We start from the raw sequence: 57384 nt of genomic DNA, 5'->3' as shown, positions 1-57384 counted from the left end.
GAGCGCTTGTCGCGGTTGGCGACGGAGATGAAGGCCCGGCCGCCGGTGGGCAGCGGCCCGTACGCACCGGCCTGTGACTTGGCGTACGCGGTGCCGAAGACCGAGTCGATGCCCATGACCTCGCCGGTGGAGCGCATCTCCGGGCCGAGGATGGTGTCCACGCCGCGCCCGTGGATGTCGCGGAAGCGCGACCAGGGCATCACGGCTTCCTTGACGGAGATCGGCGCGTCCATCGGCAGGGTGCCGCCGTCGCCGGTCGCCGGGAGCAGGCCTTCGGCGCGCAGTTCGGCGATGGTCGCGCCCAGCGAGATCCGGGCGGCGGCCTTGGCCAGCGGCACCGCGGTCGCCTTGGAGGTGAAGGGGACGGTGCGGGAGGCGCGCGGGTTGGCTTCGAGGACGTACAGGATGTCCCCGGCCATCGCGAACTGGATGTTGATCAGTCCGCGCACGCCGACGCCCTTGGCGATGCCCTCGGTGGAGGCGCGCAGCCGCTTGACGTCGAAGCCGCCGAGGGTGATCGGGGGCAGCGCGCAGGCCGAGTCGCCGGAGTGGATGCCGGCCTCCTCGATGTGCTCCATGACGCCGCCGAGGTAGAGCTCCTCGCCGTCGTACAGGGCGTCCACGTCGATCTCGATGGCGTCGTCCAGGAAGCGGTCCACGAGCACCGGCCGTGCGGGGCTGATCTCGGTGGACTCCGCGATGTACGAGGAGAGGCGCGCCTCGTCGTACACGATCTCCATGCCGCGGCCGCCGAGCACGTACGACGGGCGGACCAGGACGGGGTAGCCGATCTCATCGGCGATGGCCTTGGCCTCGTCGAAAGCAGTCGCGGTGCCGTGCTTGGGCGCGGGCAGCCCGGCCTCGGCGAGCACCCGGCCGAAGGCGCCGCGGTCCTCGGCGGCGTGGATCGCCTCCGGCGGGGTGCCCACCACGGGCACGCCGTTGTCCTTGAGCGCCTGCGACAGGCCCAGCGGGGTCTGGCCGCCGAGCTGGACGACGACGCCCGCGAGCGGGCCCGCCTGCTGCTCGGCGTGCACGATCTCCAGGACGTCCTCGAGGGTGAGCGGCTCGAAGTACAGCCGGTCCGACGTGTCGTAGTCCGTGGAGACGGTCTCCGGGTTGCAGTTGACCATCACGGTCTCGTACCCGGCCTCGCTGAGCGCGAAGGAGGCGTGCACGCAGGAGTAGTCGAACTCGATGCCCTGGCCGATGCGGTTCGGCCCGGAGCCCAGGATGATCACCGCGGGCTTCTCGCGTGGGGCGACCTCGGTCTCCTCGTCGTAGGAGGAGTAGAAGTACGGCGTCTTCGCGGCGAACTCGGCGGCGCAGGTGTCGACCGTCTTGTAGACCGGGCGGACCCCGAGCGCCTGGCGGACCTCGCGCACCACGTCCTCGCGCAGGCCGCGGATCTCGGCGATCTGGTGGTCCGAGAAGCCGTGCCGCTTGGCCTCGGCGAGCAGGTCGGCGTCGAGGCGCTCGACCGCGGCGAGTTCGTCCGCGACCTCCTTGATCAGGAAGAGCTGGTCCACGAACCAGGGGTCGATCTTGGTCGCGTCGAAGACCTCGTCCGGGGTCGCGCCCGCGCGGATGGCCCGCATGACGAGGTTGATCCGGCCGTCGGTGGGCCGGACCGCCTCGCGCAGCAGCTCGGCCTTGTCGCCGGTCTCGCCGGTGAACGAGAACTGCGAGCCCTTCTTCTCCAGCGAGCGCAGGGCCTTCTGGAGCGCCTCGGTGAAGTTCCGGCCGATGGCCATCGCCTCACCCACCGACTTCATGGTGGTGGTCAGCGTGGCGTCCGCGGACGGGAACTTCTCGAAGGCGAAGCGCGGGGCCTTGACGACCACGTAGTCGAGGGTCGGCTCGAACGATGCCGGGGTCTTCTCGGTGATGTCGTTCGGGATCTCGTCGAGCGTGTAGCCGACGGCCAGCTTGGCGGCGATCTTCGCGATCGGGAAGCCGGTGGCCTTGGACGCCAGCGCGGAGGACCGGGACACGCGCGGGTTCATCTCGATGACGATGACCCGGCCGTCCTCGGGGTCGACGGCGAACTGGATGTTGCAGCCGCCGGTGTCCACGCCGACCTCGCGGATGATCGCGATGCCGACGTCGCGCAGCCGCTGGTACTCGCGGTCGGTGAGCGTCATCGCCGGGGCGACGGTGATCGAGTCGCCGGTGTGCACGCCCATCGGGTCGAAGTTCTCGATGGAGCAGACGACCACGACGTTGTCGTTCTTGTCGCGCATCAGCTCCAGCTCGTACTCCTTCCAGCCGAGGATGGACTCCTCCAGGAGCACCTCGGTGGTCGGCGAGAGGGTGAGGCCCTGTCCGGCGATCCGGCGCAGCTCGTCCTCGTCGTGGGCGAAGCCTGACCCGGCGCCGCCCATGGTGAAGGACGGGCGGACGACGACGGGGTAGCCGCCGAGCGTGTCCACGCCCGCGATGACCTCGTCCATGGTGTGGCAGATCACCGAGCGGGCGGACTCGCCGTGGCCGATCTTGGCGTTGACGGCCTCGACGACCTCCTTGAACAGGTCGCGGTCCTCGCCCTTGTTGATCGCCTCGACGTTGGCGCCGATGAGCTCGACGTCGTACTTCTCCAGGGTCCCGGACTCGTGCAGCGAGATCGCGGTGTTCAGCGCGGTCTGGCCGCCGAGGGTCGGCAGCAGCGCGTCCGGGCGCTCCTTGGCGATGATCTTCTCGACGAACTCGGGGGTGATCGGCTCGACGTAGGTGGCGTCGGCGATCTCCGGGTCGGTCATGATCGTCGCCGGGTTGGAGTTGACCAGGATGACGCGCAGGCCCTCGGCCTTGAGAACGCGGCAGGCCTGGGTGCCGGAGTAGTCGAACTCCGCGGCCTGGCCGATGACGATCGGGCCCGAGCCGATGACCAGGACGGACTGGATATCGGTGCGCTTAGGCACGCTGGGCCTCCATGAGCTGAGTGAAGCGGTCGAACAGGTAGGCGGCGTCGTGCGGGCCCGCGGCCGCCTCGGGGTGGTACTGGACGCTGAAGGCGGGCTGGTCGAGCAGCCGCAGGCCCTCTACGACGTCGTCGTTGAGGCAGACGTGGGAGACCTCGGCGCGGCCGTAGGGGGTCTCGGAGATCTTGTCGAGGGGCGCGTCGACGGCGAAGCCGTGGTTGTGGGCGGTCACCTCGACCTTGCCCGTCGTACGGTCCTGGACGGGCTGGTTGATGCCGCGGTGGCCGTACTTCAGCTTGAAGGTGCCGAAGCCGAGCGCGCGGCCCAGGATCTGGTTGCCGAAGCAGATGCCGAACAGCGGCGTCTTGCGCTCCAGGACGCCGCGCATGACGGAGACCGGGTGGTCGGCGGTGGCGGGGTCGCCGGGGCCGTTGGAGAAGAACACGCCGTCCGGGTTGACCGCGTACACGTCGTCGAGGGTCGCGGTGGCGGGCAGGACGTGCACCTCGATGCCGCGCTCGGCCATGCGGTGCGGGGTCATGCCCTTGATGCCGAGGTCGACGGCGGCGACGGTGAACTTCTTGGCGCCGATGGCGGGGACGACGTACGGCTCCTTGGTGGCGACCTCGGCGGAGAGGTCGGCGCCCTTCATCTCGGCGGCCTGGCGGACCTCGGCGAGCATGGTGCCCGCGTCCGGCAGGGCGTTGCCGGAGAAGATCCCGACGCGCATGGCGCCGCGCTCGCGCAGGTGGCGGGTGAGCGCGCGGGTGTCGACGCCGCTGATGCCGACGACGCCCTGGTGGACCAGCTCCTCGTCCAGCGAGCGCTGGGAGCGCCAGTTGGACGTCACGCGCGCGGGGTCGCGGACGACGTACCCGGAGACCCAGATGCGCGAGGACTCGGGGTCCTCGTCGTTGACGCCGGTGTTGCCGATGTGCGGGGCGGTCATCACGACGACCTGGCGGTGGTACGAGGGGTCGGTGAGGGTCTCCTGGTAGCCGGTCATGCCGGTGGAGAAGACGGCCTCACCGAAGGTGTGCCCCACGGCCCCGTAGGCGCGGCCGCGGAACATCCGGCCGTCCTCCAGGACGAGTACGGCGGGAACCCTGGCGGTTCCCCTGGTGGAGGTCGTCATCGTGCGGCGCCTTCCGTCGTGTTCGGGTGGTTCTGGTTCATGGAGTTGATGGCCTCGACCCAGGCCGTGTGCTCGGCGGCGTGGTCGGAGCGGAAGCCGGAGTCGAGCAGCTTGCCGCCGTGCGCCCAGGTGACGACGAGCAGGCCGCCCTCGGCGAGCACCTTGCCCGCGATGCCCTTGTCGAGCCGGGCCTCGCGCAGCTCCGCCGCCGGGACGAAGAAGTCCCCGGCGCCGGGGCGTACGACGGTCAGACCGGCGTCGGTGAGCGTCAGCTCGGCGCGGCTGCGGGCGCCGAGCCCGTGGGCCACGATCCGGTCGAGCCACTGCCCGGCCGTGGTCGAGCCGTGGTATCGGCCGCTCATGCTCAGTCTCGCCGGGCCGGGCTCGGTCGGCGCGGTGGGGAGCTCCGGAAGGTCGCCCTGGAGGGTGCCGCGCCACTTCCAGCCCTGGCGCATCAGCCAGTAGACGAGTGCGACGAACAGCGCGAGGCCGACCAGCCAGCCGATCCGCGCGGCCCAGTCGGTCACCTCCGCCGACTTCTGCTCCGCCGCGAGGGCGAGCAGCGGGTTGTCGCCCAGTGGGGCGTTGCTCAGTGGGATGTTGCTCAGAAGTGTCACGCCAGCTTCCCGTCCACGACCGTCGCGCGGCCCCGCAGGAAGGTGTGGGTGACGCGCCCCGGCAGCTCGCGGCCCTCGTAGGGGGTGTTACGGCTGCGGGAGGCGAAGCCCGCGGGGTCCACGGCACCACGGTAGGCCGGATCGACCAGCGTGAGGTTGGCGGGCTCACCTGCCGAGACGGGGCGTCCGTGGCCGTCCAGGCGGCCGATCCGCGCCGGGTTGACGGACATCCGCTCGGCTACGCCCGCCCAGTCGAGCAGCCCGGTGTCGACCATGGTGTGCTGCACGACGGAGAGCGCGGTCTCCAGGCCGACCATGCCCATGGCGGCGGCGGCCCACTCGCAGTCCTTGTCCTCGCGCGGGTGCGGGGCGTGGTCGGTGGCGACGATGTCGATGGTGCCGTCGGCGAGCGCCTCGCGCAGCGCCATGACGTCCGCCTGGGTGCGCAGCGGCGGGTTCACCTTGTACACCGGGTTGTACGAGCGGACCAGCTCGTCGGTGAGCAGCAGGTGGTGCGGGGTGACCTCGGCGGTGACGTCGATGCCCTTGGCCTTGGCCCAGCGCACGATCTCGACCGAGCCCGCGGTCGAGAGGTGGCAGATGTGCACGCGGGAGCCGACGTGCTCGGCGAGCAGCACATCGCGCGCGATGACCGACTCCTCGGCGACGGCGGGCCAGCCGCCCAGGCCCAGTTCGGCGGAGACCACGCCCTCGTTCATCTGGGCGCCCTCGGTGAGCCGGGGCTCCTGCGCGTGCTGGGCGACCACGCCGTCGAAGGCCTTCACATACTCCAGGGCGCGGCGCATGATCACGGCGTCGTCGACGCACTTGCCGTCGTCGGAGAAGACCACCACGCCGGCGGCCGACTCGTGCATGGCGCCCAGCTCGGCGAGCTGCTTGCCCTCCAGGCCGACGGTGACGGCGCCGACGGGCTGTACGTCGCAGTAGCCGGACTCGCGGCCGAGCCGCCAGACCTGCTCGACGACGCCGGCGGTGTCGGCGACCGGGAAGGTGTTGGCCATGGCGTGTACGGCGGTCCAGCCGCCCTTGGCGGCGGCCTTGGTGCCGGTGAGGACGGTCTCGGAGTCCTCGCGGCCGGGCTCGCGCAGGTGGGTGTGCAGGTCGACCAGGCCCGGCAGCAGGATCTGCCCGTCCGCCTCCGTCACTTGCGCGCCGTCCGCGCTCAGCCCCTCGCCTACGGCCGCGATGGTCTCGCCGTCGATCAGGACGTCCTGCGGTGCGCCGCCCAGGACCTTCGCACCACGGATCAGGATCTTGCTCATGGTTACTTGCTCTCCTCGGTACGCGCGTGGGTGACGGCGGGCTCGTTGCCGCCCAGAAGCAGATACAGGACCGCCATCCGGATCGAGACGCCGTTGGCGACCTGCTCGACGGCGGTGCAGCGGTCGGAGTCGGCGACCTCCGCGGTGATCTCCATGCCGCGGACCATCGGGCCGGGGTGCATCACGAGGGCGTGCTCGGGCATTCTCGCCATGCGCTCGCCGTCGAGCCCGTACCGGCGCGCGTACTCGCGCTCGGTCGGGAAGTAGGCGGCGTTCATGCGCTCGCGCTGCACGCGCAGCATCATCACCGCGTCGGACTTGGCCAGCACCCGGTCCAGGTCGTAGCTGACCTCGCACGGCCAGGTGTCCACGCCGACCGGCACGAGGGTGGGCGGGGCGACGAGGGTGACCTCGGCGCCGAGTGTGTGCAGCAGGTCGACGTTGGAGCGGGCGACCCGGCTGTGCAGGACGTCGCCGACGACGGTGATGCGGCGCCCGGACAGGTCCTGGCCGAGGCCCGCGTCCCGGCCGACCAGGCGGCGGCGCATGGTGAAGGCGTCGAGCAGGGCCTGGGTGGGGTGCTGGTGGGTGCCGTCCCCGGCGTTGATCACGGCGGCGTCGATCCAGCCGGAGTTCGCCAGGGTGTACGGGGCGCCGGACGCCCCGTGCCGGATGACGACGGCGTCCACGCCCATCGCCTCCAGGGTCTGGGCGGTGTCCTTCAGGGACTCGCCCTTGGAGACGCTGGAGCCCTTGGCGGTGAAGTTGATGACATCGGCGGACAGCCGCTTCTCGGCCGCCTCGAAGGAGATCCGGGTGCGGGTCGAGTCCTCGAAGAAGAGGTTGACGACGGTACGGCCCCGCAGGGTCGGGAGTTTCTTGATCGGCCGGTCGGCGACTCGGGCCATCTCCTCGGCGGTGTCGAGGATCAGGACGGCGTCGTCGCGGGTGAGGTCGGCGGCCGAGATGAGGTGACGCATCATCGGGATGACTCCATGGGGAATCTGGAGGTTTCGGGCATGCGGGCGCGCAGCGGCGCTGGGCGGGCGGTGTACGCCCCGAGGGCACGCGGGCCCCGAGGGGGGCATGGTCCCGCCGGGGGCGTGCGCCTGAGCGCTACTGTTCGCCAGCCGGAGCGGTCCGCCGGTCGCCGAGCAGCACGGTGTCGCGACCGTCCTCCTCGGCGAGCTGGACCTTGACCGTCTCCCGCAGCGACGTGGGGAGGTTCTTGCCGACGTAGTCGGCGCGGATGGGGAGTTCGCGGTGGCCGCGGTCGACCAGGACCGCGAGCTGCACGGCGCGCGGCCGCCCGATGTCGTTCAGGGCGTCGAGCGCGGCGCGGATGGTGCGGCCGGAGAAGAGCACGTCGTCGACGAGGACGACGAGCTTGCCGTCGATGCCTTCGGCGGGGATCTCGGTGCGGGCCAGCGCGCGCGGCGGGTGCATGCGCAGGTCGTCGCGGTACATCGTGATGTCGAGCGAGCCGACCGGAACGGCGGCGCGGCCGGTGATCTCCGCGAGCTTGGCGGCGAGCCGTTGGGCGAGGAAGACGCCGCGGGTCGGAATGCCGAGCAGCACCACGTCGTCGGCGCCCTTGGCGCGTTCGACGATTTCGTGGGCGATGCGGGTCAGCGCCCGTGCGATGTCGGGGCCCTCGAGAACTGGGCGTGCGACATCGGGGTTTTTCGTGTCCATTGGAAACGGACCTCCTTCTCCGCCTCACGGGACGGACCTTAAAGGACGTCTGGATTGCGCCACACAGCGTATCAGGAGACGGCAACACCGCAGATCACCCCCCTCGTAAGGGGCGGTACAGACCATTCAGCTTGACGCATCCAAGTAACGCTGCGTAACCTCACAGTGAGTTACCAGCCACGCGGCGCAGCCGCGAATTGTTCCAGCGTCCGGGGAGCCATATGTCCAGCGAATACGCCAAACAGCTCGGGGCCAAGCTCCGGGCCATCCGCACCCAGCAGGGCCTTTCCCTCCACGGTGTCGAGGAGAAGTCCCAGGGACGCTGGAAGGCGGTCGTGGTCGGTTCGTACGAGCGCGGCGACCGTGCCGTCACCGTGCAGCGGCTCGCCGAGCTGGCCGACTTCTATGGCGTCCCAGTGCAGGAGCTGCTGCCGGGCACGACGCCGGGCGGGGCCGCCGAGCCGCCGCCGAAGCTCGTACTCGACCTGGAGCGCCTCGCGCACGTCCCGCCGGAGAAGGCCGGGCCGCTCCAGCGTTACGCCGCCACCATCCAGTCCCAGCGCGGCGACTACAACGGCAAGGTGCTGTCGATCCGCCAGGACGACCTGCGCACCCTCGCCGTGATCTATGACCAGTCGCCGTCGGTGCTCACCGAGCAGCTGATCAGCTGGGGCGTCCTGGACGCGGACGCGCGCCGGGCCGTGGGCCACGACGAGCTCTGACGGCTGGGCCGGACGGCCCGCGCACACCAGCAGAAACGTACCGCCCGTGTCGGGAGCCGAGAGGCTCCCGACACGGGCGGTTTCGGTCGCACGCGACCGCGGGCCGTGACCCGCGGCGCACATGACCACGGGCCCGTCACACGCCGCGTGCGTGTGACGGGCCCGTGGTCTGTTTCCGGTGACCGGGGACGGCTCTCAGGCGGCCGGGGAAGGTCTCAGGGTCTTCAGGCCTGTCCGTCCCGTCGCAGGGTCGGCTTGAGGTCCTTGAAGCGGCCGAGCAGGCCGTTCACAAAGGCCGGTGAGTCATCCGTGGAGAACTCCTTGGCCAACTGCACCGCCTCGTCCATCGCCACCGCGTCCGGCGTCTCGTCCACCCAGATCAGCTCGAAGGCGCCGAGCCGCAGGATGTTCCGGTCCACCACCGGCATCCGGTCGAGCGTCCACCCCACGGCGTACTGTGAGATCAGCTCGTCGATCCGGGCCGCGCGGCCCGCGTAGCCCTCGACCAGCTGCATGGTGTACTCGCTGACCGGCGGCTGCCGGGTGTCGGTCCGCGCGTGCCGCATCCAGTCGGCCAGCACCGTCACGACGTCGGTACCGCGCTGGTCGGCTTCGAAGAGGATCTGGAAGGCGCGCTTACGGGCCGTGTTACGAGCAGCCACGGTTAGCTGTTCACCCGGCCGAGGTAGTCGCCGGTGCGGGTGTCGACCTTGATCTTCTCACCGGTGGTGATGAAGAGCGGGACCTGGATCTCGAAGTCGGTCTCCAGCGTGGCGGGCTTGGTGCCGCCGGTGGAGCGGTCGCCCTGGACGCCCGGCTCGGTCTCCTTGATGACGAGCTCGACCGCGGCGGGCATCTCGACGTAGAGCACCTCGCCCTCATGCTGCGCGACCGTGGCGGTGAAGCCTTCGATCAGGTAGTTGGCGGCGTCGCCGACGGCCTTGCGGTCGACGTGCAGCTGGTCGTACGTCTCCATGTCCATGAAGACGAAGTAGTCGCCGTCCATGTACGAGAACTGCATGTCGCGCTTGTCGACAGTGGCCGTCTCGACCTTGACGCCGGCGTTGAAGGTCTTGTCGACCACCTTGCCGGAGAGCACGTTCTTGAGCTTGGTGCGCACGAAAGCCGGGCCCTTGCCGGGCTTGACGTGCTGGAACTCGACGACGGACCACAGCTGGCCGCCGTCGAGCTTGAGCACCATGCCGTTCTTGAGGTCGTTCGTGGAAGCCACGGTTGCGGAATCTCCTGGACTGAAGCTGGTGGGACCGAGGGTGCGCGCCTCAGCGGGGCTAGAGCGCGAGCAGCTCCTTGGTCGTAATGGTGAGTAGCTCGGGTCCGCCGTCCGCCTCGGGGCGCACGACGAGCGTGTCATCGATCCGGACACCGCCCCGGCCCGGAAGGTGGACCCCCGGTTCGACGGTGACCGGCACACAAGCGTCCAGTTTACCCATGGCCGAAGGGGCCAACTGCGGGTCCTCGTCGATTTCGAGTCCCACACCGTGCCCGGTGGTCTCCCCGATGCCCTCCGGACAGCCCGCGGAGTCGAGTACCTGACGGGCCGCGCGGTCCACGTCGCGGCAGGCGACGCCCGGCGCCAGCGCCTCACGGCCCGCCCGTTGAGCGGCGAACACCAGGTCGTAGAGCTCGATCTGCCAGTCGGCCGGCGTCGTCCCGATGACGAACGTACGGCCGACCTCGCCGCGGTAGCCGCGGTAGACGGCGCCGAGGCACACGGAGAGGAAGTCCCCCTCCTCGACCCGCCGGTCGGTGGGCCGGTGGCCGCGGCGGCCCGCGTGCGGCCCGGCGGCGACCGAGGTGGGGAAGGCCGGGCCGTCGGCGCCGTGGTCGACCAGACGCCGCTCCAGTTCCAGCGCGAGGTGCCGCTCGGTGCGGCCGACGAGGATCGACTCAAGGAGTTCGCCGAGTGCCTGGTCGGCGATCTCGGCGGCGATCCGCAGACAGGAGATCTCCTCGTCGTCCTTGACCAGCCGCAGCTGCTCGACGGCGCGGCCCAGGTTCTCCAGGCGGGTCCGGGGTGCGACGGAACCCAGCGCCCGGTGGCGGGCGACCGTCAGATGGTGCTCCTCGACCGCCAGCGACTCGACGCCCCGCGCGCCGGCGAGGTCGGCGGCCGCGACGGCCGGGTCGCCGCCCGGACCGGGCAGGACATGAAGCCGCAGCGCTTCGTCGGGGCGTCCCTCGGCGGACTCTCCGGACAGCGGCCGCTCACACACCAGGAGGTCGCCGCCGGGAGCGAGCAGCACGACGGCGGACGGCGGCGCCGTACCCGTGAGGTAACGGACATTGGCGGGCCGGGAGATCACCGCGGCCGCGCTGCCGCCGGCCGTGTACTGCTCCCTGAGCCGCTCACGGCGGGCCACGTGCACCTCGGACATGCGTCGAGCCTACGAGCGGCGGCCCCCGGCGGCCGGTTCAGCGCGTCCGACCGGGCGCGTACGCCCATCCGTCCGGGTCACCCGCGGGCCGCTACCACTGGGGCGGGCTGGCGACGGCGCGGGCGAGTACCTCGTCCAGGACTCGGGCGGTGGCGGGCACGTCATAGCCGGAATTGTCGATGATCGGCAGTCCCGAGCCGTACCAGCCCGCCATCCGGCCGTGGATGCTGGCCACTTCCTCGTCGGACAGGCGGCGGTTTCCGCTGCGCTGGGCGTTGCGTTCGAGCACGATCTCCAGTCCCGGCAGCAGGACGACGGGCAGCAGCCCCGGACCCACGTGGCGCTTCCAGCCGCCGAGGCCGACGGCCGGGCGGTCCGGGAAGACGGCGTCGTCCAGGACGCAGGATATGCCGTTGGCCAGGAAGTTACGGGCGGCGAAGCCACAGGTGCGGCGGGCCAGGCGGTACTGGGCCTCGGAGTGGTCGTTCCACCCGGACTGCGGGTCGGCGAAGCCCGCGCGCACCCATTCGCGTACGTCGTCGAGGCTGATGTGGGCGGTGGGCACCCGGCGGTGGTCCGCCCAGTACTTGGCCACGGAGGTCTTGCCCGCGCCCGCGGGGCCGATGAGCAGCACCGCGAGGGTGGTCGCCCCGGTGTCCGGGGCGGCGGCGCCCGGCGGCGGGCTGGGCGCCGTGACGGGCCCGCCGGGCGGAAGCCGGACGTGCCCGGTGGCGTCCGGGGCCCGCGGCGGCGTCTGCGAGGGACCGGGGTGCGGCGGCGGCACGGGCCCCGCCGCGGCCTGGGGCGCACTCGGCGCGGGCAGGCTCGGCGGGGGCGGCGGGGCGCTTCCGATGGGCTGCTGGGGCGGCAGCGAGCCCCCCACTGCTGCGTGCTGCATCCGGTGCCACTCCGTCTCGTGCAGGGCGTCGTACAAGGCTCGTACCGGCAACGGTCCCGGCCGCGCGGTGGGCGGCGGCCAGATCCCCGGCGAACGGTACCGTCCCCGGCCGCCGTTGTGTGAACGGCCGGGGGACGGAACTAGTGCCCGCGCATACCGGACAGGCCACCCCCGGTCAGCCGGAGACCTCGCCGTAGGCGGCCAGCAGCACCGCCGGGTCGGGTCCTTCGAGCACGGTCGGCTTGCCGAGTCCGTCGAGGACGATGAAGCGCAGCAGGTCGCCGCGGGACTTCTTGTCGACCTTCATGGTCTGCAGCAGCTTCGGCCACTGGTCGTAGCGGTACGTCAGCGGCAGCCCGACGGACTCCAGGACGCTGCGGTGCCGGTCCGCGGTGGCGTCGTCGAGGCGCCCGGCGAGGCGGGCCAGTTCGGCGGCGAAGGCCATGCCGACCGAGACCGCCGCGCCGTGCCGCCACTTGTAGCGCTCGTTCTTCTCGATGGCGTGGGCCAGGGTGTGCCCGTAGTTGAGGATCTCCCGCAGCCCGGACTCCTTGAGATCGCTGGAGACCACCTCGGCCTTGACCCGGATGGAGCGTTCGATCAGTTCCGCGGTGTGCGGTCCCGCGGGGGTGCGCGCCGCGTCCGGGTCCGCCTCGATCAGGTCGAGGATCACCGGGTCGGCGATGAAGCCCGCCTTGATGATCTCGGCGAGTCCCGAGACGTAGTCGTTGACCGGCAGCGAGTCCAGCGCGGCCAGGTCGCACAGCACCCCGGCGGGCGGGTGGAAGGCGCCGACGAGGTTCTTGCCCTCGGCGGTGTTGATGCCGGTCTTGCCGCCGACCGCGGCGTCCACCATGGCGAGCACGGTGGTCGGTACGGCGATCCAGCGCACTCCGCGCAGCCAGGTCGCCGCCACGAACCCGGCCAGGTCCGTGGTGGCGCCGCCGCCGACGCCGACCACGACGTCGGTCCGGGTGAACCCGGACTGGCCGAGCGCCTTCCAGCAGTACGCGGCGACCTCGGCGGTCTTGGCCTCCTCGGCGTTCGGCACCTGGATGGCGACCGCCTCGTAGCCCTGGTCGGCCAGGTCGGCGCGCAGCGCCTCGCCGGTCTCCGCCAGCGCCTCCGGGTGGATCACCGCCACGCGCTTGGCCTGGCCGCCGATCAGCCGGCCGAGCTCGCCCAGCAGCTGCCGTCCCACCAGTACGTCGTACGCGTCGGTGCCCGCCGAGGCGCCGACGTGGATGCGGGTGGGTGACTGCTCCGTCATGCTTCCTTCAACTCCAGTGCGTCCAGGACCGCTCGGGCGACCTGTTCGGGGGTGCGGTCGTCGGTGCTGACGACGGCGCGGGCGACCTCGGTGTACAGCTCGCGGCGGGCCTCCATCAGCTCGCGCCACTGCTTGCGCGGGTTGACGGCGAGCAGCGGGCGGGCGACGTTCAGGCCGGTCCGCTTGACCGCCTCGTCCACGCCCATCGTCAGATAGACGACCCGGTGCTCGGCCAGCAGGGCACGCGTGGACGCGTCCAGCACCGCGCCGCCGCCGAGCGCCAGGACGCCGTCGTGTTCGGCGAGCGCCGTGCGTACCGCCGTCCGCTCCAGCTCGCGGAAGTGCGGCTCGCCCTCCTCGACGAAGATGTCCGAGATCTCCCGCCCCTGGGCGGCGACGATATCGGCGTCGCTGTCCCGGAAGGAGGTGTGCAGCCGCTCGGCGAGCAGGGCGCCCACCGTCGACTTGCCGACCCCCATCGGGCCGACCAGGACGAGAACCGGCCCGCTCATCGGATCTGCAGGTGGTCGAGGTAGGACTCGACGTTGCGGCGGGTCTCGGCGACGCTGTCGCCGCCGAACTTCTCCGCGACCGCGTCCGCGAGCACCAGCGCGACCATCGCCTCGGCCACGATCCCGGCCGCGGGCACCGCGCACACGTCCGAGCGCTGGTGGTGCGCCTTGGCCGCCTCGCCCGTGGTCACGTCGATGGTGGCGAGCGCCTTCGGCACGGTCGCGATCGGCTTCATCGCGGCCCGTACGCGCAGCAGTTCGCCGGTGGTCAGGCCGCCCTCGGTGCCGCCGGAGCGGCCGGACGTACGCTTCACGCCCTCATCCGTGGCCACGATCTCGTCGTGCGCCTTGGAGCCGGGCACCCTCGCCAGGTCGAAGCCGTCCCCGACCTCGACGCCCTTGATCGCCTGGATGCCCATCAGGGCGGCGGCCAGCCGGGCGTCCAGCCTGCGGTCCCAGTGCACATGCGAGCCGAGGCCCACCGGCACGCCGTACGCCAGCACCTCGACGACGCCGCCGAGCGTGTCGCCGTCCTTGTGAGCCTGGTCGATCTCGGCGACCATCGCCTTGGAGGCGTCCGCGTCCAGGCAGCGCACCGGGTCGGCGTCCAGCTTCTCGACGTCGGCGGGGGTCGGGTACACGCCGTAGGGGGCCTTGGCCGCGGCGAGCTCGACGACGTGCGAGACGATCTCGATCCCGGCCGTCTCCTTGAGGTACGAACGCGCCACCACGCCGAGCGCGACGCGCGCGGCCGTCTCACGGGCGCTCGCCCGCTCCAGGACGGGCCGGGCCTCGTCGAAGCCGTACTTCTGCATGCCCGCCAGGTCCGCGTGGCCGGGGCGCGGCCGGGTCAGCGGCGCGTTGCGCGCCAGCTCGGCCAGCTCGGCCGGGTCCACCGGGTCGGCCGCCATGACCCGTTCCCACTTGGGCCACTCGGTGTTGCCCACCATGACCGCCACCGGCGACCCCATGGACAGTCCGTGCCGGACCCCGCCGATGAAGGTGACCTCGTCCCGCTCGAACTTCATCCGCGCACCGCGGCCGTAGCCCAGACGCCGCCTGGCCAGCGCGTCCGCCACCATGTCCGTGGTGATCGGCACGCCGGCGGGCAGTCCCTCCAGCGTCGCCACGAGTGCGGGCCCGTGGGACTCCCCCGCGGTCAGCCAACGCAACCTGCTCAACGGTGCTCCTCATGCTCGCGCCTGCCACTGCGACGGCAGGGCCGGGTGCGCGGCCCTGGCCCGCCTGCCTAGATCCTCCCACGCCCGGCGGCCGATCCCGGCAGAGGTCCAGCAAGCGGGACGCACCGCCCCGGTCCGGCCGGTCCCGTCGGCCTTCCGGCCCGCTCGGGATGTGCCACGGTCAGCGGGACGCGAGCGCTCGTTCCCCCGCCTTGCGCATGGCCTCCAGCGGCGCGGGGCGGTGTCCTGTCATCTGCTCGACCTGGAGTACGGCCTGGTGGACGAGCAGGTCGAGGCCGCTGACCACCGCGCCGCCGAACATCGACCAGCGCGCGGCGAGCTCGGTGGGCCACGGGTCGTAGAGCACGTCGAACAGGGTTCCCGGACGCTCCGGCACGGCGGTGGCGAGGCCGTCCGTCGTCCCCGCGGGCGTGGTCGCGACGACGAGCGGCGCGCTGAGCGCCTTGGCCGCGTCGGACCAGTCCGCGGTGCGCACCTCCACGTCCAGCCGCTCGCCCCACTGCCGCATCTCGGCGGCGCGCGCCTCGCTGCGTACGTAGGCGACGATCTCGCCCGCGCAGATCCGCGACAGCGCGGCCAGCGCCGACGACGCGGTGGCGCCCGCGCCCAGGATCGCGGCGGACTCGACCTGCTCGACGCCCCGTTCGCGCAGGGCGGCGACCATGCCGGGGATGTCGGTGTTGTCGCCGACACGCCGGCCGTCGGCGGTGCGGACGACCGTGTTCACGGCCTCGACCGACGCGGCCGTCTCGCTGATCTCGTCGAGCAGCGGGATCACCGCGCGCTTGAGCGGCATGGTCAGCGAGAGCCCCGCCCACTCGGGCCCGAGGCCGCCGACGAAGCCGGGCAGCGCCGCCTCGTCCACCTCGAAGCTGTCGTACGACCAGTCCCGCAGGCCCAGTTCCGCGTACGCGGCGCGGTGCAGGACCGGGGACAGCGAGTGGGCGATGGGCGAGCCGAGTACGGCGGCCCGCCGCGCGGTCGTCGGCTCAGTCACCCTTGCTCCTTTGGCTGTTGCGCTGGTTCACGAGCTTCTCGTGCTCGGCGAGCGTCTTGGTGAACTGGGTGGACTTGTCGTCGAGGGAGATGAAGAACATCCACCCGCCGCTGTCCGGACTGACCGCCGCCTTCAGCGCGTCCGCACCCGGATTGCCGATCGGTCCCGGCGGCAGACCCCGGTGGTAGTACGTGTTGTACGGGTCGCTGTCGTTGCGGATCTCCGCGATCGGGATGTCGGTCTCGCTCGCGTTCTTCAGGTAGTTGTACGCGGAGTCGAACTCGAGTTTCTGGTTGGTGACCGTGTTGGTCGGCTTGAGCCGGTTGTAGACGACCGCGGCCATCTTGGTGAAGTCGTCATGGCTCCTGCCCTCGGCCTGGGCGAGGCTGGCGACCGTGACGACCTGGAGCGGGTCCTTCAGCTTCAGTTCCTTCACCTTGGCCGCGAGGCCGTACTTGTCGTACTCGGCGCTGGCCCTGGCGACCATCTGCTTCAGGACGTCCTCGGTCTTCATGCCCTTGGCGACCGGGTAGCTGGAGGGGTAGAGGAAACCTTCGAGCGGGTCCTTCACCTCGCTCGCGGGCTTCGCGGCCCAGTCGGGAAGGCCGAGCCTCATCCAGTTCTCCTCGGCGTACTTCGCCGTGGTGCCCTTTGGCTGCTCCAGCCGCTTGTCGATCTGCTCGTAGACCCAGACGTTGCGGCGGCCCTCCTGGATGATGAGGTTGGCGCGGCTCTTGGGGTCGAGCATGAGTTCTACCGCGCTCTTGCCCGACATCTGCTTGTTGAGCGTGTAGACGCCCGCCTGGATGGACAGGCCCTTGGGGTTCTTGCCCTGTGCCGCGACGAACGCGTCGACGCTCTTGACGACGCCTTCCTTCTTGAGGAGGCTGCCGATCTGGTTGCCGCCCGCGCCCTTGGGGATGGTGACGGTGACCTGCTCGGCGCTTCCGTCGCCCGCGTAGTCCTCGGCCGGGCCGAACCGGTCCTCGTAGAACTGCATGCCGAAGTAGACGACACCGCCGAACCCGCCCAGCAGGACCGCGGCCACCACCAGGCAGGCCAGGCCGCTGCGGCGTTTTCTGCCCTTGCCCCGGCGGTCGCCGCGGCCGCGCCGCGCGTCCTGCGGGGCGTCATCGGCGGCGCCGGGGTCGTCGGTGTCGTCGTATCCGCCGTATCCCTCGGATCCGTCGTCGTACGTATCGTCGTTCGCGTCGTCGCCCCGGTCGTCCCGGTCGCCCGCGAAGAACGCGTGCTCGCCCTGATCGGGCCCCGGATCCCACTCGGAGTGCCGCGGGGGCGCCTCGCGGCGCTGGTCCGGGGGCCGGGGGGGCGGGTAGGCGTCCTGGGTGCCGTAGTAGTCGGGCTGCTGCTGGCCACCGTAGCCGGGCTGCTGGTCCGCGTACGGGTCGGGGTTCGTCCCGTACTCCGGACCCTGGCCGGTGTCCCAGGCTCCGGGATAGTCGTACCCCGGATATCCGCCCTGGTCCTGCTGGCCGCCGTACGCCTGTGCGCCGTCGTGGTAGCCCGGACCGCCGTCGTACGCGGGCTGCCCGCCGTACGGGTACGGGGCCTGCTGGCCGCCGTACTCCTGGTAACCGCCGTATCCCTGCTGGCCGTCGTACGGGGCCTGCTGAGGCTGCTGCGACTGCTGCTGCGGGTAGTGCTGCGGCTGGCCGCCGTACGGACCGTGACTGGCGGCGGTCTCCTGTCCTGCCCATCCCTGGTCCCCGTGCAACGGGTCCTCGGGATGCCACGGTTCAAAGCCGTGGCCTTGGCCATACTCAGTCATCGGTCCCCTACGAGCCGCGAGGCGGCGGCCGCCTGGCACGGGTGCCGGGCGTCCCCTCCGCCTCTTCTGCTGTGCGGCAGTCGTTCGAACACCACCGCATCGCGCGGAACGTTACCGTATCGCGATCAGATGACCACTTCGACGCCCTCGCCGGGAGGATTACCTGACACCCGTTCGGACTCCAGTGCGTTCTGCAGGATGATCACCGCGGCGGCCTGGTCGATGACCGAACGGCCCTTCTTGGACTTCACGCCCGAGGCGCGCAGCCCCTGACTCGCCGTCACCGTGGTCATCCGCTCGTCCACCAGGCGTACGGGGACGGGGGCGACGCCACGGGCCAGCTCCTGGGCGAAGGCCCGGACCTTGGCCGCGGCCGGGCCCTCGCCGCCGCTGAGCGAGCGGGGCAGGCCGACCACGATCTCCAGGGGTTCGTACTCGTCGGCGATCTGCTTCAGCCGCCGGTGGGCGGCCGGGACGTCACGTCCCGGCACGGTCTCCACCGGTGTGGCGAGGACCCCGTCGGGGTCGCACGAGGCGACCCCGATCCGGGCGTCCCCGACGTCGATCGCCAGCCGGCGTCCGCGGCGCACCGCGTCAGGCCGTCTCGGCGACGAGGCGCTCGACGGCGGCCACGGCGTCGTCGATGGCGTCGGGGTTCTGGCCGCCGCCCTGGGCGACGTCCGGCTTGCCGCCGCCGCCGCCGCCGAGCGTCTTGGCGGCCGTGCGCACCAGGTCACCGGCCTTGAGGCCGCGCTCGCGTGCGGCTTCGTTGGTGGCGATGACGGTGAGCGGGCGGCCGTTCGCCGTGGTGAACAGGGCCACCACGGCCGGGCGGTCGCCCGGAATGCGGCCGCGCACGTCGAGGACCAGCTTGCGCAGGTCGTCGGCGCCGGTGCCGTCCGGAACCTGGCCGGTGGCCAGGGCGACGCCGTGCACGTCCTTGGCGCCGGAGGCGAGACCGGCGGCGGCCTGCAGGACCTTCTCCGCGCGGAACTTCTCGATCTCCTTCTCGGCGTCCTTGAGCTTGGCGAGCATCCCGGAGACCTTCTCGGGCAGCTCCTCCGGGCGGCCCTTGACCAGCTCCTGGAGCTGGGCGACGACCGTGTGCTCCTTGGCCAGGAAGTGGTACGCGTCCACGCCGACCAGGGCCTCGATACGGCGCACGCCGGAGCCGATGGACGACTCGCCGAGCAGCTTCACCAGGCCCAGCTGGGCGGTGTTGTGGACGTGGGTGCCGCCGCACAGCTCCTTGGAGAAGTCGCCGATGGTGACGACGCGGACCCGCTCGCCGTACTTCTCGCCGAACTCGGCGATGGCGCCCTGCTTCTTGGCCTCGTCGATCGACATGACCTCGGCCTGGACGTCGAGTTCCCGCGCCAGCACCTCGTTGATCTTCTGCTCGACGTCGGTCATGACCGTGCCGGGCACCGCGTTGGGCGAGCCGAAGTCGAAGCGGAAGCGGCCGGGCTGGTTCTCCGAACCGGCCTGGGCGGCGGTCGGGCCCAGCGCGTCGCGCAGCGCCTGGTGGGTGAGGTGGGTCGCGCTGTGGGCGCGGGCGATGGCGCGGCGGCGTACCTGGTCGATGGCGGCGTGGCCGTGCGCGCCGACGGTGACCTCGCCGACCTGGACGACGCCCTTGTGGACGTACACGCCGGGGACCGGCTTCTGGCAGTCGCGGACCTCGACGACGGCGCCGGAGTCCAGCCTGATCCGGCCGGTGTCGCCGATCTGGCCGCCGCCTTCGGCGTAGAACGGGGTGCGGTCGAGGACGATCTCGACCTCGTCGCCCTCGGTGGCGGCCGGGGACGGGGCTCCGTTCACGAGGATGCCGACGACCGTGGACTCGCCCTCGGTGCTGGCGTAGCCGATGAAGTCGGTGGCACCGGCGCTGTCGGCGATCTCGCGGTAGCCGGACATGTCGGCGTGGCCGGTCTTCTTGGCCTGGGCGTCGGCCTTGGCGCGGTCCCGCTGCTCCTTCATCAGGCGGCGGAAGCCGTCCTCGTCCACCGTGAGGCCCTGTTCGGCGGCCATTTCGAGGGTGAGGTCGATCGGGAAGCCCCAGGTGTCGTGGAGCAGGAACGCCTTGTCGCCGCCGAGTACGGTGCCGCCGGCGGCCTTGGTCTCGGTGACGGCGGTGTCCAGGATGTTGGTGCCGCCCTTGAGCGCCTTGAGGAAGGCGGCCTCTTCGGCGAGGGCGACGGCCTCGATGCGGCCGCGCTCGGTGATCAGCTCGGGGTACTGCTGGCCCATCTTGTCGATCACGACGTCGATGAGGTCCTTGACGACCGGGCCGGTGGCGCCGAGCAGGCGCATGTTGCGGACAGCGCGGCGCATGATGCGGCGCAGCACATAGCCGCGGCCCTCGTTGCCGGGGGTGACGCCGTCGCCGATGAGCATCACAGAGGTGCGCATGTGGTCGGCGACCACGCGCATCGAGACGTCGGTGCCCTGGGCCGCGCCGTAGCGGACGCCGGTCAGCTCGGTGGCCTTGTCCATGATGACCTGGAGGGTGTCGGTCTCGTACATGTTCTGTACGTCCTGCAGGATCATGGCGAGGCGTTCGAGGCCGAGGCCGGTGTCGATGTTCTTCGACGGCAGGTCGCCGAGGATCTCGAAGTCCTCCTTGCCGGTGCCCTGGCCGCGCTCGTACTGCATGAAGACCAGGTTCCAGATCTCCACGTACCGCTCGTCGTTGACGGCGGGGCCGCCCTCGGGGCCGAACTCGGGGCCGCGGTCGTAGTTGATCTCGGAGCAGGGGCCGCAGGGGCCCGGCACGCCCATGGACCAGAAGTTGTCCTTCTTGCCCAGGCGCTGGATGCGCTCGGCCGGCACGCCGATCTTCTCGCGCCAGATCCGCTCGGCCTCGTCGTCGTCCAGGTAGACGGTGATCCACAGGCGCTCGGGGTCGAGGCCGTAGCCGCCCTTGTCCTGGGGCGAGGTGAGCAGCTCCCAGGCGTAGGCGATGGCGCCTTCCTTGAAGTAGTCGCCGAAGGAGAAGTTGCCGCACATCTGGAAGAAGGTGCCGTGCCGGGTGGTCTTGCCGACCTCTTCGATGTCCGGGGTGCGGACGCACTTCTGGACGCTGGTGGCGCGTGGGGCGGGCGGCTTGGTCTCGCCGAGGAAGTACGGCTTGAAGGGCACCATGCCCGCGTTGACCAGGAGCAGAGTCGGGTCGTCCGCGATGAGCGACGCCGAGGGGACGACGGTGTGCCCGCGCTCCTCGAAGAAGCTCAGCCAGCGGCGGCGGATTTCAGCCGACTCCATCAGTGGTCCTCATTCCGGTTGTACGGGTACGTCGTGTGGTGGGTCGTGTGGTGGTCGGTGCGTCGCTCGGCGGTGCCGCCGAGCACGTTCTTGAGGGGCTTGTCCAGGGCGGCGAAGCGGCGCTGCGGCGGGAGTTCGACGGCGTCCGGGCTGTTGTTCAGGCCCAGGGCCTCGTGGAGTTCCTCCTCGCGCTGGCCCATGCCGTCGCGGACGTCGAGCGCGAAGTCCTTGAGCCGGTGGCCCGCGTCGATCGCCTTGTTCGCGGCCTGGGCGGCGAGGCTTTCGGGGGTCAGCTCCTTGAGCTTGCGGTTGACCTTGGTGGTGGCCCACACACCGGCGGCAGCGCCCGCGGTGAACCAGAACGTACGGCGGAACATCGCAGCTCAGCCCTTCTTCCGCTTCCCCCGCCGCGCGGAGGGCACGGTCCGGCCCACGATCACCGTACGCCTGGACGGCTTCGCGGGCACCTGGTCGGTGTCGCGGCTGATGGCGCGGCGTACGCCGTAGCCGAAGGCCGCCACCTTGACCAGCGGTCCGCCGAAGGTGGACGCGACGGTCGTGGACAGCGCCGAGGCGTTGGAGGTGACCTCCTGGACGTCCGTCGCGATGGCGTCCACCCGGTCGAGCTGGGTCTGTGCCGAGCGGACGGTCGCGGACGCGTCGGCGAGCAGCGGGACGGCCTGTTCGGTCACGTCCGCCACCAGCTTGGTGGCCGCCTTGAGCGTCTGGGCCAGCCTCACCAGTGCCACGGCGAGGAACGAGACCAGGATCGCCCAGAAGACGGCTACGAGAATCCCGGCCACCTCTCCACCGGTCACACCGCACCGCTCTCTGCTTGTTCGGGGCTTCTGACAATTGCGTCCCCCGACCCTATCGCGCCGGGCCTGGGGCTCCGTACCGCATTATGGCTCCGGGCGTCGCGGCCGCCCGGTGCGACTGTACGGAATGCTTACGGCTGAGTACGCTCCGTTCGTCATGCGACGATCTCCGCGCCCGGACACCGCTCCCCCGCCCGGCAACCTCCCCGAAGAGCTCGACTCGTTCGTGGGCCGCGACGCCGAACTCTTAGAACTGGACGGCCTGCTGGCCGGATCCCGGCTGGTCACGGTGGTGGGCGTGGGCGGCGTCGGCAAGACCCGGCTGGCACTGCGGGCGGCGGCGGCCGGGCGGGCGCGGTATCCGGACGGGGTCTGGCTGGCCGATCTCTCGGCGGTGCGGGACCCGGAGTTCGTCGCGTACGCGCTCGTGGCGGCCCTGGGGTTCACGGATCACACCGGGCGTCCGCCGCGCGAGGTGCTCGGGGAGCGTCTCGGGGCGCGGCGGGTGCTGCTCGTCCTGGACGGGTTCGAGCATCTGGTGGACGTCTGCGCGCCGCTGGTGCGTGAGCTGCTGCGGCACTGTCCGGGGCTGCGGGTGCTCGCGGCGGGGCGACGGCCGCTGTGCGTCGAGGGCGAGCGGGTCCGTCCGCTCGCGCCGCTCGCGGCGGCCGAGGCCGCCGCGCTGTTCGAGGAGCGTGCCGCGGCGGGTCTGTCCGGCTATCGGCACGGCGGCGATCCCCCGGCGGAGGTGCTGGAGGTGTGCCGGCGGCTCGACGGGATCCCGCTGGCCGTCGAGCTGGCGGCGGGGCGGCTCGCCGCGCTGTCGCCGAGGCAGCTGCTGGCCCGTCTCGACGACCGTTTCCGGCTGCTCTCGGGCGGCGGGCGCGGCGCGCTGCCCCGGCATCGGACGCTGCGTACCGCCATCGGCTGGAGCCATGAGCTGTGCACACCCGACGAGCGGCTGCTGTGGGCGCGGCTCTCGGTGTTCCGCGGGTCGTTCGACCTGGAGGCGGCGGAGTACCTCTGCGGCGGGGACGGGCTGGACGCCGACGCGGTCCTCGACGTGCTCGGCGAACTGATCGCGCAGTCGCTGGTGATCCGCGAGGAGACGCCGTGCGGGGTGCGGTTCCGGATGCTCGACACGGTCCGGGCGTACGGCGGCGAGTGGCTGGCGGCGATGGGGGACGCCGCGCGGCTGCGGCGGCGGCACCGGGACTGGTACCTGGGCCTGGCCACCTGGTGCGAGCTGGAGTGGTTCTCGCCGCGGCAGGCCGAGGTCGCCGCGCGGATGGACGCGGAGCTGCCCCAGATGCGGGAGGCGCTGGAGTACTGCCTCACCGAGCCGGCCGAGACACGTCTCGGCCAGTACCTGGCGGGCACGCTGTGGTTCTACTGGGCCGGCTGCGGCCGCCTCTCGGAGGGGCGGCACTGGCTGGACCGGTGCCTGGAGCTGGACGGCGAGACCGGCCGGGCGCGGTTGAAGGCGCTGTGGGTGCTCGGCTATGTGGCGACGTTGCAGGGCGACACGGTGGGCGCGCTCGCGGCGCTGCACGAGTGCCGGGACGCGGCCGAGCGGTCGGGTTACCCGTTGGCGGTCGCGTACGCCGTGCATCGCATGGGGTGTCTGGCGCTGGTCTCGGACGACATGGAGCGGGCCGAGGAGCTGCTGCGGGCGGCCCTGGAGCGGTACCGGGAGCTGGGCGAGCTCAACAGCAACGTGCTGATGGGGCAGGTGGAGCTGGCGATGTCCCTGGTCTTCCAGGGCGAGCTGGCGGCGGCGCTCGCGCTGTGCGACGAGGTGCGGCGGATCTGCGAGGAGCACGGCGAGCGCTGGACCCGCGCCTATGCCCTGTATGTGCTGGCGTACGCGGCGTGGACGCGCGGTGAGCACGCCGAGGCTCGGGAGCTGCTGCGCGAGTGTGTCGTGGTCAACCACTTGTTCCACGATCTGGTGGGTCTGGTGCTGGCGATCGAGCTGCTGGCGCTGGTGGCGGCGACCGGGGGCGACCCGGCCGAGGCCGCGGTCCTCCAGGGGGCGGCGGAGCCGGTGTGGGAGTCGGTGGGGCTGCCGCTGTTCGGCTCCGGCTACTTCGGCTCGCCGCGTGCGCTGTGCCAGCAGCAGGCGGGGGAAGCGCTCGGCCGGCGGCGGTACGAGCGGTGCGTACGGGAGGGCCGTGGGCTGTCTCTTGAGGACGCCGTACGGCGGGCGCTGAACGCGGCCGGTCCCCGGCTGTCCGGGCTGCCGCAGGCGCGGGGCTCCGGGCGGGAGGGCGCGCCGCAGACGCCGAAGCCCGCCGGCTCCCCCACCGGGAACGGCGGGGAGACGGCGGGCTGAACCTCTCGGCGACCGGTGCTCCCAGAGGGCGGCCCCTGGGAGCTTCGGTCAGTACCGCGCCCTGATCAGCGGGCGTAGTACTCGACGACCAGCTGCTCGTCGCAGATGACCGGGATCTCCTTGCGGTTCGGGTCGCGGTCCAGGCGGAAGGCCAGGGCCTTCAGGTTGACCTGGAGGTAACGCGGGGTCTCGCCGTCGGTGTCGTAGCCACCCTCACGCGCGACCTGGAAGGGGTGCTTCTCGCGGCTGCGCTCGCGGACGGTGATGACGTCGTCGGGGCGGACGCGGAAGGACGGCTTGTCGACCTTCTTGCCGTTGACCTCGATGTGGCCGTGCACGACCATCTGGCGGGCCTGGTAGATGGTGCGGGCGATGCCCGAACGCAGCACCAGGGCGTCGAGGCGGCGCTCCAGCTCGACGATCAGGGCCTCACCGGTCTTGCCCTGGACCTTGCTGGCGCGCTCGTAGGCGCGGACCAGCTGCTTCTCGGAGATGTCGTACTGAGCGCGCAGGCGCTGCTTCTCCAGCAGACGGACCTTGTAGTCCGAGTTCTGCTTGCGACCACGGCCGTGCTCGCCCGGCGGGTAGGGGCGGGCCTCGAAGTACTTGACGGCCTTCGGCGTCAGCGCGATACCGAGCGCACGGGACTTCTTGACCTTGGGACGCGACTGGTTAGGCACGTTCTCCAGACCTCCGTTATGGGTTAGGTTAGGCTCACCTTAGTTAAGGAGATCGCATGTCTCGCCGTGGGAACACCACACACGTCACGGACAGCACGGAGAACATCGACGCTCAGAAGGCCGATATGACGGAGGTCCGATCAGATCGTGGTCAGCCGCGTCCCAGTCGGCTTGAATCCGTACGGATGCCGTCAGCAGCCGTACGCACACGAACTCTCGTACAGAGTACATGCTCCGCGGTGCTGCTCGTTCCCGGCCTGGACGGCGCACGGCCCGACCAGCTGATTCCGCTCGCGCGCAGGGTGGGCGCGGACGGCGAGCTGCTCCTGGTGTTCCCCGCCGACGCGCCGCCGGTGCGCGCCGCCACGCACGCCCAGGACGACGAGCTGCCGGCCGTGCTGGAGCTCACCGATGTGGCGCCGGTCTCGGTGCCCCACCGTATCCGCGGCCGCGCCTGGGTCTCCGGCTGGCTCACACACGCTCCCGGCCTGGCCGAGCGCGGCCTGATGACGCTGCGCCTCGAGGTCGGCGAGATCTCGGTCGACGACCTGTGGGGCGCGTGCCGGGTCGACCCGGCCGCGTTCGCGGAGGCTTCTCCTGACCCGCTGGTCGAGTACGAGGTGGAGCTGCTCCAGCATCTGCACGCGGCGCACAGCGAGCGGGTCCAGGAGCTCTGGTCGCTGGTGGGCGAGCGGGCGGGCGCCGAGGACGCGGCCGAGGCGCTCGGAGCCGCGGTGCCGCTGGCGCTGGACCGCTTCGGGCTGCGGGTCCGCTTCACCGGCGCCCGGTGCTTCGACGCCCGCTTCGACTTCCCCGAGCCGGTGGACGATGTCACGGGGCTGCGCCGGGCCATGCACACCCTGTTCGAGGCCGCCGCGCGCTGAGCTACCGCTGGCCTTCGGGCTTGCCCTGGAGGCGGTCGCGGACCCGGTCGGCGACGTCGGCGTACCGGGCCTCCGCGCCGTAGCGGGTGGGCTGGTAGTAGCGCTTGCCGTGCACCGCGTCCGGCGCGTACTGCTGGGCCGCGATGCCACCCGGCACGTCGTGCGGGTACACATAGCCCTGCGCGTGGCCCAGCTTGGCCGCGCCCCGGTAGTGCCCGTCCCGCAGATGCGGCGGTACGGAGCCCGCGTGCCCCGCGCGTACGTCCGCGAGCGCGGCGCCTATCGCCGTGGTCGCGGAGTTGGACTTGGGGGCCAGGGCCAGCGCGATGGTGGCGTGGCTCAGGGTGAGCGCGGCCTCGGGGAAGCCGATCAGCGCGACGGCCTGGGCGGCGGCGACCGCGGTGGGCAGCGCCGTCGGGTCGGCGAGGCCGATGTCCTCGCTGGCCGAGATCATCAGTCGGCGCGCGATGAACCGGGGGTCCTCGCCCGCGTCGATCATCCGGGCCAGATAGTGCAGCGCCGCGTCCACGTCGGAGCCGCGGATCGACTTGATCAGGGCGCTCGCGACGTCGTAGTGCTGGTCGCCGTCCCGGTCGTAGCGCACCGCCGCGCGGTCGACGGACTCCTCCAGGGTCTCCAGGGTGATCTCCCGCTCCCCCTTGGCGAGGGCGGAGCCCGCTCCTGCCTCCAGTGCCGTGAGGGCGCGCCGGGCGTCGCCGCCCGCGATCCGCAGCAGATGCGCCTCGGCGTCGTCGGGCAGGGTGACCGCGCCGCCGAGGCCGCGCTCCTCGGTGAGGGCGCGCCGCAGCAGGCCGCTCAGGTCCTCGTCCGTGAGGGGTTCGAGGGTGAGCAGCAGGGAGCGCGAGAGCAGCGGCGAGATGACCGAGAAGTACGGGTTCTCGGTGGTCGCGGCGATCAGGGTCACCCAGCGGTTCTCGACCGCGGGCAGCAGGGAGTCCTGCTGGGCCTTGCTGAAGCGGTGGATCTCGTCCAGGAAGAGGACCGTCTCCTTGCCGTATCCCCCGGTGGCGCGGCGGGCGCCGTCGATGACGGCCCGTACCTCCTTGACGCCCGCGGTGATGGCGGAGAGCTCGACGAAGCGCTTGTTCGTGGCCTTGCTGACGACGTAGGCGAGGGTCGTCTTGCCGATGCCCGGCGGGCCCCACAGCAGCACCGACGAGGGCCCGGCGGGCCCCGAGCCGCCCTCGCCGACCAGCCTGCGCAGCGGCGATCCGGGCTTCAGCAGATGCTGCTGGCCCACGACCTCGTCCAGGGTGCGCGGGCGCATGCGGACGGCCAGCGGGCTGCTCGCCGGGTCGCTCTCCTGGCGTTCCTCGGCTGCGGCGGTAAACAGGTCGGGCTCCACAGCGTGAAGCCTATGCCACGCCACTGACAGCGCCGCGAGGCCGCCGTCGGCGTCAGCTGGTCCAGAAGTCCCACCAGCGGGTCAGGATCAGCATGCCGATGACGCCGGTGTGCAGGACCGGGAGCACCCAGGTGAACTCGTCGAGGAAGCTCCGCAGCCAGGCCGGCGCGGGGAGCAGGCCATGGCGGACGTTGTGCGAGGTCACGTACCAGAACATGAAGATCGTGGCGACCCAGGCCAGGCAGCACCACAGGCACAGCGCGTTGATGTTGTACAGCGACTGGTACATCAGCCAGGTGCAGAACCCGACGCCGAAGAGCATTCCGGCGTTGAGGGTGAGCCAGTACCAGCGCGGGAAGCGGGCCCGGCCGAGCAGGCTCATCCCGACGCAGATCACGATGCCGTAGGAGACCAGGCCCAGCATCGGGTTGGGGAAGCCGAAGGCGGAGGCCTGGTCGCTCTCCATGATGTTGCCGCAGGACACCACGGGGTTGAGGCTGCAGCCCGGAACGAAGTCGGGGTCCTCGAGCAGCTTGAACTTGTCGAGGGTGATCACCCAGGCGGCCAGCAGTCCGGCCGCGCCCGTGATCACCAGCAGCAGCGCCAGCGCCCGGCCGCCGCCGACCAGCCGGCCGTCCCGCGGTCCGTCCCGCCGCTCGTCGGGGTCCACGTCCGCCGTTTTCGTCGTCATATCGCCGTTCCATCGGTCCGGTGCTTGCCAGGCACGGCCATTCTGCCGCACGCCTGGGGGTGTGCAGCAGGGGCCGGACGGCTCGTGACGTCCGGCCCCCGCACAGGTACAACGACTCAGGCGAGCTTCTGTCGCAGCTCCTGGACGACCGACTCGACCGCGACCGGCGACTGCTCGCCGGTCTCCATGTCCTTGAGCTGGACGACGCCTTCGGCGAGGTCGCGCTCCCCCGCCACGATCGCGTAGGCGGCACCACTGCGGTTCGCCGCCTTCATCGCCGCCTTGAGGCCCTTGCCGCCGTACGCGAAGTCGGCCGCGACCCCGGCCTTGCGGAGCTCGGTGACCACGCCGAACAGCACCCGGCGCGCCTCGTCCCCGAGCGGCACCGCGAAGACGCTGGTGGCCGCGGGCAGTTCGAGTCGGACGCCCTCGGCTTCGAGGGCCAGCACCGTACGGTCCACGCCGAGCGCCCAGCCGACGGACGGCAGCGCGGGGCCGCCGATCATCTCGGAGAGCCCGTCGTAGCGGCCGCCGCCGCCCACCGCGGACTGCGAGCCGAGGCCGTCGTGGACGAACTCGAAGGTGGTGCGCGTGTAGTAGTCGAGACCGCGGACCAGCCTGGGGTCGTCCTCGTAGGCCACGCCCGCCGCGGTGATCAGCTCGCGTACCTGCTCGTGGTAGGCCTTGCACCCGTCGCACAGGTAGTCGCGCAGGAGCGGGGCGCCGGCGAGCTGTTCCTGGACGTCGGGGCGCTTGTCGTCGAGTACCCGCAGCGGGTTGATGTCGATCCGGCGCCGGGTCTCCTCGTCCAGGTCCAGGGCGCGCAGGAAGTCCTGGAGCGCGGCGCGGTAGACGGGGCGGCACTCCTTGTCGCCCAGCGAGTTCAGCAGGATGCGGAAGTCGCGCAGGCCGAGCGAGCGGTACGCCTGGTCGGCGAGGATGATCAGCTCGGCGTCGAGCGCCGGGTCCTCGGCGCCGATCGCCTCGGCGCCGACCTGCGAGAAGTGGCGGTAGCGGCCCTTCTGGGGGCGCTCGTAGCGGTAGTACGAGCCGGAGTACCAGAGCTTGACGGGGAGGTTGCCCGCCTTGTGCAGGTTGGCCTCCAGGGCGGCGCGCAGCACGGACGCGGTGCCTTCGGGGCGCAGCGCGAGCCGGTCGCCGCCCTTGGTCTCGAAGGCGTACATCTCCTTGGTGACGATGTCGGTGGACTCGCCGACTCCGCGCGCGAAGAGCTCGACGTTCTCGAAGCCGGGCGTCTCGATGTACCCGTAGCCGGAGTTCCGCAGGGGCGCGGAGATCGCCTCGCGTACGGCGAGGTAGGCCGCCGAGTCCGGCGGGGTCAGGTCGTAGGTGCCCTTGGGGGCCTTGAAGGTGCTCACTGGAGTGTCTCTCGTCACATTCCTCGTCGAGGAGCGGAACCGGGGCTCGCGCCCTGGCCGGCCGCCACCTGCCGCAGATACGGGTTGGCGGCGCGCTCCTGGCCGATGGTCGTCTGGGGGCCGTGTCCGGACAGCACCACGGTCGAGTCGTCGAGCGGCAGGCACACGCGGGCCAGCGACTCGAGGATCTCGGCGTGCGAGCCGCCGGGCAGGTCGGTGCGTCCGATGGAGCCGGCGAACAGCAGATCGCCCGAGAAGAACACCGACGGGATGTCCTCGCCGCGGGGCGCCTCGGGCATCTGGAAGGTCACCGACCCCTTGGTATGGCCCGGCGCGTGCGCGACGGAGAAGTCCATCCCGGCCAGGCTCAGCTGGACGCCGTCGGCCAGTTCCCGGACGTCGTCGGGCTCCCCCACGGTCAGCTCGCCCATCAGGGGCATCCCGATCGACCGGCCGATCCCCTTCTCGGGGTCGCTCATCATGAAGCGGTCGTCGGGGTGGATCCAGGCCGGTACGTCGTGCGCTCCGCACACCGGGACCACCGAGGCCACATGGTCGATGTGGCCGTGGGTGAGGATCACCGCGGCGGGCTTGAGCCGATGCTTGCGCAGTGCTTCCTCGACGCCTTCGGCGGCCTGGTGGCCGGGGTCGATGATCACGCACTCCTCACCCGCGGCGGGGGCGACCAGATAACAATTGGTCCCCCAGGCCCCTGCGGGGAACCCGGCAATCAGCACGTTCGTCCTTACCTTCTGGTCCGGACGTTCGGTCCGGCGGGAGGTCACAGCGGTGTACGGCGGCAGCGGCAGCCTACCGGTGTGGCTACGCGCACAGCTAACCCGTATACGGTACGGGACAAGCTCAGGCGAACAGTTTCACCAAACGTGACGTAACGAGGAGTAGGCCCGGTGGGAAGCAGCGAACAGCGGCGGCGGCAGCTCGCACGGGAGAAGTACCTGCGTCAACAGCAGCGGCGGGAGACCGCGCGGCTCAGGGCGCGCCGGCGCAACACGGTGATCGCCTCCGCGCTCGCCCTGGTGCTCGCGGCGGGCGCGGCGGCGGCCGCGACGGACCTCTTCAAGGGCGACGACGGCGACGACAACACCAACGCGGCCGCCGACCCGAGCCAGTCGCCGTCGCCCGAGGCGTCCACGCCCAGCGCGTCCCCCGAGCCCGAGATGGCCATCGACGAGAAGGCCTCGTACACCATGGGGCTCAAGACCAACCTGGGTGACCTCTCGATCGCCATGGACGCGGCGAAGACCCCCAGCACGGTCAACTCCTTCAAGCACCTCGCGGACAAGAAGTACTTCGACGACACCAAGTGCCACCGGCTCACCACCCAGGGCATTTTCGTCCTGCAGTGCGGCGACCCGGAGGGCACCGGCGCGGGCGGCCCCGGCTACAACATCCCGGACGAGAACCTCGACTCGCTCGGCAAGGCGGGCGAGGACAACACCGTCACCTACCCGGCCGGTTCGGTCGCGATGGCCAACACCGGCCAGCCGAACAGCGGCGGCAGCCAGTTCTTCCTGGTCTACAAGGACACCAAGCTCCCGCCCCAGTACACGCCGTTCGGCACCCTGGACGACGAGGGCCTGAAGATCGTCAAGGAGGTCGCGAAGGAAGGCGTCGCGGACGGCGGCCAGTCCCCCTCCGACGGCGCGCCGAAAAAGGGCGTCACCATCGAAAAGGCGACCGTGAAGAAGGACTGATTCGCCCGCGCTGGATGCGGACAGCCGCCCTGCTCGTCGCCTATGTTGGCGTAGTGCAGGGTGCCGCGTCCCGGTGCCCTGAGGAAACTGTGGACGATGCTCCGGGGCCACGGCCCCGCGCGGGCATCATGGTGGAGGAGGCGCTGTGAGCAGCGACCCGTGGGGCCGCGTCGATGAGGCGGGGACCGTGTACGTGCGTACGGCCGACGGAGGGGAGCGAGTCGTCGGCTCGTGGCAGGCAGGCTCGCCCGACGAGGCCCTGGCCTACTTCAAGCGCAAGTACGACGGCCTGGTGGTCGAGATCGGCCTCCTCGAGCGCCGGGTGCGCACGACCGACCTGTCGACGAAGGACGCCATGACCGCGATCGACCATCTGCGCGAGCAGGTCGTCGACGCCCACGCGGTCGGCGATCTGGAGGCCCTGAGCCAGCGTCTCGACAAGCTCGTGGAGTCCGTCGAGGCCCGCCGCGAGGAGCGCAAGGCGCAGAAGGCGAAGCAGACGGACGAGGCCCGGCACGCCAAGGAGGCCCTGGTCGCCGAGGCCGAGGAGCTGGCGCGCAGCGAGCAGTGGCGGGCCGCGGGCGAGCGGCTGCGGGCCCTGGTCGACACCTGGAAGGGGCTGCCGCGTCTCGACCGCAAGTCGGACGACGAGCTGTGGCACCGCTTCTCGCACGCCAGGTCCGCCTTCTCCAAGCGCCGCAAGGCGCACTTCGCGGCGCTGGACGCCCAGCGCGAGGAGGCCCGTAAGACCAAGGAGCGGCTGGTCTCGGAGGCCGAGGCGCTGTCGAGCTCGACCGATTGGGGCCCGACCGCCGCGCGGTACCGCGAGCTGATGACGGAGTGGAAGGCCGCGGGCCGGGCCCAGCGTGAGCACGAGGACGACCTGTGGAACCGCTTCCGCGGCGCGCAGGACGTCTTCTTCACGGCGCGCGGCGCGGTGTTCGCCGAGCGGGACGCCGAGCAGGCGGAGAACCTGAAGCTCAAGGAGGAGCTGGCCGAGGAGGCCGAGCGGATCCTCCCGGTGACGGATCTGAAGGCGGCCCGCGCCGCGTTCCGTTCCGTCAACGAGCGCTGGGAGGCCATCGGCCACGTACCGCGTGACGCCCGGCCGAAGATCGAGGGCCGGATGCACGCCGTGGAGCGGGCCATCCAGGAGTCCGAAGAGGCCGAGTGGCGGCGTACGAACCCGGAGGCGCGGGCCCGCGCCGAGGGGCTCACGGGCCAGCTGCAGGCGGCCGTGGACAAGCTGCGGGGCCAGGTGGAAGCGGCTCGCGCGGCGGGCAACAACGCCAAGGCCGACAAGCTCCAGCGGGAGCTGGACGGTCGTCAGGCGCTGCTGGACCAGGCGGTGAAGGGCCTGCACGAGTTCGGCGGCTAGGGCGCGCCCTTTGCGCCTAAGCCGGCGCCGCTCTCGCGGAGGTGGTGCTCTCCGTGGGGGTTGCTCGATTGACGGCTGACGTGCCAAGCCAGACGGCGGCGGCCTCCGGTCCGTACCGGGGGCCGCCGCCGTCTGGTTTACGGTCTGCGGGTGGATGTCACGCGGTACACGTCGTAGACGCCCTCCACGCCGCGTACGGCCTTGAGGACATGGCCCAGGTGCTTGGGATCGCCCATCTCGAAGGTGAAGCGCGAGGTGGCCACCCGGTCGCGGGAGGTCTGGACGGCCGCCGACAGGATGTTGACGTGCTGGTCCGACAGGACGCGAGTGACGTCCGACAGCAGCCGCGAGCGGTCCAGGGCCTCGACCTGGATGGCGACCAGGAAGACCGAGGACTGGGTGGGCGCCCACTCGACCTCCAGCATCCGCTCGGGCTGCTGGGAGAGCGCGTCGACGTTCACGCAGTCCTTGCGATGGACGGATACGCCGCTGCCGCGGGTGACGAAGCCGATGATCGGGTCGCCCGGCACGGGGGTGCAGCAGCGGGCCAGCTTGACCCAGACGTCCTCTACGCCCTTGACCATCACACCGGGGTCGGCGCTGGTGCGGCGCTTGCGGGTACGGGCGGGCGGCGCGGTCTCGGCGAGGTCCTCGCCCGCCGCCTCCTCGCCGCCGAGCGCCTGGACGAGCTTCTGGACGACGTTCTGCGCGGCGACATGGCCTTCGCCGATCGCCGCGTACAGCGAGGAGATGTCCGGGTAGCGCATCTCATGCGCGAGGGTGACCAGGGAGTCCCCGGTGAGGATGCGCTGGATCGGCAGGTTCTGCTTGCGCATCGCGCGGGCGATGGCGTCCTTGCCCTGCTCGATGGCCTCGTCCCGGCGCTCCTTGGAGAACCAGCCGCGGATCTTGTTGCGGGCCCGCGGCGACTTGACGAAGCCCAGCCAGTCGCGGGACGGTCCCGCGCCGGACGCCTTGGAGGTGAAGACCTCCACCAGGTCGCCGTTGTCCAGGGTCGACTCCAGCGGTACCAGACGCCCGTTGACCCGCGCCCCGATGGTGCGGTGGCCGACCTCGGTGTGCACGGCATAGGCGAAGTCGACGGGCGTCGCGCCCGCCGGGAGCGCTATGACGTCGCCCTTGGGCGTGAAGACGAAGACCTCGTTGCGGGACAGGTCGAAGCGCAGGGACTCCAGGAACTCGGAGGGGTCCTCGGTCTCCTTCTGCCAGTCGAGGAGCTGCCGCAGCCACGCCATGTCGTTGACGGCGGCGGTGTCCTTGTCGGCCTTGCCGACCGCGCCCTTGGGTACGTCGGTGCGCACCTTGGAGGCGCCGGCGACCGCCTCCTGCTTGTACTTCCAGTGCGCGGCGATGCCGTACTCGGCCCTGCGGTGCATGTCGAAGGTGCGGATCTGCAGTTCGACGGGCTTGCCGTTGGGGCCGATCACCGTCGTGTGCAGCGACTGGTACATGTTGAACTTGGGCATCGCGATGTAGTCCTTGAACCGGCCGGGGACCGGGTTCCATCGCGCGTGCACCGTGCCGAGGGCCGCGTAGCAGTCGCGGACCGTGTCGACCAGGACCCGGATGCCGACCAGGTCGTAGATCTCGGCGAAGTCCCGGCCGCGGACGATCATCTTCTGGTAGACGCTGTAGTAGTGCTTGGGCCGTCCGGTGACGGTGGCCTTGATACGGGCGCCGCGCAGGTCGGACTGGACCTCGTCGGTCACTATGGCGAGGTACTCGTCGCGCTTGGGGGCGCGCTCGGCGACCAGGCGCACGATCTCGTCGTACATCTTGGGGTAGAGGATCGCGAAGGCGAGGTCCTCCAGCTCCCACTTGATGGTGTTCATGCCCAGCCGGTGCGCCAGCGGGGCGTAGATCTCCAGGGTCTCGCGGGCCTTCTGCTCCTGCTTGTTGCGCTTGAGGTAGCGCATGGTGCGCATGTTGTGCAGGCGGTCGGCGAGCTTGATGACCAGGACGCGCGGGTCCTTGGCCATGGCGACGACCATCTTGCGCACGGTCTCGGCCTGCGCGGCCTCGCCGAACTTGACCTTGTCCAGCTTGGTGACGCCGTCCACGAGCAGCGCCACCTGGTCGCCGAAGTCGCGGCGCAGGGTGTCCAGGCCGTACTCGGTGTCCTCGACGGTGTCGTGCAGCAGTCCCGCCATCAGGGTGGCCGGGTCCATGCCGAGCTCGGCGAGGATGGTGGTCACGGCGAGCGGGTGGGTGATGTACGGGTCGCCGCTCTTGCGCTTCTGGCCGCGGTGCCAGCGCTCGGCCACCTGGTAGGCGCGCTCGATCTGGCGGAGCGTGGCGGTCTCGATCTTGGGGTCGTTGCTGCGCACTATCCGCAGCAGGGGCTCCAGGACCGGGTTGTACGGGTTGGAGCGCTGCACGCCGAGCCGGGCCAGCCTGGCGCGCACCCGGTTGGACGAGCCCGAGCGCGCGGACGGACCGGCCGTCGACGGGCGCACGGCGGGCGTGACGGCGCTGCCCGCCGGCGGCGCGGCCGGGGGCGTGGGGCGTGGCTTCTCGGCCGCCTGGCCGCTTTGGGGAGGCGTGGCAGCCGGGGCCGTGCCCTGGTGCTCAGCGGTCTCGGGGGCCTCGGTCGGACCGGCCTGCCGGTCGGTCTTGGGCTGGGCGGCGAGTGGCTGATGGGCCTCGTCTGGCAAGAGCGCTCCTCATGCAGGTTCCGGCCCCCCGATCAGGTCCGGGTGTCCATGGTATCCAGCCAAGCGCTCCGGCTCGCGTCCGACCGGTTGGCCCTCCCCCGGTGGGGACCCGGCGGGAACGCGCGAGGCGGGCGCCCGGAGTGCTCCGGGCGCCCGCCTCGGCGTGCTGCGGCTGGGTCAGACGGTGATCAGGGCGTCCAGCGGGGCGCCCTGGAGAGCGGGCTCCAGACGGGGTCTGCCCCCGAGGAATCCCAGTTCCATCAGGACCGCGAGGCCGGCGACCTCGGCGCCGGCGCGGCGGATGAGCCGCAGCGACGCCTCGGCGGTGCCGCCGGTGGCCAGCACGTCGTCGATGACCATGACCCGGTCTCCGGGCGCCAGGTCCTCGGCGTGCACCTCGATCTCGGCGCTGCCGTACTCCAGCTCGTACGCCTGCGCGAGGGTCGCTCCGGGGAGCTTGCCCGCCTTGCGTACGGGGATGAAGCCGAGTCCCGCGCGGACCGCGACCGGCGCGGCGAGGATGAACCCCCGCGCCTCAAGACCGGCGACCTTCGTGGCGCCGTGCCGGACGCACAGCTCCGCGAGTGTGTCGGTGAGGGCCGTGAAGGCCGCCGGGTCGGCCAGCAGCGGGGTGATGTCCTTGAACATCACGCCCGGCTGCGGGTAGTCCGGTACGTCCCGGATGCGGCTGAGCAGCAGCTGGCTGACCTCGGTCATCGGCGCTTCCCCGAGGGGCGGCCGCGGCCTCGGCCGCGGGAGGCCGGCTGGGTGCGGGGCTGGCCCACGACGGGGCCCGCGCCCACGGCGGCGGTGTCGTCCGTCGCCTCGTCCCGGTCCTCGTCCGCCTGCTCGACGACCGCCTGGGCCCCGGCCTGCGGGGCGTCGGTCGGCTCGTCCTCGTCGGGCCCGCCCGCCTCGGCACGGCGGGCGCGCTTGTGCTCCACCCGCTTGTCGTGCGCCTTGACGGCCGGATCGTGGTGCTTCAGGTCGACGACCACCGGCGTGGCGATCATGATCGACGAGTACGTTCCGGCGGCCAGGCCGACGAACAGCGACAGCGCGATGTCCTTGAGCATGCCGCCGCCGAGCAGACCCGCGCCGATGAACAGCAGCGCGGCGACCGGCAGCAGGGCGACGATCGAGGTGTTGATCGAGCGCACCACCGTGCCGTTCAGGCCCTGGTTGGCGAGTTCCGCGTAGGTGTGCCGGGTGTCGTCGCCCAGCTTCGCGGTCTTCTCCCTGACCTTGTCGAACACCACGACCGTGTCGTAGAGCGAGTAGCCGAGGATCGTGAGCACACCGACCACCGTGCCCGGAGTGACCTCGAAGCCCACGAGCGCGTACACGCCGACGGTGATCACCAGGTCGTGCACGAGGGCGACCAGCGCGGCGAGCGCCATCCGCCACTCGAAGGCGATGGCCAGGTAGACGCTCACCAGGACGAGGAAGACCGCCATGCCGGTGAGGGCCTTGTCGGTCATCTGCTCGCCCCAGCTGGCACCGACCAGCTGGGCGTCGAGCTTCTCCGCGGGGATGCCCAGGTCCTTGGCGAGTGCCTCGCGGGTGTCGCCCTTGGTGTCGTCGTCCAGGCCGGTCACCGTGATGCGCAGCGAGCCGTTGCCCAGCTTTTGGACCTTGGCGTCCCGGCCGGAGACCGAGGAGGCGGTGTCGCGTGCCTCCTCCACCGAGAGCTTGGCGTCGGCCGGGGTGGTGAAGACGGCGCCGCCCTGGAACTCGACGCCCATCTCCAGGCCCTTGAAGCCGAGGCCGGAGAGTGAGATCGCCACCAGGACCAGCGAGATCAGGTACCAGATCTTACGGCGGCCGATGAAGTCGATACCGCCTTCACCGTGGTGCAGCCTGGCCCCGAGAGTGCCCATCTTTGACATCTCAGGCCTCCTTCGGTTCGGCGGAGGGGGCGGCGACACGGCGGCCGCGGCCCCTGATCGGCGGGGTGACGCCCAGGCGCTTCGGGTCCAGGCCGGACATCGGGTGTCCGTTGTAGAAGAACTTCCGCCTGGCCAGCAGAGTCGTCAGCGGCTTGGTGAGACCGAAGACGACCACGACGTCCAGCAGCGTCGTCAGACCGAGGACGAACGCGAAGCCCTGGACCGTGCCGACCGCGGCGAAGAACAGCACCACGGCCGCCAGGAACGAGACGACGTCGGAGACGAGAATGGTGCGCCGGGCGGCGGGCCAGGCGCGCTCGATGGCGGGCCGGATGGTCCGGCCGCCGCGTACCTCGTCCCTGATCCGCTCGAAGTAGACGATGAACGAGTCCGCCGTGATGCCGATGGCCACGATGGCGCCGCATACGGCGGGCAGGCTCAGCGCGAAGCCGATGGCGGGGCCCATCAGCGACATGAGCACATAGGTCAGCCCGCCCATGAGCGCGAGGCTGGCGATGGCGACGAAGGCGAGCGCCCGGTAGTAGAAGAGCAGGTAGGCCACGACGAGCACCAGGCCGATGACACCGGCGATCAGACCCGCCTTGAGCTGCTCCCCGCCGAGCGAGGGCGAGATCGTGAGGACGTTGGCCTCTTCAAAGCTGAGCGGGAGCGCGCCGTAGGACAGCATGTTCGCCAGGTCCTGGGCGGACTCCTGGTTGAAGCTGCCGGTGATCTCGGCGTTCTTGCTGAGCGTGGTGCGCACGCTGGGGGCGGAGACCACGTTGTTGTCCAGGACGATCGCGAACCGGTTCTGCGGGTCCTGCTGCTGCGAGAGCTTGGAGGTGATCGACGCGAACTTCTTGGAGCCCTTGCCCGTGAACTGCATGGTGACCTTCCAGATCCCCTGCTGGGAATCCAGTACGCCATTCGCTTCGTCCACGTCGGTGCCCTCGACCTCGGCGGGGCCGAGGATGTACTTCTCCCAGACGCCGCCGTTCTCGCCGCAGGCCACGATGGTGTCGGTCGGCTTGGTGCCCTGGGCCGCGTTGGCCCGCTGCTTGGGGTCGGTGCAGTCGAGTTCGGTGAACTTCTTCTGCAGCGCCGCCATGTCGGCGTCCGTGGAGGCGTCCGGCTCGGGGGACTCGGACGCCTTCGGCTCGTCGGACGCGCTGGCGGACGGCGAGGGGTCGTCGTCGGCCTTCAGCGCGTCGGTGACGGCCCGGCCCTGGGGCGTGGCGGTCGCGGTCGGCGAGGCCGACGCCGAGGGGTCGCTGGCCTCCTCTGTGGCGTCCTTCTCGTCGCCCTTGGCATCCTTGTCGTCGGCCTTGGGCGACTCGGACTCAGACGCCGACGGGTCGGTGATCGGTGCGCCCTGGAGCACCGAGAGCACCGGGCGGAAGTACAGCTGGGCGGTGGTGCCGACCTGCTCCCGCGCCTGCTCCTCGTTCGTCCCCTTGGGGATGTTGACGATGATGTTCCGGTCGCCCTGCGTCTTGACCTCGGCCTCGGAGACGCCGAGACCGTTCACACGGCGGTCGATGATCTCGGCCGCCGTGTTCATGTTGGTCTCGTTGATGGCGCTTCCCTTGCCGGGCTCGGCCTTCGCCTGGAGCGTGATGCTCGTGCCGCCCGCGAGGTCGATGCCCAGGCGGGGTGTGGTGTGCCCGGAGAGGAACATCCCCCCAGTGAGCGCGACCATGACGATCAGGATCAGGGCCAGAGCCCGCCCCGGCCTGGCCTGGTCGCTCTGCCTCCGGCCCTTCTTCGGTGCTGCCACCTTGTCGTTTCTCCCTGTCCAACCGCCCGGAGCCGATTACGCCCGCTGGCCCGGTGGGCGGCCATGAAATGGTGTCGAGACGCCGGGCGAAGCCCGCACGATCCGCGGGGCCGCGGCGCGTCCTCGCGCTCCGCGGTCCTCGGTCGTCCTACTTCGCGTCGGACTCGCCGTCGGTCTTCTTCGGCTCCGCGCCGTCCGCCGTGGCGTCGGCCGCCTCGGGGTCGGCGTCGGCGGCGTCCTTCTTGCCGAGGTCGACGCGCGCGTCGGCCGAATCCGCCGCGCCGGCGGCCTCGCCCTCGATCAGCGAGGAGGCGTCGTCCGGCACCACGGTGCCGTCGGCGTCCAGCTCGTCCGGAGCGCCGTGCACGATGCGGTTGTACTCGTCGTCATCGAGGACGGCGCCGACGGAGTTCTTGGCGTAGATGGCGTGCACGCCGGGGGCCACCTCAAGGAGGATCGTGTCGTCGTGGACCTCCTTGACGGTCGCGTACATGCCCCCGATCGTGCGGATGCCGGTGCCGGGCTGCATCTGGTCGCGCATCTGCGCCGCCTGTTGCTGCTTCTTCTTGGCGGAGCGCGTCATCAGGAACATGGCCCCGATGAGCACGATGAAGGGGAGAAGGGTCACGATATTCACGGGACGGCATTTCCTTCGCACGACCGCGCAGGTGAGCGGCCTGGTGGATGGGGGTGGGCACGCCGCCCGCAAGGGCGGCATCGGCGGAGTCTAAGCGAGTCCGCACCGATGGAACAACGCTCAGCATGGCACCGAGGTTCCGCGCCGGGCGAGCCCGCGCGCTGTCACGCCCCGAACAGGTCTTGTTGTCCCGCCCCGCCGCCGCCCTGGGCCGGTGGCGGGGTGAGGCCCAGGTGCGCCCATGCCGCGGGGGTGGCGACCCGGCCGCGCGGAGTGCGGGCGAGCAGTCCCTCGCGTACCAGGAAGGGCTCCGCCACCTCCTCCACGGTCTCGCGTTCCTCGCCCACGGCCACGGCCAGGGTCGACAGGCCGACCGGTCCCCCGCCGAACAGCTTGAGCAGGGCCTCCAGGACGGCCCGGTCCAGGCGGTCGAGCCCCCGGACGTCGACCTCGTACACCCGCAGGGCCGCCTCGGCGATCTCGCGGGTGAGGAACCCGTCGGCCTTGACCTGCGCGTAGTCGCGGACGCGGCGCAGCAGCCGGTTGGCGATACGGGGGGTGCCGCGCGAGCGTCCGGCGATCTCCGCCGCGCCGTCCGTGTCGATCGTCACGTCCAGGAGCTCCGCGGAGCGGTGGACGACGCGCTCCAGCTCGGCGGGCTCGTAGAACTCCATGTGCGCGGTGAAGCCGAAGCGGTCACGCAGCGGCGGCGGCAGCAGCCCGGCTCGGGTGGTCGCGCCGACCAGCGTGAACGGCGGCAGCTCCAGCGGGATGGCGGTGGCGCCCGGACCCTTGCCGACGACCACGTCGACCCGGAAGTCCTCCATCGCCATGTAGAGCATCTCCTCGGCGGGCCGGGACATCCGGTGGATCTCGTCGAGGAAGAGGACCTCGCCCTCCTGGAGCGAGGAGAGGATCGCGGCCAGGTCGCCCGCGTGCTGGATGGCCGGGCCGCTGGTGATCCGGATGGGGGCGTCCATCTCGGCGGCGATGATCATGGAGAGGGTGGTCTTGCCGAGGCCCGGTGCACCGGAGAGCAGGACGTGGTCCGCGGTGGCCCCGCGCTGTCGGGCGGCCTTGAGGACGAGGTCGAGCTGTTCGCGCACCCGTTCCTGGCCGACGAACTCGGCCAGGGACTTGGGGCGCAGGGCGGCCTCGACGGCCTGGTCGTCGCCGTCCGCCGCGGCCGCGACCAGTCGGCCGCCTTCGGTGTCTTCGGCCGGGGGTGCGGTGTCGTCCCAGTTCACGGGGGTGCCTCGCGAGTCGTCGGTGGTCGGTCGGGTGCGGCGGGCGGGCCAGGGGGCGGTCGGCGCGGGTTCTGGTCAGCGGGTCCGGGTCAGCGGGTCCGGGTCGGCGGGGTTGGGTCAGCGGGTCCGGTTGAGGGTTTGCAGCGCGGCCTTGAGGAGCTGGCCCACCTGCGGGGCGCCGTCCGCGGCCGCCGCCTGCGGGGCCACCGCGGCGACCGCCTCGTCGGCCTCGCGGGTCGCGTAGCCGAGGCCGATCAGCGCGGTGTGCAGCTGGTCGCGCCAGGAGGCATCGGCCTGCGGGGCGCGTGCGGCGGGCGTCTGGCCGAGCGGTTCGCCGATACGGTCCTTCAGTTCGAGCAGCAGCTTCTGGGCGCCCTTCTTGCCGATGCCGGGTACCGCGGTGAGCGCCTTCTCGTCACCGGTGGCCACGGCGCGGCGCAGGTCGTCCGGGGAGTGCACGGCGAGCATGGCCTGGGCGAGCCGGGGGCCGACGCCGCTCGCGGTCTGCAGCAGCTCGAAGGTCTGGCGCTCGTCGTCGTCCGCGAAGCCGTAGAGGGTGAGCGAGTCCTCCCGTACGACCAGGGAGGTGGCGAGCCTGGCCTGCTCGCCGACCCGCAGCCCGGACAGGGTGGCGGGCGCGCACTGCACGGCCATGCCGATGCCGCCCACCTCCACCACGGCGGAGTCGGGGGCGAGGGCCGCGACCGGGCCGCTGACGAACACGATCATCGCGTGACCTTCCGTACGACGGGAGTTGCGGGGGCGCGGGCGGGCGTGGGGGCGGTGCGGCGGGCCGCCGCGTGCGCCTGCCGCAGCCGGTTGACCGCGGGGGCGCGCCAGATGTGGCAGATGGCGATCGCCAGGGCGTCCGCCGCGTCGGCGGGCTTGGGCGGCGCGTCGAGCCGCAGCAGTCGGGTGACCATGGCGCCCACCTGGGCCTTGTCGGCTCGGCCGCTGCCGGTGACGGCGGCCTTGATCTCGCTGGGGGTGTGCAGGGCGACCGGCAGCCCGCGGCGGGTCGCGCAGAGCATCGCGACGGCGCTGGCCTGCGCGGTGCCCATCACCGTACGCACGTTGTGCTGGCTGAACACCCGCTCCACCGCGACGTATTCGGGGCGGTGTTCGTCCAGCCAGCGCTCGATGCCGCGCTCGATGGCCACCAGGCGTTCGCCGATCTCGGCGTCCGCCGGGGTGCGGACGACGCCGACGCCGCGCATCGTCAACGGGCGGCCCGCGACGCCCTCGACGACCCCGATCCCGCACCGGGTCAGTCCTGGGTCCACCCCCAGTACTCGCACAGCAACCCCCTGGCTTCGCGTCCGTCCTTCGCTCATCTGTTTGTGCAGGCTATCGGCTGGTACTGACAACCGCCGACAACAGCGGCGGGCCGGAAGGACGTGTCCTTCCGGCCCGCACGCTGGACTCGCCTCACAGGGCTCAGGCGTCGACCTTCGCCATGACCTCGTCCGAGACGTCGAAGTTGGCGAAGACGTTCTGCACGTCGTCGCTGTCCTCCAGGACGTCGATCAGCTTGAAGATCTTCTTCGCGCCCTCTTCGTCCAGCTCGACCTGCATGGTCGGAACGAAGTTGGCGTCGGCCGAGTCGTAGTCGATGCCCGCCTCCTGGAGCGCGGTGCGCACCGCGACCAGGTCGGTGGCCTCGCTGAGCACCTCGAAGGACTCGCCCAGGTCGTTGACTTCCTCGGCCCCGGCGTCCAGGACCGCGCCCAGCACGTCGTCCTCGGTCAGCTCGCCCTTGGGGACGATCACCACGCCCTTGCGGTTGAACAGGTACGAGACCGAGCCCGGATCGGCCATCGAGCCGCCGTTGCGGGTCATCGCGACGCGGACGTCGGACGCCGCACGGTTGCGGTTGTCGGTGAGGCACTCGATGAGCACCGCGACGCCGTTGGGGCCGTAGCCCTCGTACATGATCGTCTCGTAGTCGGCGCCACCGGCTTCGAGACCGGCGCCGCGCTTGACCGCGGAGTCGATGTTCTTGTTCGGCACCGACTGCTTCTTCGCCTTCTGGATGGCGTCGAAGAGCGTCGGGTTTCCGTCGATGTCGGCACCGCCCATCCGGGCCGCGACCTCGATGTTCTTAATCAGCTTCGCGAAGAGCTTGCCGCGTTTGGCGTCGATCACGGCCTTCTTGTGCTTCGTCGTAGCCCATTTAGAGTGGCCGGACATCTGCCTGTCTCCTTCGCGTAACCAATCTCTGTACCAGCGTGAGTGATCCTACCGGGCGTGCGCCGCCCGCTGGGCGCGCACCATGTCCACGAACAGGGTGTGCACCCGGTGGTCGCCGGTCAGCTCCGGATGGAACGACGTGGCCAGGACGCCGCCCTGGCGTACGGCGACGATGTGGCCGTCGTGCTCGGCGAGCACCTCGGCGGCGGCGCCCACCGACTCCACCCAGGGGGCGCGGATGAAGACGCCCTCGACCGGGCCGCCCTCGACGCCCTTGACGGAGACGGCCGCCTCGAAGGACTCGTTCTGCCGCCCGAAGGCGTTGCGGCGCACGATCATGTCGATGCCGCCGAAGGTCTCCTGGCCCGAGCGGGGGTCGAGGATCTTGTCGGCGAGCATGATCAGCCCGGCGCAGCTGCCGTAGACCGGCAGGCCCGCCCCGATCCGCTCACGCAGGGGCTCCGTCAGGCCGAACAGCGCGGCCAGCTTGGAGATGGTGGTGGACTCGCCGCCGGGTATGACGAGGCCGTCGACCTCGGCGAGTTCCTCGGGGCGCCGCACCGGCCTGGCCACGGCGTCCGCCGCGGCCAGGGCGACCAAGTGCTCCCGTACGTCGCCCTGGAGTGCCAGGACGCCGATCACAGGGGTGTCGCTCATCGCACGCGCGCCTTACCAGCCGCGCTTGGCGTAGCGCTCGGCCTCGGGCAGGGTGTCGCAGTTGATGCCGACCATGGCCTCGCCCAGGTTGCGGGAGGCGTCCGCGATGACCTTGGGGTCGTCGTAGAAGGTGGTGGCCTTCACGATGGCGGCGGCGCGCTTGGCCGGGTCGCCGGACTTGAAGATGCCGGAGCCGACGAAGACGCCCTCGGCGCCGAGCTGGCGCATCAGCGCGGCGTCGGCCGGGGTGGCCACGCCACCGGCGGAGAACAGCACGACCGGCAGCTTGCCGAGCTCGGCGACCTCCTTGACCAGCTCGTACGGGGCGCGCAGCTCCTTGGCGGCGGCGTACAGCTCGTTGTTGTCGTAGCCGCGCAGGCGGGCGATCTCGTTCTTGATCTGGCGCATGTGGCGGACGGCCTCGACGACGTTGCCGGTACCGGCCTCGCCCTTCGAGCGGATCATGGCCGCGCCCTCGGCGATCCGGCGCAGGGCCTCGCCCAGGTTGGTGGCGCCGCACACGAAGGGGGTGGTGAAGGCGAACTTGTCGCTGTGGTTGACCTCGTCGGCCGGGGTGAGGACCTCGGACTCGTCGATGTAGTCGACGCCCAGCGACTGGAGGATCTGGGCCTCGACGAAGTGGCCGATCCGGGACTTGGCCATCACCGGGATGGAGACCGCGTTGATGATGCCCTCCACCATGTCCGGGTCGGACATCCGGGCCACGCCGCCGTCCTTGCGGATGTCGGCCGGGACCCGCTCCAGGGCCATGACGGCGACGGCGCCCGCGTCCTCGGCGATCTTCGCCTCCTCGGGCGTCACGACGTCCATGATCACGCCGCCCTTGAGCTGCTCGGCCATGCCGCGCTTGACGCGCGCGGTGCCGGTCTCGGGGGTCTGGGCGCTGGTGTGGGAGAGCGTGCTGGACACGGGGTACCTCGCTGGGAAGGGAAGACGGGTTCTGCTTCCCAGCAGGGAACACGGCCCGAGCAGTCCACATCAAGGGCCAATAGTCACCCGGTGGATCATTCTGCGCCGCTCGCCATCGAATCCCTGGGCAGGGAGCCCTGAGCCCAAGGAAACCAAGACTAGGTCGTCGTACGGTCGGCCAATGCCGCCGGGGGCTCGTCGTCCATCTCGAAGGCCATCGGGAACGGGGCGTGCCCGGCCAGTCGGAACCACCTGACCTTGCGGTGCCTGCGCAGCGCACGCGCGGCGCGTACGGAGTCGTTGTGGAAGCGCCTGGCCATCGGGACCCGGCGTACCGCGGCCGCCAGCTCGCCCGCGGCCTCCTCGCCGCCTGGCGCCGCGCGGACCGCGTCGACCTGGTCCAGGTCGTCGAAGACCGCCCGCAGCGCCTGGCTGAGTTCGCTCTCGGCGACCTCGCGGTGATCCTCCTCAGCCTGCCGCGCGGCGTGTGCCGCCTCGTAGAGGACGATCGACGCGGCCGGATCGAGCACCTTGGACGTGGCCAGTTCCTGCGCGACCGAGGCGCGGCGCAGCAGCTGGGCGTCCAGTGCGGCGCGGGCGGCGTCGATCCGGGCGTGCAGCCGGTCCAGGCGGCCCGCCGTCCAGCTCAGGTACAGGCCGATCGCGAACAGGGCGACGGCGATCCAGATCAGTGTGGAGGTCACGGGCGGCAAGGCTACCGCCGCCCAGGCAGCCCCCCGGCCCACCGTGCGCCAGCAGCCACGACAGCGCCCGGCGGCACACCGGGCAGGGCCCCGGCAGCCTTCGGGGCACACTGGGCAGGCCCGCGACGCCCTTGGGGCACACCAGGCAGCGCCCACTGCGGCCCTCGGCGACGCCCGGCAAGGCACACGGTCCTCGGGACACGCCCGGCAGGGCCCCGCGACCAGTCTCCTCGGGGCACGCCCGGCAGGGCCCCCGATGGCCCTCGGGGCGTGCCCGGCAAGGCCCCGGCGACCCTCGGGGCACGTCCCGCAGGACCGTGCTCAGTCTCGGGAAGCCAGTCCGAACCTGGCGCGCAGCCCGGTGCGTTCGTCGGCGGCGACCGACGCGGCGCCGTCGGTGACCGTCTCGTACACCGCGAGGATGTCGGCGCCGACCGTGGACCAGTCGAAGCGGCGTACGTGGGCGCTGCCGCGCGCGCGGAGCTCCGCCCGCCGCCCGGCGTCGCCGAGCAGCCGCAGCGCGCTGGCGGCGAGCGCGTCCGCGTCCTCGTTCGCGAACAGCTCACCCGCCGCGCCCTGGTCGAGTACCTGCGTGAAGGCGTCCAGGTCGGAGGCGAGCACCGGCGCGCCCGCCGACATCGCCTCGACGAGGATGATCCCGAAGCTCTCGCCGCCGGTGTTGGGCGCGACGTACACATCGACGCTGCGCAGCAGCCGGGCCTTGTCCTCGTCGCTGACCATGCCGAGGAACTCGACGCGGTCGCGGAGTTCCGCGGGCAGGCTCGCCACCGCCTCCTGCTCGTCGCCCCGGCCCGCGACCAGCAGCCGGGTCCGCGGGCGCTCGGCGAGGATCTTCGGCAGGGCCTTCATCAGGACCGGCAGGCCCTTGCGCGGTTCGTCGATCCGCCCGATGAAGCCCAGCGTCTCCCCCTGCCACTCGGGCCTGGCCTCGGCCTTGGCGAAGACGTCGACGTCGACGCCGTTGGGGATGACGACCGCGTCGCCGCCGAGGTGCTCGACCAGCGTGCGCCGGGCGTACTCGCTCACCGCGATCCGCGCGCTGATCTTCTCCAGCGCGGGCTGCAGGATCGGGTACGCCGCGATCATCGCCCGCGATCGGGGGTTGGAGGTGTGGAAGGTGGCGACGATCGGCCCCTGGGCGGCCCAGCAGGCCAGCAGACCGAGCGAGGGCGAGGTCGGCTCGTGGATGTGGATCACGTCGAAGGTGCCGTCGTGCAGCCAGCGGCGCACCCGCGCGGCGGACAGGAAGCCGAAGTTCAGCCGTGCCACCGAGCCGTTGTAGGGCACGGGGACCGCGCGGCCCGCCGACACGACGTAGGGCGGCAGCGGGGTCTCGTCGTCCGCGGGCGCGAGCACCGACACCTGGTGGCCCCGCCTGATCAGGTCCTCGGCGAGGTCACGGATATGGAACTGGACCCCGCCCGGCACGTCCCAGGAGTACGGGCAGACGATGCCGATCCTCACGGCCGTCCCCCGTCGGGGGCCCGCTGAGACGGCCCGCTCGGGTCCTTGTCCGGATCCAGGTCGTCGAGCCACAAGCGCTGCAGCATGTGCCAGTCCTCCGGGTGGTCGGCGATGCCCGTGGCGAAGGCGTCCGCGAGCGTCTGCGCCATGACAGACGTCTTCTCGGCGCGAGTACCTGTCTCGGGCACCTCCACCGGGGCGTGCACCCGCGCCTTCATCACGGGCGAGTCGTCGTACCAGAGGGTCACCGGCAGCAGCAGGGCGCCGGTCTGCTGGGCGAGCAGCGCCGGCCCGGCGGGCATCCGCGCCCGGCCGCCGAAGAACGTCACCTCGACGCCGGACGCGGACAGGTCACGGTCGGCGACCAGACACACCAGGCCGCCGGCCCGCAGCCGACGGGCCAGCGTGCCGAAGGCGGAGCCGCCGGTGTGCGGCAGCACCTCCATGCCGAGACCGGCCCGGTACGCCACGAACCGGTCGTACAGCGACTCGGGCTTCAGCCGCTCCTGGACCGTGGTGAACGGCGTCGCGAGCCGGGTGGTGACCCAGGCGCCCGCCAGGTCCCAGTTCGCCAGGTGCGGCAGCGCGAGGATCACTCCGCGGCCCGAGGCGAGGCCGTCGGTCAGGTGGTGGAGGTCCTTGACCTCCATGCCGCTCCTGATCCGCTCCTCGCTCCACGCGGGCAGCCGGAACGACTCCATCCAGTACCGCAGGTACGAGCGCATCCCCGCACGGGACAGCTCGGCGAGGCGCTCGGGGCTCGCGCCGGGCGCCACGCGCGCGTAGTTCGCCTCAAGCCGCCGTACGCCCTTGCCGCGCCGCTTCCAGGCGACGTCGGCGATGGTGCGGCCCAGCCGTACGGCCACGGGTTCGGGGAGCTTCTTGACGGTGCTCCAGCCAGCCCCGTACAGCGCGTCAGCGAGCTTCTCCTTCACGCGGCGCCGCCTCCGCTCGCGGCGTCCGCCTCCGCGGCCTCGCGGCGTACCGTCACGATCCGCTGGGCCAGCGTCACCAGGCTGCCGACCGCGACGATCCACAGCGCGACGGGCAGCAGCACGTCGATGCCCGGCACGCCGAACTTGTGGAGTCCGGCCAGGCCCGCGGCGACCAGCGAGATCACCAGCCGCTCCGCGCGCTCGACCAGGCCGTTCACCGCGACGGGCAGCCCGATCGACTCGCCGCGCGCCTTGGTGTACGACACCACCTGGCCGCTGGCCAGGCAGAAGATGGCGACCGCGCACAGCAGGTCGCTGTCGCCGGCGCCCGCGTACCAGAGCGCGAAACCGCCGAAGATCGCACTGTCCGCGACCCGGTCCAGAGTCGAGTCCAGGAAGGCGCCCCAACGGCTGGAGACCCCGGCCTGCCGCGCCATGTTGCCGTCGACGAGGTCGGAGAACACGAACAGGGTGATGACGATCGTGCCCCAGAAGAACTCTCCCCGAGGGAAGAAGACCAGTGCGCCCGCCACCACACCGGCCGTGCCGATCAGGGTGACCGCGTCGGGGCTGACCCCGCGACGGAGTAGAAACGCGGCGAACGGCGTGAGGACACGCGTGAAGAATGCACGCGCGTACTTGTTCAGCATGGCCTTCCCGAGGTTCGGTGAGCCGCGCGGCCCCTTCGGCCACCGGCTGGCCCATCGTAGTCACGGACGAGTGCCCCGCACCGCCACCGCCCCCCCCATGCGGCGACCGCGTACGACGTATGGACGCCTTGTGACCGGAGTGGAAAGCTCGAAGAACGCGGGCGTCGCCGGAGCCGCCAGCACACGTGGGTCCCACGCGGCCGCGCCCCTACTCCTCACCGTGCAACGAACCGGGAGGCCAGCCATGGGCGACAAGGCGAGCACACACCCCGGAGCCGCCGGCAGGGCGACTACGGCCGACCACCCCGCGTCCCTGCGGAACGTGGTGCTGGTCGGCCACAGCGGTTCGGGCAAGACCACTCTGGTGGAGGCCCTCGCGCTCACCGCGGGGGCCCTGAACAGGGCGGGCCGGGTACAGGACGGCACGGCCGTCTCCGACTACGACGAGATCGAACACCGACAGCAGCGCTCCGTACAGCTCTCCCTGGTGCCCGTCAGCTGGGGCGGCTGCAAGATCAACCTCCTGGACACCCCCGGATACGCCGACTTCGTCGGAGAGCTCAGGGCCGGTCTGCGCGCGGCGGACGCGGCCCTGTTCGTCGTCTCGGCCGCGGACGGCGTGGACGGCGCGACCCGCATGGTGTGGGACGAGTGCGCCGCCGTCGGCATGCCCCGCGCGATCGTCATCACCCACCTGGAGGCATCCCGCGCCGACTTCGAGGAGATGACCCGGATCTGCGCCGAGGCGTTCGGCGGCGACGACCCGGACGCCGTGCTGCCGCTCTACCTGCCGCTGCGCGGCCGACCCGCGGCGGACGGGCACGCGCCGGTGACCGGCCTGATCGGGCTGCTCTCCCAGCAGGTCTTCGACTACGCGTCCGGCGAACGCAAGGCGTCCGAGCCGGGCGACGACCAGCTGCCGCTCATCGCCGAGGCCCGCAACCGGCTGATCGAGGGGATCATCTCCGAGAGCGAGGACGAGTCCCTGATGGACCGCTACCTCGGCGGCGAGGAGATCGACGTCAAGACGCTCGTCGACGACCTGGAGCGGGCCGTCGCCCGCGGCGTCTTCCACCCCGTGCTCGCGGCCGCACCGGCCGCCGACGACGCCCGGCAGGGCCTCGGCACCGTCGAGCTCCTGGAGCTCGTCACCGGCGGCTTCCCCACGCCGCTGGAGCGCACCACGGCGGTCACCACGGCGGACGGCCAGGCGCGGCCCGAGGTCGGCTGCGACCCCGCGGGGCCGCTGGTCGCCGAGGTCGTCAAGACGTCGTCCGACCCGTATGTGGGCCGGGTCTCGCTCGTACGGGTCTTCTCCGGCACCCTGCGGCCCGACACCACCGTCCATGTGTGCGGACACGACCACGCCCCGGCCGCCCCCGACGCGGAGGACTCGGACCTGCACGAGGCCGACGAACGCATCGGCGCGCTCTCCACTCCCTTCGGGAAGCAGCAGCGGCCCGCGCCGTCCTGCGTGGCCGGCGATCTCGCCTGGGTGGCCAAGCTGTCCCGCGCCGAGACCGGCGACACCCTGTCCGCCAAGGGCGACCCGCTGCTGATGGAACCCTGGACGATGCCCGACCCGCTGCTGCCGCTGGCCATCGAGGCACACAGCAAGCCCGACGAGGACAAGCTGTCCCAGGGCCTGGCCCGGCTGGTCGCCGAAGACCCGACGATGCGCCTGGAGCAGAACCAGGACACCCACCAGGTGGTCCTGTGGTGCCTGGGCGAGGCCCACGCGGACGTCGCCCTGGAGCGGCTGCGCAGCCGCTACGGCGTGCATGTGGACGTCGTCCCGCACCGGGTCTCCCTCCGGGAGACGTTCGGCGAGAAGGCGACGGGCCGCGGCCGGCATGTGAAGCAGTCCGGCGGCCACGGGCAGTACGCGATCTGCGAGATCGAGGTGGAGCCCCTGCCGGGCGGCTCGGGCATCGAGTTCGTCGACAAGGTGGTGGGCGGCGCCGTGCCACGCCAGTTCATCCCCTCCGTCGAGAAGGGCGTACGCGCACAGGCGGCGCGCGGCGTCGCGGCCGGCAACCCCATCGTCGACGTACGGGTCACCCTGCTCGACGGCAAGGCGCACTCGGTGGACTCGTCGGACGCGGCGTTCCAGACGGCCGGTGCGCTGGCGCTGCGCGAGGCGGCCGCGGACGCTGTGATCCATCTGCTCGAACCGGTCGCCGAGCTGCGGGTGCTGATCGGGGACGAGTACGTCGGCGCGGTGATGAGCGATCTGTCCGGACGGCGCGGCCGGGTGGTCGGCACCGAGCAGTCCCCCGGCGGGCGCACCCTCGTACGGGCCGAGGTGCCGGAGATCGAGATCGGCCGGTACGCGGTGGACCTGCGGTCCCTGTCGCACGGCACCGGGCGCTTCAGCCGCGCGTACGCCCGGCACGAGCCGATGCCCGCCCACCTGTCCGAGAAGATGCGGCAGGAGGCACGCAAGGGCTCCTGATGTCACTGCCCCCCGATACATTGATGATCTGCTCATCGGTGCAGTCAACTGGTGTGCTGGGTACAGAAGTCGGGTAGGCCGCGCACAGCGGCGGGGCGGCGATGGGGGTGGCATGTCGGAGGACGTCTTCGATCTCAGGCCGGGCGCGCAGGTACCGCTCTCGGGGGCCGCGGGCGAGACGGCGGCGACGCACGCCCTGGCGTCGGCGGCGTACCGCGACTCGGCGGTGTCCGAGATACTCAAGGCCAACAACGAGTGGCATGAGTCCACCGTCAGCAAGGGCAAGCTGTCGCTGTTCGAGCCGAATCTGGGCGAGGCCTTCTCGCACGCCGTGCGGAACCGGATGCTGGGCGGCTCCCGCAAGCCGCTGATCCAGTCGTTCGGCATCGAGCCGCAGTCCGTCGTCGAGCACTGCCTCGCCGCGAGCCGCATCCGCAAGGAACGTGACATCCGGCTCACCGTCGTGACGGGCCTGTTCGGCCTGCTGTTCCTGCCCGGTGTGCTGATCTGGCTGGCGATCTTCCAGGCCCGGCGCACCATCGGCCGCGTCAAGGACAAACGGGCCCAGGCGCTTGCCACGACGGTACTGGTCGCCGCCTGCGGACTGGCCCTGCTCTTCCTGATCCGGCTGCCGTTCGGCGGCCTCCTGGCGGTCTACGCACGCGCCATGGTGGTCGCCCCGGTCATCGGCTGGCTGCTCGCCCGCCAGTTCAGCGAGCGCACCGCCCAGCATCTGCGCGCGAGCTGGGAGAGCCTGCTCACCGGCGGCGGGGTCGGCGCGAAGATCCCCGAGGCCGTGCCCACCAACCCCAACGAGACCGCGGCCGAGCAGCTGCGCCAGAGCCTGGCCAGGCTCACCGCCGAGCAGCAGTCCAACTCGGTCTTCTACGCGGGCCCCAAGGGCGTACTCGGCATGGGCACCCGCTGGGGCAGCTGGCAGCTGGCCGAGGACCTGCTGCCCCGCGAGGGCGCTGCGGAGATACACCCGTTCCGCAGCTGGGACGTCATACGGGCGATCCACGACCAGCTCAGGCTGATCGAGCGCGGCCCGCTGCACACGGGCGGCTTCCCGGCCCCCTCGATACGCCACTGGATCGTGTCCCCGGTCGGCGAGAACGCCAAGGAGGTCGCCAGGCCCGGCGGCACCGAGGTCGAGTCCTTCCAGATCAAGGGCCACGAGATCCAGCGGATCTGCAACGAGCAGCAGTTCGGCAGCGGCGACCGGCACTATCTGGGCGTCCAGTTCACCCTCTGGGACGGCCAGTTGGTGATCACGATGCTGATCACCGTCACCGTGCTGCACCAGACCCTGCGCATCGAGGTCACCGGCCACGCGCTCGGCCCGGTGCACCCGCTGTTCACCACCAAGCCCAAGCCGAAGGTCAAGGAGGTCGCCAAGTCCGTCAAGTTCTGGGAGACGAAGGCGGTGAAGCTGCCGCTGGTCGAGCCGTCGGAGGTGGTGCGCCTCGCGGTGCGCGCCCCCCTGACCTGGTATCCGCCGCTGCTGGACTTCCTCGGCGGCAAGCTGGTGCTGCCCGAGCCCTTCGGGCTGCGGCACTCCTGGGCCGATCAGCCCTGGCGGCACCGCTTCATGGCGGACGACGCGCTGCGGGCGGCCACTCCGGTGCTCCGTGTGGTGCACGCGGCGGCGCTCAAGGTCCTGGAGGAGAACGAGGTGAACACCGAGCGCTTCGGCAACCGCTCGCTCTTCCTCAGCGGAGCGGTCCAGGACCCGACGCCGAGGAAGGCGGACCTGTACGACGCCTAGCCGCACGCGCCGCAGGGCCGCACGACGCAGGGAGGGCGCGCCTGCCTCAGTCGACCGGCCAGGCCTCGGCGAGCATCGCGCGGGTGTCGGCGAGCAGTTGGGGCAAGACTTTGGTGTGGGCGGTGACGGGCATGAAATTGGTGTCGCCGCCCCAGCGCGGGACGATGTGCTGGTGCAGGTGGGCGGCGATCCCGGCGCCCGCGCTGTCGCCCTGGTTCATCCCGATGTTGAACCCGTGCGCCCCGGACGCCGTGCGCAGTGCCCTCATCGCCCGCTTGGTGAAGTCGGCCAGCTCGGCGGTCTCGGGCGCGGTCAGCTCGGTGTAGTCGGCGACATGCCGGAACGGCACGACCATGCAGTGCCCGCCGTTGTACGGGTAGAGGTTCAGCACCGCGTAGACACTCTCGCCCCGTGCGATGATCAGCCCGTCCTCGTCCGATTTGGACGGGATGGAGCAGAACGGGCAGCCATCGCCCGCACCCGAGCCGCTCGGCTTGTTCTCCCCTTGGATGTACGCCATCCGGTGGGGCGTCCACAGGCGCTGGAACGCGTCCGGCGTCCCGACTCCGATCTGCTGCTCGGGCTCATTCGTCATGCGGATCAGCATATGGGCTACGGCGGGGTGCGGATGCGCCGAGGGGTGGTACCCGGCTGGGCACCACCCCTGGCTTGCCCCCGCTCAGGCGGGGACCATGTCACACCTGAATGCGGCGCTCAACCACATCAACGAGCTTCGCAAGGGCCAGGTCGCGGGGGATGCCGTTCTCCTGCGAGCCGTCGCGGTAGCGGAAGGAGACCGTGCCGCCGCTCATATCGTCGTCACCCACGATGATCATGAACGGAGTCTTCTGCTTCTGATGGGTCCTGATCTTCTTCTGCATCCGGTCCGAGGACGCGTCCACCTCGACCCGCAGGCCCTTCCTCTTCGCCTCGGCGGCGAACTCCTGGAGGTAGCCGACGTGCGCGTCACCGACCGGGATGCCGACCGCCTGGACCGGAGCCAGCCACGGCGGCATGGCGCCCGCGTAGTGCTCCAGCAGCACCGCGAAGAAACGCTCGATCGACCCGAAGAGCGCCCTGTGGATCATGACCGGGCGCTGCTTGGTGCCGTCCGCCGCGGTGTACTCCAGGTCGAAACGCTCCGGCAGGTTGAAATCGAGCTGAATGGTCGACATCTGCCAGGTACGACCGATCGCGTCCTTGGTCTGGACGGAGATCTTCGGGCCGTAGAACGCCGCGCCGCCCGGGTCCGGGGTGAGGGGCAGACCCTGCTTCTCCGCGACCTGGCGCAGAGTCTCGGTGGCCTCCTCCCAGGCCTCGTCGCTGCCGACGAACTTCGTCTCGTCCTTGGTGGACAGCTCCAGGTAGAAGTCGGTCAGACCGTAGTCACGCAGCAGGTTCAGGACGAAGGTGAGCGTCTTGTCGAGCTCCTCCGCCATCTGCTCGCGGGTGCAGTAGATGTGCGCGTCGTCCTGGGTGAAGCCCCGCGCGCGGGTCAGGCCGTGCACGACGCCCGACTTCTCGTACCGGTACACCGTCCCGAACTCAAACATCCGCAAAGGCAGCTCGCGGTACGAGCGGCCCCGCGCGTCGAAGATCAGGTTGTGCATCGGGCAGTTCATGGGCTTGAGGTAGTAGTCCACGCCCTCGTCGAGCTGCATGGGCGGGTACATGCCGTCTGCGTACCAGTCCAGGTGGCCCGAGGTCTCGAAAAGTTTCCCCTTGGTCGCGTGCGGGCTGTAGACGAACTCGTACCCGGCCTCTTCGTGCTTCGCCCGCGAGTAGTCCTCCATGACCCGGCGGATGATGCCGCCCTTGGGGTGGAAGACCGCGAGGCCGGAGCCGATCTGCTCCGGGATGGAGAACAGGTCCAGCTCGGCGCCCAGCTTGCGGTGGTCGCGCTTCTCGGCCTCGGCGAGGAAGTCCAGGTGCGCCTTCAGCTCGTCCTTGGACGGCCAGGCGGTCCCGTAGATCCTCTGGAGCTGCGGGTTCTTCTCGCTGCCGCGCCAGTACGCGGCCGCCGAGCGCATCAGCTTGAACGCCGGGATCGCACGGGTCGACGGCAGGTGCGGGCCCCTGCACAAGTCCTTCCAGCAGAGGTCGCCGGTCTTGGGGTCCAGGTTGTCGTAGATGGTCAGCTCGCCGCCGCCCACCTCGACGTCCGCACCGTCGTCGCTGGAGGCGGAGCCCTTCAGGCCGATGAGCTCCAGCTTGTACGGCTCGTTCGCCAGCTCCTCACGGGCGGCCTCGTCGGTGGTGACCCGGCGTGCGAACCTCTGGCCGCGCTTCTGGATTTCCTGCATGCGCTTCTCGATGCGCTTCAGGTCCTCCGGGACGAACGGCTCGTCCACGTCGAAGTCGTAGTAGAAGCCGTCCTTGACCGGCGGGCCGATGCCCAGCTTGGCCTCGGGAAAGAGCTCCTGCACGGCCTGCGCCATGACGTGCGCGGTGGAGTGCCGCAGGATGTTCAGGCCGTCATCGGAGGAGATCTCGACGGGCTCGACGACCTCGCCCTCGCAGGGGGCGTACGCGAGGTCCTTGAGCTCGCCGCCCACGCGCGCGGCGACGATGGTCCGCTCACCGGCGAACAGCTCGGCGGCCGTAGTGCCCGTCGTCACCACGCGCTCTTCCCGCTCGGAATCGCGTTGGATGATCACACGGACGTCTGACACCGGTCTCTCCTGCCTGATGAGGTCGCCGCAGCGGATACTGCGCGGCTCGAATCGTACCGAGCCGGACGGGTCGATCGCGAAACGGTTTGGTCGCGGGCCCCCAGATCGGTCCCCGGCCCTCAGAGCCCTTCCCCGCCGCAGGCCTCCTCGAAGAAGTCGAGGTTCTCCTGGAGCGCCTTCAGCATCCGGTCCCGGTCCGCCTCGTCCACCTGTACGGGCGCCACCTCGCACGCCCCGGTGAGCCGCCGGAAGCCGCCGCGGCTCTCCAGCCGCCCGCGCACGCGTACCGGGAGGCCCACCAGGTGGGCATGGCCCGCGATGCGGTACGCCTCCTCGTCGAGCGTCACCCGGACCTGCGGGACGTCCGCACCGGCGAGCACCCGCAGCCGGGCCGTGCCGGGGCCGCCAGGACCCGCTCTGCGCAGCCGGACCACGGCGCCGGTGAGCCGTACTGGGATCGAGGGTTCGGTACGCAGGTAGCGGGCGCTCGCCCGGCGCAGCACCGGCAGGTCGCCGGGCGAGAACTCGACGGGCTCGGGCCGTGCGGCGCACCGCTCGGGCACCCCGGCGGCCGGTGCCCAGGCGATGCCGACGCGAGCTCCCTCGGCGCCCCGGACCAGGGCGGCGAGCGCCTCGGTCAGCTCCCGGCTGACGCCTGCCTGGACGGCGGAGTCGAAGGCGTCCATGCCGCCGGTGGCCCGTTGGTAGTCGATGGCCTCGCGGGCCGCGCACAGCGCCTGGTGCAGCCGTACGACCAGCGGGCGGGACGACCGTACGGGCGCGAACACCGTCAGCCGCCGCCCGCTCGGCTCGGGCCCCGCCAGGACGTGCTCCAGCGCGGCGGTGGCGGCGGCCCGGTGCCGTGTCCCGTGGTACCCGGCCCGGTCGCGTACCGCGAGCGCGGCGGCGAGCAGCGTCTGCCGGGCCGCGGACCGCAGGCGCTCCACCTGGGTCCAGGCGGTGGCCCCGGTGGGCCCGGTGGGCACATCGCGCGACCAGCACAGTTCGTCGCTGGGCACGGCGAGGCCGAGCAGCACCTCGCGCGCGGACGGCGCGGCGCTGCGGGAGAGGGCGTGCAGCGCCTCGCCGAGCAGGTCGTCGCTGTCCGGGAACGCGCGGCTGCGCGGCACCAGCAGGCTGGCGCCCGCGCCGCCGCCGGGTTCGGTCCAGCGCGCGTACGGGCCCGCGGCGCCGCCGCGCCGCCGCCAGCCGTGCCGGTCGAGCAGGGCGCCGAGGACCGCGGGGTCCACCCGTGTCGCGTCGGGGACGCCGACCGTCTCGGGCCAGCTCTCCTCGGCGCGGCGGGGGCCTGCGGGCTCGTCCGTCGGGCGGTGCATCAGGGTCTCCCTCCCGTCCCGACCCGCGTCATGATCTCGCGCAGGGCCCGGTCGTCGAAGATCCGGGAGGTCGGGACGCGCACGGTGGTCCTGCGCCGGCCCGTCACCGGGTGCCCGGCCAGGTTGGTCCAGTAGCAGCAGTGCCGCAGTTCCAGCCGGTCGTGTCCGGCGCGTAGCCAGTCGTCCGGAGATCTCGGCACCAGCATCACGACGAGGATCTTGTGCACCGAGACCGGGGTGCGGGCGAGTTTCTCCAGGTGCGCGTTGTCGAGCGTGAAGGAGAAGGCGGGGCCCGGCGGGTTCGGCGGCAGCTGGTGGGTGCACTTGAGCTGCACCTTGACCGTGACCTCGTCGTCCACGGTGTGTCCGGGGGCGCTGTGGCTGACGTGCCAGTCGATGCCGTTGTCCGGAAAGGGCTGGGACAGCGAGCACCCCGCGGCCGCCGCGACGGCGTGCAGATAGCCCACCTGGAGCGTCTCCATGCAGGCGGTGGTGGCGAGTGTGCCGCGCGGCGGTAGCGTCCGCTCGGGCAGCAGCCCGCTCCGTTCGGGCCGCGCGAGCGCCATGTCGAACAAGCCTTCCGGACTCAGAGGTTGACCGCGCCGGGTGCGAGGCCGGTCCGGGGAACCGGCCATGGGGTCTGGCGGGCCGTCCGGCGTCACGGCCCGTCAACTGTGTTGTCACCGCCCGGCGTACGGCGCAAACGGGCCGGGTATCACCAGCTCGGGCAGGGCATAGGTGTCTTCTGCCCGGAGTGGACCGGGAGTTGTGGCGATGACGTACTGGTACGAGGGGCCGCTGACCGCATTCGACACCGAGACCACGGGCGTGGACGTCGAGAACGATCGCATCGTGTCCGCCGCCGTGGTCGTCCAGGACCGCGCCGGCGCGCGTCCGCGCGTCACCCGCTGGCTGGTGACTCCGGGTGTTCCGGTGCCGCCGGCCGCCACCGCGATCCACGGGCTGACCGAGGATCACCTGCGGCGCAACGGCCGTTGGCCCGCGCCGGTGATGGAGGAGATAGCGCGGAAGATCGCCGAGGAGACCACGGCGGGGCGGCCGCTGGTGGTGATGAACGCGCCGTTCGATCTGACGCTGCTCGACCGGGAGTTGCGTCGCCATCGGGCCGCCTCGCTCGGGCACTATCTGGCGACTCATCCGCTGTGCGTGCTCGATCCGCGGGTGCTCGACAAGCATCTGGACCGTTACCGCAAGGGGCGGCGCACCCTCGCCGACCTCTGCGAGCAGTACGGGGCCGAGTTGTCCGGGGCGCATGACGCGGCCGCCGACGCGCAGGCCTCGCTCGATGTCGTACGCGCTCTGGGGCGGCGGTTCGCGGCCCGGCTGGATCAGTTGACGCCTGCCGAGCTGCACGCCAGGCAGGCGGTGTGGCACGCGGCGCAGGCGCGGGGACTTGAGACCTGGTTCG

General features: G+C 71.4%; 51 protein-coding genes (2 of these 51 running past the window's edge). 8 read left to right on the top strand and 43 right to left on the bottom strand.

Annotation, left to right across the window (positions count from 1 at the left end; genetic code table 11):
* The 6 genes from carB to pyrR all read right to left on the bottom strand — a co-directional run.
* Positions 1 to 2921, bottom strand: partial view of a carbamoyl-phosphate synthase large subunit gene (gene carB, locus ACX6XY_RS00820; RefSeq protein WP_460325138.1) — the 5' portion only. 388 nt of this gene lie to the left of the window's left edge; the window shows 2921 of its 3309 coding nt (coding positions 1-2921); it begins with the start codon at positions 2919 to 2921; the stop codon falls past the left edge of the window.
* Complete coding sequence (carA, locus tag ACX6XY_RS00815; protein ID WP_460325136.1) at positions 2914 to 4056, bottom strand: glutamine-hydrolyzing carbamoyl-phosphate synthase small subunit; 1143 nt, start codon at positions 4054 to 4056, stop codon at positions 2914 to 2916. Before carA ends, carB begins: the two co-directional genes overlap by 8 nt.
* Positions 4053 to 4664, bottom strand: coding sequence for a PH-like domain-containing protein (locus ACX6XY_RS00810; protein WP_460325330.1), 612 nt, complete (start codon positions 4662 to 4664; stop codon positions 4053 to 4055). The genes carA and ACX6XY_RS00810 overlap by 4 nt, the downstream gene beginning before the upstream one ends.
* A gap of 5 nt (positions 4665 to 4669) precedes the next feature.
* Entirely contained in the window at positions 4670 to 5956 is a 1287-nt protein-coding gene (locus tag ACX6XY_RS00805; RefSeq protein WP_460325134.1) for a dihydroorotase, read from the bottom strand.
* 2 nt (positions 5957 to 5958) lie between these two features.
* Positions 5959 to 6939: an aspartate carbamoyltransferase catalytic subunit gene (locus tag ACX6XY_RS00800; protein WP_460325132.1), complete on the bottom strand. Its 981-nt coding sequence runs from the start codon at positions 6937 to 6939 to the stop codon at positions 5959 to 5961.
* Positions 6940 to 7072: 133 nt separating this feature from the next.
* Positions 7073 to 7651: a bifunctional pyr operon transcriptional regulator/uracil phosphoribosyltransferase PyrR gene (gene pyrR / locus ACX6XY_RS00795; RefSeq protein WP_460325130.1), complete on the bottom strand. Its 579-nt coding sequence runs from the start codon at positions 7649 to 7651 to the stop codon at positions 7073 to 7075.
* Positions 7652 to 7872: 221 nt separating this feature from the next.
* Here pyrR and bldD point away from each other — a divergent pair, with 221 nt between their 5' ends.
* Positions 7873 to 8373: a transcriptional regulator BldD gene (gene bldD / locus ACX6XY_RS00790; protein ID WP_156721476.1), complete on the top strand. Its 501-nt coding sequence runs from the start codon at positions 7873 to 7875 to the stop codon at positions 8371 to 8373.
* Positions 8374 to 8597: 224 nt separating this feature from the next.
* Here bldD and nusB read toward each other — a convergent pair whose 3' ends face one another.
* From nusB to ACX6XY_RS00725, 13 genes are all read right to left on the bottom strand, one after another.
* The gene (gene nusB, locus ACX6XY_RS00785) at positions 8598 to 9035 is read right to left on the bottom strand and encodes a transcription antitermination factor NusB (RefSeq protein WP_460325128.1); all 438 of its coding nucleotides are present in this window, start codon (positions 9033 to 9035) and stop codon (positions 8598 to 8600) included.
* 2 nt (positions 9036 to 9037) lie between these two features.
* Positions 9038 to 9604: an elongation factor P gene (efp, locus tag ACX6XY_RS00780; protein WP_460325126.1), complete on the bottom strand. Its 567-nt coding sequence runs from the start codon at positions 9602 to 9604 to the stop codon at positions 9038 to 9040.
* Between the two features lie 58 nt (positions 9605 to 9662).
* A complete protein-coding gene (locus ACX6XY_RS00775; RefSeq protein WP_460325124.1) occupies positions 9663 to 10769 on the bottom strand; it encodes an aminopeptidase P family protein in 1107 nt (368 codons plus the stop codon).
* A 91-nt stretch (positions 10770 to 10860) separates the two neighbouring features.
* Positions 10861 to 11667 (bottom strand): AAA family ATPase, encoded by an 807-nt coding sequence (locus ACX6XY_RS00770; protein ID WP_460325122.1) that lies wholly within the window; start codon positions 11665 to 11667, stop codon positions 10861 to 10863.
* A gap of 175 nt (positions 11668 to 11842) precedes the next feature.
* Positions 11843 to 12937: a 3-dehydroquinate synthase gene (gene aroB / locus ACX6XY_RS00765; protein WP_460325120.1), complete on the bottom strand. Its 1095-nt coding sequence runs from the start codon at positions 12935 to 12937 to the stop codon at positions 11843 to 11845.
* Positions 12934 to 13449, bottom strand: coding sequence for a shikimate kinase (locus ACX6XY_RS00760; RefSeq protein WP_460325118.1), 516 nt, complete (start codon positions 13447 to 13449; stop codon positions 12934 to 12936). The genes aroB and ACX6XY_RS00760 overlap by 4 nt, the downstream gene beginning before the upstream one ends.
* Positions 13446 to 14630: a chorismate synthase gene (aroC, locus tag ACX6XY_RS00755; protein WP_460325116.1), complete on the bottom strand. Its 1185-nt coding sequence runs from the start codon at positions 14628 to 14630 to the stop codon at positions 13446 to 13448. The genes ACX6XY_RS00760 and aroC overlap by 4 nt, the downstream gene beginning before the upstream one ends.
* A 181-nt stretch (positions 14631 to 14811) precedes the next feature.
* Positions 14812 to 15648: a shikimate dehydrogenase gene (locus tag ACX6XY_RS00750; RefSeq protein WP_460325114.1), complete on the bottom strand. Its 837-nt coding sequence runs from the start codon at positions 15646 to 15648 to the stop codon at positions 14812 to 14814.
* Positions 15641 to 17437, bottom strand: a complete 1797-nt coding sequence (gene mltG / locus ACX6XY_RS00745; protein ID WP_460325112.1) for an endolytic transglycosylase MltG — start codon at positions 17435 to 17437, stop codon at positions 15641 to 15643. The genes ACX6XY_RS00750 and mltG overlap by 8 nt, the downstream gene beginning before the upstream one ends.
* Before the next feature lie 125 nt (positions 17438 to 17562).
* Positions 17563 to 18027 carry a Holliday junction resolvase RuvX gene (gene ruvX / locus ACX6XY_RS00740; RefSeq protein WP_460325110.1) on the bottom strand — a complete coding sequence of 155 codons (465 nt, stop codon included), beginning with the start codon at positions 18025 to 18027 and terminating at the stop codon, positions 17563 to 17565.
* Between the two features lie 4 nt (positions 18028 to 18031).
* The gene (gene alaS, locus ACX6XY_RS00735; RefSeq protein WP_460325108.1) at positions 18032 to 20701 is read right to left on the bottom strand and encodes an alanine--tRNA ligase; all 2670 of its coding nucleotides are present in this window, start codon (positions 20699 to 20701) and stop codon (positions 18032 to 18034) included.
* A complete protein-coding gene (locus ACX6XY_RS00730; RefSeq protein WP_460325106.1) occupies positions 20701 to 21078 on the bottom strand; it encodes a DUF6167 family protein in 378 nt (125 codons plus the stop codon). The genes alaS and ACX6XY_RS00730 overlap by 1 nt, the downstream gene beginning before the upstream one ends.
* Positions 21079 to 21084: 6 nt before the next feature.
* On the bottom strand, positions 21085 to 21519 hold the full coding sequence (locus ACX6XY_RS00725) for a DUF948 domain-containing protein (RefSeq protein ID WP_460325104.1): 435 nt from the start codon (positions 21517 to 21519) through the stop codon (positions 21085 to 21087).
* A 157-nt stretch (positions 21520 to 21676) separates the two neighbouring features.
* Between ACX6XY_RS00725 and ACX6XY_RS00720 the strand changes: the two genes are divergently transcribed.
* Complete coding sequence (locus ACX6XY_RS00720; protein ID WP_460325102.1) at positions 21677 to 23854, top strand: ATP-binding protein; 2178 nt, start codon at positions 21677 to 21679, stop codon at positions 23852 to 23854.
* Between the two features lie 65 nt (positions 23855 to 23919).
* On the opposite strand, the gene rpsD is transcribed toward ACX6XY_RS00720, so the two are convergent.
* Positions 23920 to 24534 (bottom strand): 30S ribosomal protein S4, encoded by a 615-nt coding sequence (rpsD, locus tag ACX6XY_RS00715; protein WP_411058365.1) that lies wholly within the window; start codon positions 24532 to 24534, stop codon positions 23920 to 23922.
* 185 nt (positions 24535 to 24719) lie between these two features.
* Between rpsD and ACX6XY_RS00710 the strand changes: the two genes are divergently transcribed.
* Complete coding sequence (locus ACX6XY_RS00710) at positions 24720 to 25418, top strand: DUF2470 domain-containing protein (protein ID WP_460325328.1); 699 nt, start codon at positions 24720 to 24722, stop codon at positions 25416 to 25418.
* A 1-nt stretch (position 25419) separates the two neighbouring features.
* Here ACX6XY_RS00710 and ACX6XY_RS00705 read toward each other — a convergent pair whose 3' ends face one another.
* From ACX6XY_RS00705 to ACX6XY_RS00690, 4 genes are all read right to left on the bottom strand, one after another.
* Positions 25420 to 26784: a replication-associated recombination protein A gene (locus ACX6XY_RS00705; RefSeq protein WP_460325100.1), complete on the bottom strand. Its 1365-nt coding sequence runs from the start codon at positions 26782 to 26784 to the stop codon at positions 25420 to 25422.
* A gap of 52 nt (positions 26785 to 26836) precedes the next feature.
* Positions 26837 to 27475 (bottom strand): vitamin K epoxide reductase family protein, encoded by a 639-nt coding sequence (locus ACX6XY_RS00700; protein ID WP_460325098.1) that lies wholly within the window; start codon positions 27473 to 27475, stop codon positions 26837 to 26839.
* 116 nt (positions 27476 to 27591) lie between these two features.
* Positions 27592 to 28854, bottom strand: coding sequence for a histidine--tRNA ligase (gene hisS / locus ACX6XY_RS00695; protein ID WP_460325096.1), 1263 nt, complete (start codon positions 28852 to 28854; stop codon positions 27592 to 27594).
* 14 nt (positions 28855 to 28868) lie between these two features.
* Positions 28869 to 29591 carry an MBL fold metallo-hydrolase gene (locus tag ACX6XY_RS00690; RefSeq protein ID WP_460325094.1) on the bottom strand — a complete coding sequence of 241 codons (723 nt, stop codon included), beginning with the start codon at positions 29589 to 29591 and terminating at the stop codon, positions 28869 to 28871.
* 171 nt (positions 29592 to 29762) lie between these two features.
* Between ACX6XY_RS00690 and ACX6XY_RS00685 the strand changes: the two genes are divergently transcribed.
* Together ACX6XY_RS00685 and ACX6XY_RS00680 are read left to right on the top strand one after the other, a co-directional pair.
* A complete protein-coding gene (locus ACX6XY_RS00685; protein WP_460325093.1) occupies positions 29763 to 30569 on the top strand; it encodes a peptidylprolyl isomerase in 807 nt (268 codons plus the stop codon).
* Between the two features lie 145 nt (positions 30570 to 30714).
* Positions 30715 to 31947, top strand: a complete 1233-nt coding sequence (locus tag ACX6XY_RS00680; RefSeq protein WP_460325091.1) for a DUF349 domain-containing protein — start codon at positions 30715 to 30717, stop codon at positions 31945 to 31947.
* A 137-nt stretch (positions 31948 to 32084) separates the two neighbouring features.
* On the opposite strand, the gene ACX6XY_RS00675 is transcribed toward ACX6XY_RS00680, so the two are convergent.
* The 15 genes from ACX6XY_RS00675 to pgsA form a co-directional block, all read right to left on the bottom strand.
* Complete coding sequence (locus tag ACX6XY_RS00675) at positions 32085 to 34622, bottom strand: RelA/SpoT family protein (RefSeq protein WP_460325089.1); 2538 nt, start codon at positions 34620 to 34622, stop codon at positions 32085 to 32087.
* Positions 34623 to 34799: 177 nt separating this feature from the next.
* Positions 34800 to 35339, bottom strand: a complete 540-nt coding sequence (locus ACX6XY_RS00670; protein ID WP_460325087.1) for an adenine phosphoribosyltransferase — start codon at positions 35337 to 35339, stop codon at positions 34800 to 34802.
* Positions 35336 to 36511, bottom strand: coding sequence for a protein translocase subunit SecF (secF, locus tag ACX6XY_RS00665; protein WP_460325085.1), 1176 nt, complete (start codon positions 36509 to 36511; stop codon positions 35336 to 35338). The genes ACX6XY_RS00670 and secF overlap by 4 nt, the downstream gene beginning before the upstream one ends.
* Before the next feature lies 1 nt (position 36512).
* Positions 36513 to 38288 carry a protein translocase subunit SecD gene (gene secD / locus ACX6XY_RS00660; protein ID WP_460325083.1) on the bottom strand — a complete coding sequence of 592 codons (1776 nt, stop codon included), beginning with the start codon at positions 38286 to 38288 and terminating at the stop codon, positions 36513 to 36515.
* Positions 38289 to 38436: 148 nt separating this feature from the next.
* Positions 38437 to 38925 (bottom strand): preprotein translocase subunit YajC, encoded by a 489-nt coding sequence (gene yajC / locus ACX6XY_RS00655; RefSeq protein WP_460325081.1) that lies wholly within the window; start codon positions 38923 to 38925, stop codon positions 38437 to 38439.
* Between the two features lie 164 nt (positions 38926 to 39089).
* Positions 39090 to 40172 carry a Holliday junction branch migration DNA helicase RuvB gene (gene ruvB, locus ACX6XY_RS00650; protein WP_460325079.1) on the bottom strand — a complete coding sequence of 361 codons (1083 nt, stop codon included), beginning with the start codon at positions 40170 to 40172 and terminating at the stop codon, positions 39090 to 39092.
* Positions 40173 to 40289: 117 nt separating this feature from the next.
* Complete coding sequence (gene ruvA, locus ACX6XY_RS00645; protein WP_460325077.1) at positions 40290 to 40901, bottom strand: Holliday junction branch migration protein RuvA; 612 nt, start codon at positions 40899 to 40901, stop codon at positions 40290 to 40292.
* Entirely contained in the window at positions 40898 to 41470 is a 573-nt protein-coding gene (ruvC, locus tag ACX6XY_RS00640; RefSeq protein ID WP_460325075.1) for a crossover junction endodeoxyribonuclease RuvC, read from the bottom strand. The genes ruvA and ruvC overlap by 4 nt, the downstream gene beginning before the upstream one ends.
* A gap of 139 nt (positions 41471 to 41609) precedes the next feature.
* Positions 41610 to 42362 (bottom strand): YebC/PmpR family DNA-binding transcriptional regulator, encoded by a 753-nt coding sequence (locus ACX6XY_RS00635; protein ID WP_460325073.1) that lies wholly within the window; start codon positions 42360 to 42362, stop codon positions 41610 to 41612.
* A gap of 48 nt (positions 42363 to 42410) precedes the next feature.
* Positions 42411 to 43019, bottom strand: a complete 609-nt coding sequence (pdxT, locus tag ACX6XY_RS00630; RefSeq protein WP_460325071.1) for a pyridoxal 5'-phosphate synthase glutaminase subunit PdxT — start codon at positions 43017 to 43019, stop codon at positions 42411 to 42413.
* Between the two features lie 12 nt (positions 43020 to 43031).
* A complete protein-coding gene (gene pdxS, locus ACX6XY_RS00625) occupies positions 43032 to 43949 on the bottom strand; it encodes a pyridoxal 5'-phosphate synthase lyase subunit PdxS (protein ID WP_460325069.1) in 918 nt (305 codons plus the stop codon).
* Positions 43950 to 44107: 158 nt separating this feature from the next.
* Positions 44108 to 44653 (bottom strand): hypothetical protein, encoded by a 546-nt coding sequence (locus ACX6XY_RS00620; protein WP_460325067.1) that lies wholly within the window; start codon positions 44651 to 44653, stop codon positions 44108 to 44110.
* Positions 44654 to 44974: 321 nt separating this feature from the next.
* On the bottom strand, positions 44975 to 46138 hold the full coding sequence (locus tag ACX6XY_RS00615) for a glycosyltransferase family 4 protein (RefSeq protein ID WP_460325065.1): 1164 nt from the start codon (positions 46136 to 46138) through the stop codon (positions 44975 to 44977).
* Positions 46135 to 47073 (bottom strand): phosphatidylinositol mannoside acyltransferase, encoded by a 939-nt coding sequence (locus ACX6XY_RS00610; protein ID WP_460325063.1) that lies wholly within the window; start codon positions 47071 to 47073, stop codon positions 46135 to 46137. The genes ACX6XY_RS00615 and ACX6XY_RS00610 overlap by 4 nt, the downstream gene beginning before the upstream one ends.
* Positions 47070 to 47723 carry a phosphatidylinositol phosphate synthase gene (pgsA, locus tag ACX6XY_RS00605; RefSeq protein WP_460325062.1) on the bottom strand — a complete coding sequence of 218 codons (654 nt, stop codon included), beginning with the start codon at positions 47721 to 47723 and terminating at the stop codon, positions 47070 to 47072. The genes ACX6XY_RS00610 and pgsA overlap by 4 nt, the downstream gene beginning before the upstream one ends.
* Before the next feature lie 244 nt (positions 47724 to 47967).
* Here pgsA and ACX6XY_RS00600 point away from each other — a divergent pair, with 244 nt between their 5' ends.
* Together ACX6XY_RS00600 and ACX6XY_RS00595 are read left to right on the top strand one after the other, a co-directional pair.
* Positions 47968 to 50178 (top strand): elongation factor G-like protein EF-G2, encoded by a 2211-nt coding sequence (locus tag ACX6XY_RS00600; RefSeq protein ID WP_460325060.1) that lies wholly within the window; start codon positions 47968 to 47970, stop codon positions 50176 to 50178.
* A gap of 112 nt (positions 50179 to 50290) precedes the next feature.
* On the top strand, positions 50291 to 51946 hold the full coding sequence (locus ACX6XY_RS00595) for a hypothetical protein (protein ID WP_460325058.1): 1656 nt from the start codon (positions 50291 to 50293) through the stop codon (positions 51944 to 51946).
* Between the two features lie 46 nt (positions 51947 to 51992).
* Here the strand turns inward: ACX6XY_RS00595 and ACX6XY_RS00590 are convergent, their stop codons facing one another.
* From ACX6XY_RS00590 to ACX6XY_RS00575, 4 genes are all read right to left on the bottom strand, one after another.
* Entirely contained in the window at positions 51993 to 52553 is a 561-nt protein-coding gene (locus ACX6XY_RS00590) for an HIT family protein (protein ID WP_460325056.1), read from the bottom strand.
* A gap of 88 nt (positions 52554 to 52641) precedes the next feature.
* Positions 52642 to 54618, bottom strand: coding sequence for a threonine--tRNA ligase (thrS, locus tag ACX6XY_RS00585; protein ID WP_460325054.1), 1977 nt, complete (start codon positions 54616 to 54618; stop codon positions 52642 to 52644).
* A 119-nt stretch (positions 54619 to 54737) separates the two neighbouring features.
* The gene (locus tag ACX6XY_RS00580) at positions 54738 to 55955 is read right to left on the bottom strand and encodes a hypothetical protein (RefSeq protein ID WP_460325052.1); all 1218 of its coding nucleotides are present in this window, start codon (positions 55953 to 55955) and stop codon (positions 54738 to 54740) included.
* The gene (locus tag ACX6XY_RS00575; RefSeq protein ID WP_460325050.1) at positions 55955 to 56521 is read right to left on the bottom strand and encodes a DUF4365 domain-containing protein; all 567 of its coding nucleotides are present in this window, start codon (positions 56519 to 56521) and stop codon (positions 55955 to 55957) included. Before ACX6XY_RS00575 ends, ACX6XY_RS00580 begins: the two co-directional genes overlap by 1 nt.
* Before the next feature lie 208 nt (positions 56522 to 56729).
* On the opposite strand from ACX6XY_RS00575, the gene ACX6XY_RS00570 reads away from it, so the two are divergent.
* Positions 56730 to 57384, top strand: the 5' portion of a protein-coding gene (locus tag ACX6XY_RS00570) for an exonuclease domain-containing protein (protein ID WP_460325048.1). 71 nt of this gene lie beyond the right edge of the window; the window shows 655 of its 726 coding nt (coding positions 1-655); it begins with the start codon at positions 56730 to 56732; its stop codon lies off the right edge, out of view.

Source organism: Streptomyces sp. O3 (genome assembly GCF_054788135.1).
This window is presented reverse-complemented; position numbering and strand designations above follow the sequence as displayed.

Coding starts and splice junctions, on each gene's coding strand:
- ruvA (WP_460325077.1), bottom strand. CDS start 40,901: ATGATCGTGTTCGTCAGCGGCCCGGTCGCGGCCCTCGCCCCCGACTCC.
- ACX6XY_RS00760 (WP_460325118.1), bottom strand. CDS start 13,449: ATGAGCGGGCCGGTTCTCGTCCTGGTCGGCCCGATGGGGGTCGGCAAG.
- ACX6XY_RS00635 (WP_460325073.1), bottom strand. CDS start 42,362: ATGTCCGGCCACTCTAAATGGGCTACGACGAAGCACAAGAAGGCCGTG.
- mltG (WP_460325112.1), bottom strand. CDS start 17,437: ATGACTGAGTATGGCCAAGGCCACGGCTTTGAACCGTGGCATCCCGAG.
- ACX6XY_RS00720 (WP_460325102.1), top strand. CDS start 21,677: ATGCGACGATCTCCGCGCCCGGACACCGCTCCCCCGCCCGGCAACCTC.
- ACX6XY_RS00700 (WP_460325098.1), bottom strand. CDS start 27,475: ATGACGACGAAAACGGCGGACGTGGACCCCGACGAGCGGCGGGACGGA.
- secF (WP_460325085.1), bottom strand. CDS start 36,511: ATGTCAAAGATGGGCACTCTCGGGGCCAGGCTGCACCACGGTGAAGGC.
- pgsA (WP_460325062.1), bottom strand. CDS start 47,723: ATGCTGAACAAGTACGCGCGTGCATTCTTCACGCGTGTCCTCACGCCG.
- ACX6XY_RS00805 (WP_460325134.1), bottom strand. CDS start 5,956: ATGAGCAAGATCCTGATCCGTGGTGCGAAGGTCCTGGGCGGCGCACCG.
- ACX6XY_RS00575 (WP_460325050.1), bottom strand. CDS start 56,521: ATGGCGCTCGCGCGGCCCGAACGGAGCGGGCTGCTGCCCGAGCGGACG.
- ACX6XY_RS00800 (WP_460325132.1), bottom strand. CDS start 6,939: ATGATGCGTCACCTCATCTCGGCCGCCGACCTCACCCGCGACGACGCC.
- ACX6XY_RS00770 (WP_460325122.1), bottom strand. CDS start 11,667: ATGCAGCACGCAGCAGTGGGGGGCTCGCTGCCGCCCCAGCAGCCCATC.
- pdxT (WP_460325071.1), bottom strand. CDS start 43,019: ATGAGCGACACCCCTGTGATCGGCGTCCTGGCACTCCAGGGCGACGTA.
- carA (WP_460325136.1), bottom strand. CDS start 4,056: ATGACGACCTCCACCAGGGGAACCGCCAGGGTTCCCGCCGTACTCGTC.
- ACX6XY_RS00775 (WP_460325124.1), bottom strand. CDS start 10,769: ATGTCCGAGGTGCACGTGGCCCGCCGTGAGCGGCTCAGGGAGCAGTAC.
- bldD (WP_156721476.1), top strand. CDS start 7,873: ATGTCCAGCGAATACGCCAAACAGCTCGGGGCCAAGCTCCGGGCCATC.
- ACX6XY_RS00710 (WP_460325328.1), top strand. CDS start 24,720: ATGCCGTCAGCAGCCGTACGCACACGAACTCTCGTACAGAGTACATGC.
- ACX6XY_RS00600 (WP_460325060.1), top strand. CDS start 47,968: ATGGGCGACAAGGCGAGCACACACCCCGGAGCCGCCGGCAGGGCGACT.
- alaS (WP_460325108.1), bottom strand. CDS start 20,701: ATGGAGTCGGCTGAAATCCGCCGCCGCTGGCTGAGCTTCTTCGAGGAG.
- ACX6XY_RS00670 (WP_460325087.1), bottom strand. CDS start 35,339: ATGACCGAGGTCAGCCAGCTGCTGCTCAGCCGCATCCGGGACGTACCG.
- ACX6XY_RS00590 (WP_460325056.1), bottom strand. CDS start 52,553: ATGCTGATCCGCATGACGAATGAGCCCGAGCAGCAGATCGGAGTCGGG.
- aroB (WP_460325120.1), bottom strand. CDS start 12,937: ATGACGGAGCAGTCACCCACCCGCATCCACGTCGGCGCCTCGGCGGGC.
- pyrR (WP_460325130.1), bottom strand. CDS start 7,651: ATGGACACGAAAAACCCCGATGTCGCACGCCCAGTTCTCGAGGGCCCC.
- ACX6XY_RS00580 (WP_460325052.1), bottom strand. CDS start 55,955: ATGCACCGCCCGACGGACGAGCCCGCAGGCCCCCGCCGCGCCGAGGAG.
- ACX6XY_RS00595 (WP_460325058.1), top strand. CDS start 50,291: ATGTCGGAGGACGTCTTCGATCTCAGGCCGGGCGCGCAGGTACCGCTC.
- ACX6XY_RS00730 (WP_460325106.1), bottom strand. CDS start 21,078: ATGTTCCGCCGTACGTTCTGGTTCACCGCGGGCGCTGCCGCCGGTGTG.